The 57,671-nt window shown below is 36.1% G+C and carries 55 protein-coding genes and 1 tRNA gene (2 of these 56 only partly in view); 21 read left to right on the forward strand and 35 right to left on the reverse strand.

What is annotated here, in order from left to right:
- Together P256_RS02820 and rpiA are read right to left on the reverse strand one after the other, a co-directional pair.
- Window positions 1-24, reverse strand: the 5' end (the start) of a protein-coding gene (locus P256_RS02820) for a YgjP-like metallopeptidase domain-containing protein (RefSeq protein ID WP_023272175.1). Its footprint begins 636 nt before the window's first position; 24 of the gene's 660 nt are visible here — the first part of the coding sequence; its start codon is at window positions 22-24; its stop codon lies beyond the left edge, outside the window.
- Between the two features lie 8 nt (window positions 25-32).
- Window positions 33-704 carry a ribose-5-phosphate isomerase RpiA gene (gene rpiA, locus P256_RS02825; protein WP_023272176.1) on the reverse strand — a complete coding sequence of 224 codons (672 nt, stop codon included), beginning with the start codon at window positions 702-704 and terminating at the stop codon, window positions 33-35.
- Window positions 705-821: 117 nt separating this feature from the next.
- Between rpiA and ilvA the strand changes: the two genes are divergently transcribed.
- Window positions 822-2,357, forward strand: coding sequence for a threonine ammonia-lyase, biosynthetic (ilvA, locus tag P256_RS02830; protein WP_023272177.1), 1,536 nt, complete (start codon window positions 822-824; stop codon window positions 2,355-2,357).
- A 37-nt stretch (window positions 2,358-2,394) separates the two neighbouring features.
- Here the strand turns inward: ilvA and P256_RS02835 are convergent, their stop codons facing one another.
- Together P256_RS02835 and P256_RS02840 are read right to left on the reverse strand one after the other, a co-directional pair.
- Window positions 2,395-3,558 carry a phospholipase A gene (locus P256_RS02835; RefSeq protein ID WP_023272178.1) on the reverse strand — a complete coding sequence of 388 codons (1,164 nt, stop codon included), beginning with the start codon at window positions 3,556-3,558 and terminating at the stop codon, window positions 2,395-2,397.
- 20 nt (window positions 3,559-3,578) lie between these two features.
- Window positions 3,579-6,518, reverse strand: coding sequence for an insulinase family protein (locus P256_RS02840; protein WP_023272179.1), 2,940 nt, complete (start codon window positions 6,516-6,518; stop codon window positions 3,579-3,581).
- A 285-nt stretch (window positions 6,519-6,803) separates the two neighbouring features.
- On the opposite strand from P256_RS02840, the gene P256_RS02845 reads away from it, so the two are divergent.
- From P256_RS02845 to P256_RS02855, 3 genes are all read left to right on the forward strand, one after another.
- The gene (locus P256_RS02845) at window positions 6,804-7,499 is read left to right on the forward strand and encodes an oligogalacturonate-specific porin KdgM family protein (RefSeq protein ID WP_023272180.1); all 696 of its coding nucleotides are present in this window, start codon (window positions 6,804-6,806) and stop codon (window positions 7,497-7,499) included.
- 15 nt (window positions 7,500-7,514) lie between these two features.
- Complete coding sequence (locus P256_RS02850) at window positions 7,515-8,789, forward strand: histidine-type phosphatase (RefSeq protein WP_023272181.1); 1,275 nt, start codon at window positions 7,515-7,517, stop codon at window positions 8,787-8,789.
- A 109-nt stretch (window positions 8,790-8,898) separates the two neighbouring features.
- Entirely contained in the window at window positions 8,899-9,564 is a 666-nt protein-coding gene (locus P256_RS02855; RefSeq protein ID WP_023272182.1) for an O-methyltransferase, read from the forward strand.
- A gap of 113 nt (window positions 9,565-9,677) precedes the next feature.
- On the opposite strand, the gene P256_RS02860 is transcribed toward P256_RS02855, so the two are convergent.
- The 4 genes from P256_RS02860 to P256_RS02875 all read right to left on the reverse strand — a co-directional run bounded on the left by P256_RS02860 (window position 9,678) and on the right by P256_RS02875 (window position 14,224).
- Entirely contained in the window at window positions 9,678-10,520 is an 843-nt protein-coding gene (locus P256_RS02860) for a universal stress protein (RefSeq protein ID WP_023272183.1), read from the reverse strand.
- Between the two features lie 159 nt (window positions 10,521-10,679).
- A complete protein-coding gene (gene pgaB / locus P256_RS02865) occupies window positions 10,680-12,683 on the reverse strand; it encodes a poly-beta-1,6-N-acetyl-D-glucosamine N-deacetylase PgaB (RefSeq protein ID WP_023272184.1) in 2,004 nt (667 codons plus the stop codon).
- A gap of 346 nt (window positions 12,684-13,029) precedes the next feature.
- Window positions 13,030-13,644 carry an acyltransferase gene (locus tag P256_RS02870; RefSeq protein ID WP_407637974.1) on the reverse strand — a complete coding sequence of 205 codons (615 nt, stop codon included), beginning with the start codon at window positions 13,642-13,644 and terminating at the stop codon, window positions 13,030-13,032.
- A complete protein-coding gene (locus P256_RS02875) occupies window positions 13,634-14,224 on the reverse strand; it encodes an IMPACT family protein (protein ID WP_023272186.1) in 591 nt (196 codons plus the stop codon). Before P256_RS02875 ends, P256_RS02870 begins: the two co-directional genes overlap by 11 nt.
- A gap of 149 nt (window positions 14,225-14,373) precedes the next feature.
- On the opposite strand from P256_RS02875, the gene P256_RS13540 reads away from it, so the two are divergent.
- Together P256_RS13540 and P256_RS02880 are read left to right on the forward strand one after the other, a co-directional pair.
- Window positions 14,374-14,469: a GFA family protein gene (locus P256_RS13540; protein ID WP_456048972.1), complete on the forward strand. Its 96-nt coding sequence runs from the start codon at window positions 14,374-14,376 to the stop codon at window positions 14,467-14,469.
- Between the two features lie 298 nt (window positions 14,470-14,767).
- A complete protein-coding gene (locus P256_RS02880) occupies window positions 14,768-14,989 on the forward strand; it encodes a DUF1653 domain-containing protein (RefSeq protein ID WP_023272187.1) in 222 nt (73 codons plus the stop codon).
- Window positions 14,990-15,024: 35 nt separating this feature from the next.
- On the opposite strand, the gene tsaD is transcribed toward P256_RS02880, so the two are convergent.
- Entirely contained in the window at window positions 15,025-16,041 is a 1,017-nt protein-coding gene (gene tsaD / locus P256_RS02885) for a tRNA (adenosine(37)-N6)-threonylcarbamoyltransferase complex transferase subunit TsaD (protein WP_023272188.1), read from the reverse strand.
- 144 nt (window positions 16,042-16,185) lie between these two features.
- On the opposite strand from tsaD, the gene rpsU reads away from it, so the two are divergent.
- Window positions 16,186-16,401, forward strand: a complete 216-nt coding sequence (gene rpsU / locus P256_RS02890; RefSeq protein ID WP_001136722.1) for a 30S ribosomal protein S21 — start codon at window positions 16,186-16,188, stop codon at window positions 16,399-16,401.
- 27 nt (window positions 16,402-16,428) lie between these two features.
- The gene (locus tag P256_RS02895; protein WP_040331753.1) at window positions 16,429-16,875 is read left to right on the forward strand and encodes a GatB/YqeY domain-containing protein; all 447 of its coding nucleotides are present in this window, start codon (window positions 16,429-16,431) and stop codon (window positions 16,873-16,875) included.
- Window positions 16,876-16,910: 35 nt separating this feature from the next.
- On the opposite strand, the gene P256_RS02900 is transcribed toward P256_RS02895, so the two are convergent.
- The 10 genes from P256_RS02900 to P256_RS02945 form a co-directional block, all read right to left on the reverse strand.
- Window positions 16,911-17,561 (reverse strand): hypothetical protein, encoded by a 651-nt coding sequence (locus tag P256_RS02900; protein WP_023272190.1) that lies wholly within the window; start codon window positions 17,559-17,561, stop codon window positions 16,911-16,913.
- A gap of 65 nt (window positions 17,562-17,626) precedes the next feature.
- Window positions 17,627-19,510, reverse strand: a complete 1,884-nt coding sequence (locus tag P256_RS02905) for a M48 family metalloprotease (RefSeq protein WP_023272191.1) — start codon at window positions 19,508-19,510, stop codon at window positions 17,627-17,629.
- Window positions 19,511-19,602: 92 nt separating this feature from the next.
- The gene (gene purF / locus P256_RS02910; protein ID WP_023272192.1) at window positions 19,603-21,141 is read right to left on the reverse strand and encodes an amidophosphoribosyltransferase; all 1,539 of its coding nucleotides are present in this window, start codon (window positions 21,139-21,141) and stop codon (window positions 19,603-19,605) included.
- A 24-nt stretch (window positions 21,142-21,165) separates the two neighbouring features.
- Window positions 21,166-21,756 carry a CvpA family protein gene (locus P256_RS02915; protein WP_023272193.1) on the reverse strand — a complete coding sequence of 197 codons (591 nt, stop codon included), beginning with the start codon at window positions 21,754-21,756 and terminating at the stop codon, window positions 21,166-21,168.
- Window positions 21,757-21,761: 5 nt separating this feature from the next.
- The gene (locus P256_RS02920) at window positions 21,762-22,766 is read right to left on the reverse strand and encodes a quinone-dependent dihydroorotate dehydrogenase (protein WP_023272194.1); all 1,005 of its coding nucleotides are present in this window, start codon (window positions 22,764-22,766) and stop codon (window positions 21,762-21,764) included.
- 156 nt (window positions 22,767-22,922) lie between these two features.
- Complete coding sequence (locus tag P256_RS02925) at window positions 22,923-23,387, reverse strand: phosphoglycerate mutase family protein (protein ID WP_023272195.1); 465 nt, start codon at window positions 23,385-23,387, stop codon at window positions 22,923-22,925.
- A 23-nt stretch (window positions 23,388-23,410) separates the two neighbouring features.
- The gene (locus tag P256_RS02930; protein ID WP_023272196.1) at window positions 23,411-24,490 is read right to left on the reverse strand and encodes an NAD(P)H-dependent glycerol-3-phosphate dehydrogenase; all 1,080 of its coding nucleotides are present in this window, start codon (window positions 24,488-24,490) and stop codon (window positions 23,411-23,413) included.
- Between the two features lie 11 nt (window positions 24,491-24,501).
- Window positions 24,502-25,080 (reverse strand): nitroreductase family protein, encoded by a 579-nt coding sequence (locus P256_RS02935; protein WP_023272197.1) that lies wholly within the window; start codon window positions 25,078-25,080, stop codon window positions 24,502-24,504.
- 148 nt (window positions 25,081-25,228) lie between these two features.
- A complete protein-coding gene (gene rhlB / locus P256_RS02940) occupies window positions 25,229-26,380 on the reverse strand; it encodes an ATP-dependent RNA helicase RhlB (RefSeq protein ID WP_023272198.1) in 1,152 nt (383 codons plus the stop codon).
- A gap of 105 nt (window positions 26,381-26,485) precedes the next feature.
- Window positions 26,486-26,698, reverse strand: a complete 213-nt coding sequence (locus tag P256_RS02945) for a cold-shock protein (protein ID WP_023272199.1) — start codon at window positions 26,696-26,698, stop codon at window positions 26,486-26,488.
- 352 nt (window positions 26,699-27,050) lie between these two features.
- Between P256_RS02945 and P256_RS02950 the strand changes: the two genes are divergently transcribed.
- The 5 genes from P256_RS02950 (at window position 27,051) to P256_RS02970 (ending at window position 29,777) form a co-directional block, all read left to right on the forward strand.
- Entirely contained in the window at window positions 27,051-27,293 is a 243-nt protein-coding gene (locus tag P256_RS02950; protein WP_023272200.1) for a sulfurtransferase TusA family protein, read from the forward strand.
- Between the two features lie 125 nt (window positions 27,294-27,418).
- The gene (gene rpoH / locus P256_RS02955; RefSeq protein ID WP_023272201.1) at window positions 27,419-28,291 is read left to right on the forward strand and encodes an RNA polymerase sigma factor RpoH; all 873 of its coding nucleotides are present in this window, start codon (window positions 27,419-27,421) and stop codon (window positions 28,289-28,291) included.
- Between the two features lie 102 nt (window positions 28,292-28,393).
- A complete protein-coding gene (locus P256_RS02960; protein WP_023272202.1) occupies window positions 28,394-28,759 on the forward strand; it encodes a DUF423 domain-containing protein in 366 nt (121 codons plus the stop codon).
- Window positions 28,760-28,764: 5 nt separating this feature from the next.
- Window positions 28,765-28,965, forward strand: coding sequence for a sulfur carrier protein ThiS (gene thiS, locus P256_RS02965; protein ID WP_023272203.1), 201 nt, complete (start codon window positions 28,765-28,767; stop codon window positions 28,963-28,965).
- Between the two features lie 14 nt (window positions 28,966-28,979).
- A complete protein-coding gene (locus P256_RS02970) occupies window positions 28,980-29,777 on the forward strand; it encodes a thiazole synthase (RefSeq protein ID WP_023272204.1) in 798 nt (265 codons plus the stop codon).
- A 22-nt stretch (window positions 29,778-29,799) separates the two neighbouring features.
- Here P256_RS02970 and P256_RS02975 read toward each other — a convergent pair whose 3' ends face one another.
- Genes P256_RS02975 through P256_RS02985 form a run of 3 tightly spaced genes read right to left on the reverse strand, consistent with a single transcriptional unit; the run spans window position 29,800 to window position 31,606 of the window.
- Window positions 29,800-30,234, reverse strand: a complete 435-nt coding sequence (locus P256_RS02975; protein ID WP_023272205.1) for a DUF4405 domain-containing protein — start codon at window positions 30,232-30,234, stop codon at window positions 29,800-29,802.
- An 8-nt stretch (window positions 30,235-30,242) separates the two neighbouring features.
- Window positions 30,243-31,082 (reverse strand): FAD:protein FMN transferase, encoded by an 840-nt coding sequence (locus P256_RS02980; RefSeq protein ID WP_023272206.1) that lies wholly within the window; start codon window positions 31,080-31,082, stop codon window positions 30,243-30,245.
- Window positions 31,082-31,606 (reverse strand): FMN-binding protein, encoded by a 525-nt coding sequence (locus P256_RS02985; RefSeq protein WP_023272207.1) that lies wholly within the window; start codon window positions 31,604-31,606, stop codon window positions 31,082-31,084. Before P256_RS02985 ends, P256_RS02980 begins: the two co-directional genes overlap by 1 nt.
- A 124-nt stretch (window positions 31,607-31,730) precedes the next feature.
- Between P256_RS02985 and P256_RS02990 the strand changes: the two genes are divergently transcribed.
- Window positions 31,731-32,660: a DUF6662 family protein gene (locus P256_RS02990; RefSeq protein ID WP_023272208.1), complete on the forward strand. Its 930-nt coding sequence runs from the start codon at window positions 31,731-31,733 to the stop codon at window positions 32,658-32,660.
- A 47-nt stretch (window positions 32,661-32,707) separates the two neighbouring features.
- Here P256_RS02990 and P256_RS02995 read toward each other — a convergent pair whose 3' ends face one another.
- The 8 genes from P256_RS02995 to P256_RS03030 form a co-directional block, all read right to left on the reverse strand.
- On the reverse strand, window positions 32,708-33,598 hold the full coding sequence (locus P256_RS02995) for an amino acid ABC transporter substrate-binding protein (protein ID WP_023272209.1): 891 nt from the start codon (window positions 33,596-33,598) through the stop codon (window positions 32,708-32,710).
- 108 nt (window positions 33,599-33,706) lie between these two features.
- Window positions 33,707-34,399, reverse strand: a complete 693-nt coding sequence (locus tag P256_RS03000) for a GntR family transcriptional regulator (protein WP_023272210.1) — start codon at window positions 34,397-34,399, stop codon at window positions 33,707-33,709.
- Complete coding sequence (uca, locus tag P256_RS03005; RefSeq protein WP_023272211.1) at window positions 34,396-38,004, reverse strand: urea carboxylase; 3,609 nt, start codon at window positions 38,002-38,004, stop codon at window positions 34,396-34,398. The genes P256_RS03000 and uca overlap by 4 nt, the downstream gene beginning before the upstream one ends.
- A 14-nt stretch (window positions 38,005-38,018) precedes the next feature.
- Entirely contained in the window at window positions 38,019-39,845 is a 1,827-nt protein-coding gene (atzF, locus tag P256_RS03010) for an allophanate hydrolase (protein WP_023272212.1), read from the reverse strand.
- Window positions 39,846-39,947: 102 nt separating this feature from the next.
- A complete protein-coding gene (locus tag P256_RS03015; RefSeq protein WP_023272213.1) occupies window positions 39,948-41,546 on the reverse strand; it encodes a purine-cytosine permease family protein in 1,599 nt (532 codons plus the stop codon).
- Between the two features lie 69 nt (window positions 41,547-41,615).
- Entirely contained in the window at window positions 41,616-42,506 is an 891-nt protein-coding gene (locus P256_RS03020) for an amino acid ABC transporter permease (RefSeq protein ID WP_023272214.1), read from the reverse strand.
- 9 nt (window positions 42,507-42,515) lie between these two features.
- The gene (locus tag P256_RS03025) at window positions 42,516-43,493 is read right to left on the reverse strand and encodes a transporter substrate-binding domain-containing protein (protein WP_023272215.1); all 978 of its coding nucleotides are present in this window, start codon (window positions 43,491-43,493) and stop codon (window positions 42,516-42,518) included.
- A 63-nt stretch (window positions 43,494-43,556) separates the two neighbouring features.
- A complete protein-coding gene (locus P256_RS03030; protein ID WP_023272216.1) occupies window positions 43,557-45,953 on the reverse strand; it encodes a TonB-dependent receptor plug domain-containing protein in 2,397 nt (798 codons plus the stop codon).
- An 840-nt stretch (window positions 45,954-46,793) separates the two neighbouring features.
- On the opposite strand from P256_RS03030, the gene P256_RS03035 reads away from it, so the two are divergent.
- The gene (locus P256_RS03035) at window positions 46,794-47,078 is read left to right on the forward strand and encodes a P-loop NTPase family protein (RefSeq protein ID WP_155756731.1); all 285 of its coding nucleotides are present in this window, start codon (window positions 46,794-46,796) and stop codon (window positions 47,076-47,078) included.
- A 120-nt stretch (window positions 47,079-47,198) separates the two neighbouring features.
- Window positions 47,199-48,125 carry a helix-turn-helix transcriptional regulator gene (locus P256_RS03040; protein WP_023272218.1) on the forward strand — a complete coding sequence of 309 codons (927 nt, stop codon included), beginning with the start codon at window positions 47,199-47,201 and terminating at the stop codon, window positions 48,123-48,125.
- A gap of 4 nt (window positions 48,126-48,129) precedes the next feature.
- On the opposite strand, the gene P256_RS03045 is transcribed toward P256_RS03040, so the two are convergent.
- The 5 genes from P256_RS03045 to cysS form a co-directional block, all read right to left on the reverse strand.
- Entirely contained in the window at window positions 48,130-49,242 is a 1,113-nt protein-coding gene (locus P256_RS03045; protein WP_023272219.1) for a siderophore-interacting protein, read from the reverse strand.
- Between the two features lie 14 nt (window positions 49,243-49,256).
- Entirely contained in the window at window positions 49,257-50,474 is a 1,218-nt protein-coding gene (locus P256_RS03050) for an MFS transporter (RefSeq protein ID WP_023272220.1), read from the reverse strand.
- Window positions 50,475-50,502: 28 nt separating this feature from the next.
- Window positions 50,503-52,656 (reverse strand): TonB-dependent receptor, encoded by a 2,154-nt coding sequence (locus P256_RS03055; RefSeq protein ID WP_023272221.1) that lies wholly within the window; start codon window positions 52,654-52,656, stop codon window positions 50,503-50,505.
- Window positions 52,657-52,855: 199 nt separating this feature from the next.
- A tRNA-Gly gene (locus P256_RS03060) sits at window positions 52,856-52,931 on the reverse strand.
- Between the two features lie 44 nt (window positions 52,932-52,975).
- Complete coding sequence (gene cysS, locus P256_RS03065; RefSeq protein WP_023272222.1) at window positions 52,976-54,397, reverse strand: cysteine--tRNA ligase; 1,422 nt, start codon at window positions 54,395-54,397, stop codon at window positions 52,976-52,978.
- A gap of 193 nt (window positions 54,398-54,590) precedes the next feature.
- Here cysS and P256_RS03070 point away from each other — a divergent pair, with 193 nt between their 5' ends.
- The 5 genes in view from P256_RS03070 to lptB are tightly spaced (at most 34 nt apart) and all read left to right on the forward strand, a layout consistent with a single transcriptional unit that may run on beyond the window.
- Entirely contained in the window at window positions 54,591-55,583 is a 993-nt protein-coding gene (locus tag P256_RS03070) for a KpsF/GutQ family sugar-phosphate isomerase (RefSeq protein ID WP_023272223.1), read from the forward strand.
- Window position 55,584: 1 nt separating this feature from the next.
- Window positions 55,585-56,124: a KdsC family phosphatase gene (locus P256_RS03075; RefSeq protein ID WP_023272224.1), complete on the forward strand. Its 540-nt coding sequence runs from the start codon at window positions 55,585-55,587 to the stop codon at window positions 56,122-56,124.
- A 34-nt stretch (window positions 56,125-56,158) separates the two neighbouring features.
- A complete protein-coding gene (lptC, locus tag P256_RS03080) occupies window positions 56,159-56,707 on the forward strand; it encodes an LPS export ABC transporter periplasmic protein LptC (protein ID WP_023272225.1) in 549 nt (182 codons plus the stop codon).
- Entirely contained in the window at window positions 56,691-57,278 is a 588-nt protein-coding gene (lptA, locus tag P256_RS03085) for a lipopolysaccharide transport periplasmic protein LptA (RefSeq protein ID WP_023272226.1), read from the forward strand. Before lptC ends, lptA begins: the two co-directional genes overlap by 17 nt.
- Window positions 57,275-57,671, forward strand: the 5' portion of a protein-coding gene (gene lptB / locus P256_RS03090) for an LPS export ABC transporter ATP-binding protein (protein ID WP_023272227.1). 347 nt of this gene lie beyond the right edge of the window; only the first 397 of its 744 coding nucleotides appear in the window; the start codon lies at window positions 57,275-57,277; the stop codon falls past the right edge of the window. Before lptA ends, lptB begins: the two co-directional genes overlap by 4 nt.

Consider the following 57,671-nt stretch of genomic DNA (forward strand, 5'->3'; position numbering starts at 1 on the left):
AACGTCTGGCAACCCAGTAGGCATTTTAAGATTTACTCAGCAAAACGCTCTTCAATACCATGATCTGTTGCAACAACAGCAATATCTGCTTTATTTAAAGCAAAAATACCATTTGTAACCACACCAGGAATATCATTAATTGTGCGTTCTAATTCAAGTGGATCTAAAATATTTAGGTTATGCACATCTATAATCACATTTCCGTTATCTGTGACTACACCTTCACGGTATGCAGGATCTCCCCCTAAAGTAACAATCTTACGAGCAACAGCAGAGCGCGCCATTGGAATCACTTCGATAGGTAAAGGAAAGTCATGACCTAACTGTCCTACCCATTTAGAATCATCGACAATACATACAAATTTCTTAGCAATAGATGCCACAATTTTTTCACGAGTTAACGCTGCACCACCGCCTTTAATCATATTTAAATGGCGATCAATCTCATCTGCACCATCTACATAAGCATCCAGCCCACCAACTTGATTCATATCCACAACTTCAATACCTAGTTTTTCTAGGCGTTCAGCCGTAGCTTGAGAACTTGCAACAGCGCCTGTTAGTTCTAGCTGAGGCAATAAGTCAATTAAAAAGTTTACTGTGCTGCCTGTACCTACACCTAAAATGCCCCCTTGCGGTAAATGTTTTAAGGCAGCCTGTGCAGCCGCTTGTTTTTTTGCATCTTGGTTTGCGTATAAACTCATAAAAGATTACTCAATTTTTTCAGGTTGATGAAAGAATTAGGTTGATTATTCAACCTAATCATATACAGTGTTTATTACAATTCATTCTTATTTTAAACTGTTAAACGGAAGATAACCATGTTGTTTCGCTTGGTCAGACAAATTTTACAAGCAACTGTATATGACGTTGCCATTGAATCTCCTCTCGAAGCAGCTCCACGAATTAGTCAAAAAATTAATAACAATATTCGTTTAAAGCGCGAAGACCTACAGCCTGTTTTCTCTTTTAAACTACGTGGTGCATATAACCGTATTAGCCAACTTCCAGAAGAACAGCGAAAACGCGGTGTGATCTGTGCCTCAGCAGGAAACCATGCTCAAGGTGTGGCACTTTCAGGAGAAAAACTCGGCATTCGTGCAATTATTGTTATGCCAAGTACAACACCAGATATTAAAGTCCAAGCGGTAAAACGCTTAGGTGGAGAAGTTGTTCTACACGGCGACTCTTTTGATGTTGCAAACAAATATGCAATGCAACGTGCAGAAGCAGAAGGGCTTGTTTTTGTTCCGCCTTATGATGATGAGTTAGTAATTGCAGGACAAGGGACAATTGCCAACGAAATTTTGCGCCAATGGCGTGAAGTCGACTATATTTTTGTTGCTGTTGGTGGAGGTGGACTTATTTCAGGAATTGCCGCTTATTTTGCTGAAATTGCACCACATGTAAAAATTATTCCAGTTGAATATGAAGAGTCAGCTTGTTTAAAAGCAGCTTTTGAAGCCAATGAACGCATCACTCTACCACAAGTAGGTCTATTTGCAGATGGTACTGCGGTTGCTCGCATCGGAGAACTACCATTCGAAGTGCTACGCAAAACTAAAGCTGATGGCACACCTATTGTTGATAAAGAAGTTATTCTTGTTAATACAGATGAAATTTGTGCTGCTGTCAAAGATACCTATGATGAAACACGCAGCATTGTAGAACCTTCTGGTGCAATGGCACTTGCAGGCATTAAAAAATATGTAAAAACACATCAATTAGAAGGCAAGAATATTGTTTCTATTGTATGTGGTGCAAACATGAACTTTGACCGTTTACGCTATATTGCAGAACGTACAGAATTAGGTGAACGTCGCGAAGCAATTTATGCAGTCACAATACCTGAGCAAAAAGGTGCTTTTCTTAACTTTTGCCGTACGCTACAAGGTCGCAACATTACCGAATTTAACTACCGCGTAAATGACAACCATACTGCACAAGTATTTGCAGGTGTAAGCCTGAAAGATGGTGATACAGAGCGCCAAGAAATTCTAGAAACACTACAAGCCCATTATGATGTAGATGACCTTTCTAATGATGAAGTTGCAAAGCTACATATTCGCTACCTCATTGGTGGACATGCACAACAAAATGAACGCTTGTTCCGTGTTGAATTTCCTGAGCGTCCAGGTGCACTACTTACTTTCCTAGAAAGACTCGGCCCAACCCATAACATTACGCTATTCCACTATCGTAATCATGGTGCAGCTGAAGGTCGCGTGCTTGTTGGTCTACAATCTGAAGAATCAAGCAATTGTACAAATGATGATTTAATACAAAAACTTCAAAGCACAAATTATCCTTACCAAGAAGTAACAGATAATTTGGGCTATAAACGTTTTTTAAAATAGTTTTAGACCTTTAAAAGTGAGTCTAGATGACTCACTTTTAAAACCAATCCATTAAAGAAACACCTAGTCCAACATAACTTGCATGATGGTTATAGTCAATTAAGCTCTCGCCATAGCCATTAAAGTATTGAAATTGACCTCTAAGCTTACCTTTAATAGGAAAACTCCAATCAAATTGCATTGCACCATGAGAGGCATCACCACCTTTAAGAGAATGGCGTAACATCAATGAAAAGTTATTATCATTCAATTTATAAAATGCGGTGAGATCTGCACGACCAATATAGTTTTTAATATCAGGGTTATTATCATTTTTTGCCGACTCAGGTATGCGATACCAAGGTCTAAAAATAACTGCAAAGTTATTACGCTCTAACCCAATATTTAACATTACCCTATTCCAACTTCTAGAATAAGGGTCTTCACGACCATTTGACTGGTGGTTCAATGTCAGACCCAATAAGCGCCCATCCAAACCAAGCAACTTATAGTTTGTTCTAAAAATTAAACTTGCTTCAGGTTCATAATTCGTTTCACGGAATGGACTTGAGTTTCTTGCATTGTATGCTTGCCAACGAGAAGACTGGGTATACCCAACCCACAAGTCTCCATTATTGCCAAATATATTTTCGAGTGCTTTTGTTTTAAAAGAGAGTTGAAACTTTAATTCTGTTGAGTCAATATCTTGTTTTGGTACACGATTATCTGGATTTGGACTATATGGCATCATGTTTTTGTTGCTTGTCCAAAATACAGGAAAGATATATACAGGTTTATATGCCCGCATATTCCATGTACCTAACTTACTATTTTCAGATAATTCCCAACGGCTATCTAATAGAGAATCCGTTGGGTTGATATTGCTATTTGTATCATTTGAATAAATAGCGCCTATCGACTGTTTCAACTTATCTGTAAATGAATCACTTTGTTTTTGATAGCTTGGTTTTATACTTTGCGATGAGGCTACAGTTGCAGTATTACTCTGCGTATTTGTATTCACCTGAACCTTAAAATAAGTATCATAGCATGCTAAACGTGCGGCATCGTCTTCTATACTTACACAAGCTTGCCCCGTAGTTGGAGCAAAGCCTGCATTTGCCACATCTTGTGCATATGGCGTTGTAGTTAAAAACAATGAACCAACTGCGGTTAATGTTCCCAAATATAAACTGCGATGATTCTCATTTTTTAACGCCATATGTTTTTACCAACTTATTATTAATTTAATTGTTTAAGGTCGAAGCCAAGTGCTTGCAACTCATCACGCTTTGCAAATGGTGCAACTACACCTTTAACAGGCTGTGCGTTGATAAGATATTGCTGTGCTACTCGCTTTAAGTCATCAAAAGTAACTGACAAAATACGAGCACGCATTTCACTTCTAAACTCAGGTGTACGCTGATGCAGCATAGAATAACATGCTGTAATCGCCTCTCCTGCTGGAGAGCCCGGTTTATCCATTGATGCAATAAGTCCTAAAATCGATTCTTCAAGTTGGTGAGCTTTATGTTCTTTCGTCATAAGCCAATTCAAGCTTTCTTGAAAGTCGGCAAATGTTTCAGACAATCTAGGGTCGCGATAACTAAAGAATTTAAACGCACATGAGTTACCGTCATACATCGCACCTCCACCATAAGCACCACCTTTTTCACGTAAAGCACTATGTAGGAAGCCATTTCTTAAATAACCTGCTAAGACCATCAGCGGTGCTGCGTCTTCATGTGATGATGCTACCGCTTCATACGATGCAGCACAAAACTGTACATTCGTTTGCACTAACCATGCTTGATCACCTGCCACATCATCTCTTGCAATAACTGGTAATGCTAGATCTTTTGTTGTGTAATCCGTAGCTTTCCAAACAGTTGCAATTTGCGCTTTCAAATCTTCCGCTTGCTGCTCCTCACATACAAGAAGAACTTGTTTTGGTGCTTTAACCAATTGCTCATGAATAGCTTCAAATGCAGAGATAAGCGCTTGATATTCAGTTTCATCTGCTTCGACTTTTCGGATTAAGTCTCCAAGCCAATTCAAAGCACCTAAACCTGTGCTGAAATAATCACGTTTCGCAAGTGCACTCATATTACGCGCTGCGATTTGCATTGCATAGCTATGCCCTGAGCCTGTTACACGGGCATGCCAACGTGTTTTTCTTTGTTGCAATAACTCAATAATACGATCTTTTTCATCAAATCGTATTTTTTCAAAAGCTAACTTAAGTAATTCAATCGCATCTTTTTTATCTGCAAGTGCTTTTGTAGTTAACGTTAAAAATGCACTAATTTCATTTTTATCATTTAAACCACTTCGTAGTGAAGCACACATACCCAAACCACCACTCACCGCAGTTTGTAACTGTTGTAGCTCTAAGTAATCATACTTTCCTGCTCCAACCTCACCCATTAAAACACTAAACAGGCTTAAATAAGGAGAAGCCAAAATTTCCTTTGGAATTTCAATAATAATTTGATTGTAATATAGCCCATTGGTACCCGCATGGTATGTATGTAATGGCATATCCTTATCATTATGAACAATTGCAGTCGTTACACCACTCACAATATGCAACTCTTCAGGAATATCTTCTAAACCAACCTTAGGCAATAAGCTTAAGTCATCTTCAGTTTCTTGACGTTGCTTTAAATCTATTGCGCGTTGCTTTAAATCTTCACGCTGTTCATTCGTCAATTCAGCATCAATTTTATCTAGTCGAGCTTGCTCAGCTGCCTGTTCAAGTTTCGTCTTTTCTGCATTTGGTACAAGTGTGAGTTGCACACGATGAGGATTATCTAGTAAATAAGTTTGAATAAGTGATGAAAGCCACATAGGGTCTTTCAACTCTTCTTTAACCATTGCAATCGCACCATCAACATCCCAAACATCAATTGGGTCACTATGATGAATCGCACTTCCCATACCATTCATAATAAGACTTAAGCCATACGGTGAACCATCTCCGCCCACTTCACGTTGATGCAACTCAATTTGATGCAAAATTGAATTCACAAGAGCTGTATCTACAGGTTTAGATGCAACCTCTGTTAAGATGTTCAAAACACCTTGCTTAAACTCAGTGGCATTTTCTTCATTTGACCCTTGCACACCACAAAAGAATGTCATTTCAAAATTACTGTCATCTATACCCATAAATGGGCCAGCAGAATCTGCGTAACTACATGTTTCTAAATAGTGACGTAATGGCGATGCAGAGTTTTCGAGTAAAATCCCTTCAACTAAGCGCATTCCTAATCGAAGTTTAATATCGCTTGCCTGAGGCAATAACCATGAGATTACATGATAAGTTTTGTCTTTTAGATCTTCACTATCTACAGCATAAGATTCAGTAACTTCAACGGGTGCAGTTAAACGCTTTTCAGGCTTAGAGAAAATGGTTTGACCTTTCTCAAACTTAGACAATGCTTGTGTTTCAAATTTTTCTTGTAGCTCAACCGCAGGAATATTACCAAACGTCATGAATATTGCATTACTTGGATGATAATGTGTCTTATAGAAATCGACTAATTGCTCGTATGTTAAGTCTGGAATATCTTTAGGATCACCGCCTGAGTTATAGTGATACGTTGTTTCTGGAAATAAATGATGTGCCAATTGGTGGTACAATTGATCCGATGGCGAGCTCATTGCACCCTTCATTTCATTGAAAACCACACCTTTAAATACAGGTTTATCATTTTCAATTTCTACACGAATACCCTCTTGCGCAAAATCAAGTGGATTCAAGTTTGCTGCAAAAGCTGCATCTAAATAAACTGAAAGTAAGTTATTAAAATCTTTTTTATTTTGTGTCGCAAATGGATATGCTGTCCAATCGGCTGCCGTGAAAGCATTCATGAATGTATTTAATGAGCGGCGAATCATTAAGAAGAAAGGGTCACGTACAGGAAATTTCTCTGACCCACATAATGCTGTATGTTCTAAAATATGTGCTGCACCCTTAGAGTCCATTGGTTGGGTACGAAAAGCAACTAGAAATACATTTTCATCATGATCACTTTCAAGGTGATAATGTACAGCACCCGTCACACGATGACGATACTCAGCCACATTTACATCTAAAGCTTCAACATAGTGTTGACGTACCAACTGAAACGCAGGATGGTTGTTTTGGGAATTTGTTTCAGCGACATCTAACGTCATGTGATCTCCTAAAAAATAATCAGATATATTTAAGTTTTGGTATTATAACGAGATTCATTATTTTATTTCAGCATAAAACTGTAATTGCCTAAAAAGTATCAAACATTGTTTTTACACATATAAATATACTTAAAACAGTCCCAAACAACAAACGATATATAAAATAATAAATTATTATAAAATACAGTAACTTATATTTAATAAAACCTTAAGATCTTGTAAACCAAACTGTCATAAAAAAATCGCATTGTATGCACTACTTTCTAAAACGATACAAAATTTAACATGAAGAATGTAGTTAAAATTTTTTCTCTTGGTTTGATTATACTTGCCCCAGCAGCCCATGCACTTAGTATTAGCTATGGTCATGCTTACGAAGACGTTACAAAGAAAAATATAGATATATTAGGGCTTGAACATACTTTTAATAATAACATTACACTCGGTACAGAATGGAAAGCTGTTCCCGATGCAAAAGCCGATGGAAGCGCAGGCAATGCATTCTCTCATGAAAACTTTTATGAGAAAAAATTTAAAGTAAAATATAAATATGATTTCAACCCATACTATGCGCTTGGGCCTGAACTAGAATATGTCAAAAAAACAGATGGCAACAAATATAAAATCAAAGCCATTAATGACTTTACACTTACTGAAACAGATAAAATTTATATCAAACTAGTTAATGAAAAAGTTGACTATACAAATGGTAAAGCAACTAAAAAAATGATTTATGCCGAGTCTGGCTATAGTAAAAAAATAGATAAAACAAAAATTACATATGAATATACTTACTACCATGGTGAAGATAGTAAATTATTTAACAATAAAAATATGGATTATCGCCATAAATTTAATGTCGAATATAAACTTTCATCTAAACTCAAACCGTATATTGAAATTCGCAATGAGTCTATCAATAGCAAGTCTGATAAAAGACAAACGATTTTTGAAACAGGTATAAGCTATTCATTCTTCTAATACTAGGAAAACTAAATGATAAAAAATAAACTCATCTGCGCCATTCTCACGAGTATAACTGCTCTTACAGGAACAACAGTTTATGCAGCGACAAATGACTATCAGCTAGAACAGGTTGTTACCCTCGTTCGCCATGGTATTCGCCCTCAAACCAACTTACAAGAACTCAATGATGCAACAGGAAAAGATTGGCCTAAATGGTCTGTTCCTGATGGCTACTTAACTCAGCGTGGTTATGATGGCATACTCAACCAAAGTCAATACCAATTAAAAACATGGCAAGAAGCTGGACTTCCTATTTCTCTTAATCAAGAAAACTGCTCAAATCAGAACCAAGTATTTATTTGGGCAGCTCCAGACCAACGTACACGAAAAACAGCCGATGCCATTGCTGAGTCAATATCACAAACGTGCCACCCAGAAGTTGGCGTGAGCGGCTATAAGCATGACCCTTTATTTGATGCATTAAAAATGGGTTCAGCAACAGACCAATTCGATGAAATTAAAAAAGAGTTTAAAGCACGTATAGTAAGTCAAGATGACATACAGGCAAAATATGCGCAGTCAAATCAACACTTAAAAGCAACGGTTTGTGCACCAAATGGTTGTGACTTTTTAGATAAGGATTGGAAACTTAAACTGAATAAAAATGGTCAACCCAAGTTGAATGGACCTGCTGATGAAGGCTCTAATATTGGGGAAACTATTCGGCTGCAATATAGTGAAAACTTCCCACTCTCTCAAGTTGCTTTTGGGCATGTAAAAAATGCCAATGATGTCAAAAAACTTATGGTCTTACACGATGCCAAATATAAGTATTTAAATGAAATACCATTATTTGCACAGCGTGGTGGTTCTATTTTGTATCAACAAATTTTAGATGCCTTAGACAATAGCAAAGCAACTGAAGCACCATTGCATCGCCCTCTTGTAGTTTTTGTTGGGCATGACACCAATATTTCTGAAATTAAAACGCTTTTACAATTTAATTGGCAACTTCCACAATATTTAGCAAACGACATTCCACCAGGAGGAACGCTTAGTTTCGAAAAATATAAGGAAAAAAGTACAGGACAATATTTTGTTAAGATCGGATTCTCTGCACGTACTTTAGATCAATGGCGTCACTTAACACCACTATCTAAAGCACAGCCATTACATGAAGATGTACTTAAATACTCATACTGTAAAACAACCAGTGTTGGTGTACTTTGTCCACTTAACCAGTTTCTACAAAACGCACAAAAGCAAATTGTTCGCCTTAATATCGACCAACCACTTTATAAATAATGATAAAAAAGCGCCTACTTCAGGCGCTTTTTTATTTTATACATAACAAAAATTGCATGAACTGCATAAATCTATACAATTCACTTATCGTAAATAAGGTGAAAGAACCATGCAACAAATGTGGACAGACTTAGACAGCTATATTGACTCACATTTAATTCCTGAAGATGAACGACTAGATAAAGTAATGCATAATACAGTTGAACATGGTCTTTCGAACCATCTCGCTGTAGCACCCAATCAGGGGATGTTATTACAAATGCTCATTCAAATGAATAAATGTAAGCGTGTCTTAGAAATTGGAACATTTGCTGCGTATAGTACCATTTGGCTTGCACGTGCACTCCCTAAGGATGGCTACCTTCTCACAATAGAAGGCAGAGAAAGTCATGCTCAAGTCGCTCAACAGAATATTGCTGAAGCCAATATGAATACACATATTGATTTAAAAGTTGGCTTTGCAGCAGATGTTTTAAAATCATTACCCTCGGATACCCCTGCATTCGACTTTATTTTCATTGATGCAGATAAAGGGAGTTATCCTGAGTATTTAGAGTTGAGTTTGAATCATGCGCACTCAGGAACAATTATTGTTTTAGACAATGTTATTCGTGCAGGTGATATTATTAACCCTGATAATCAAAAACCAAGTATTGTAGGTATTAGACAAACTTTTGAGGCGTTAAAAGCACATCCAAAATTACTTTCATGCACAGCGCTACAGACTGTAGGAAGCAAAGGACATGATGGTTTTGCGATAGCTATTGTTAAGTAAACAAAAAACCACCAGTTAATTTTTATGCTTTCATTTCAAACACTTAGATATATTTAAAACACATATCCATAAAGTTATCCACAGTTTATGCGGATAACTTGGGATAACTTTCTTTATTTTGCCACAATAATTGGGACATGAATCTTACGGTAGACGGTTGTAGTAATGCTACCTAAGAAAAATTGTGAGATACGGTTTGTACTAAAAGCGCCTAGAAGTACAAATTGAATACCATGTTCCTGTTGGTAGTCAATGATACCCTGTGCCACATCGCCTTCTCGTGTTGCAACAACAACATCAAAGCCTTTTTCTTTTAAATAAGCCTCAGGTTTTTTTAACACTTCGGCATCAGTACCCACATGTAGTAAATGGCATTGCAACTGCTGAAACAATTCATTTTCAGCAACACTTTCCAACATTTGTGCACATAATGGTGAATCTTCATATGCAAAAATGAAACGTGTTGGTGGCTTAAAATGATCACTTACTGTCATTACTGTGCAGTTTGCACCGCGTACAAAGTTTTCTACATTACTTCCCAAAACTTTATTTTTTTCAGCAGCGCTTTCACCCACTTTACCAATTAAAACAATGTCATCTTCTCTCAAGACACCTAGACTTTGCTCTAAAAAGTCACCTTTTTCCTGAATAACAGATGCATCAATACCATGCTTTTCTTTAATGGTCGTAATAAGGTGCTTAAGTAAGTTATTGCTATAATCTACAGCCAAAGTGCTTTGCTTTTCTTCTAGCTCTGCAAGCTCTTTTAAAAGCATTGCATTACTTTCAAAACCTATGACCCCACTAATTTCCCCTAAATGATAACTTGCAGGGTAATAGTCCAAAACTTGTAATAGTACTAATTCACGTTGCGTTCTTTTTGCAATCCATGAAGCTGCTTCAGCAATTGCATTAATACAAGGAGATGAATCAACACAAGCAATTACTCGTTTCATTTGTTGCCTCTCTTTGAGTGAGTTACTCTGATTCTATTCGTTATAGTTTTTTAAATTAACATAAGTACGCAACTCTGCAAGTATTTTTATTTTGCTTTATTGCAACAAAAGTTATAAAAAAGCGCACAATTTAATCAAAATTATGCGCTTTTTCTACTATTACGGCTGTACTTTGTTTGGTTGCAAGTCAAAAGCCTGTCGTAAAATAGCAGGATCAGGGTGCCCTTTTATCGGATCATCAGGATAATACCCAACATGCATAACACCTTGTTGATATAGTGATTTAATTGTATCTGCCAACTCTTCTGAAGGAATTGGTTTATTGTCTTGTCTCCAGTCAACTGCTTGTAGCTCTACAACAGACTTATGTATACCATTTGGGAACTGTTTTAAACGATTTACAATATCTTGATAAAATTGGTTTTTATCTTTCGCCTGTTCCATGTATGGCATCGCCATAATTGCTGTAAAGTCATAACGATTTAAAGATTGTTCAAGTGACTGTGAATACCAATTTTCTGCATATGGGTGCAATACAACTTGCGCATACATATTACGTGCTGTGAGTAAAGCAGGTTGATATTGACGTACATCACTTGCAACTTTCATTGCAAAATCATCAATTGCATTTGTTTTAAAAGCAGTCCATTTCTGCAAGCTTTTATCATCATTTCGAACAGCATTTAAATCAGTCGATAGACCTGCTGCCTTATACGCTTTAAGTGCCTCAGGGCTTGCATCTTCATAATCAGATAATGTTGTATCATCATGGAAAAGTATTCCATTAAATGCAGCAGATTTACCAAGGTCTTGATAAATCCCCTCAATAACTTTTTTGGCTTGCGGTGAAAATGGTGATAATCGAATATATCCCATATTCAAATGATCACTATTTTTAGGTTGCTCTGTGATGACCAAATCTTTAGATACTGGATTGGATTTTGGTAATTCCCATGCAAAAAGTGGCATCCAAGCATAAACTCTTCTCACTTGAGTACGTCTTGCAATTTGCCATGCAACACGGTTAAATAAATCTTGTCGCATTGGAATATAACGATTCGGGAAATACACCATATCTGCCGAGCCATTTGCATCTGTATCAGAAAAAGCCTGTAAATATACGGTATTTACATTCATTTTTTGAATACGATCAAGCAGTAAGCCTAAATTCTTTTCTTCTTGTTTTTCATCTTTGTCATAAATATAGTCTAAATCGACATGCATAATTTTTTGCGGTCGATAATTATCACCAAGATTTTGCTCACGATTCTCAATTTCATGTTCAAGGTCATTGGTTGTCATATTATGTTCAATTAAAATACGATTCAGTGAACTTAATGACTTTTTATAATTCGCTGGCCCATCATCTAACGTAATTGTGACTGGCATACCAAGCTGTTTTGCAATATTTACTGTTTCCATATTATAGCGCCCATATGGCCAAACCATTACGCGCGGTGATGCAATCCCATGTGCCTTGAACACTTCATTGTTTTTCTTTAAATCATTAAAAATACGCTGATAATATGCTTTATCACCCTCATATGTTTGCGTTTTTGCATCATAAATACGTGTTGTTGCAGCAGGCTCTGAATTTCCTTGAGGGTTACCTAATACACCACGGTGCAAGTTATAACTATGGCTTGCGATCTCAACATAACCACTGTCACTCATCTCTTTAATTTGTGCCCAAGTTAAAATTTTATTACGCTTAACTTCTGCATCACCAAAATGAACATCTTCATTTGACGGTGTATCTACCCAAGATCCAACAACAGCTAAAACAACAGGTATTTTGTTTTCTTTTACAAATGGATAAATATTGCTATAGAACGACTCATAACCATCATCAACAGTAAGTAAAACAGGTTTCGTTGGCAACTTATATGTACCTGCATTAGCCTTAATCAAATCATCAGTAGAAATGAAATGAAAGCCATCTTGTTGTAACCACTTAACTTGATTCTCAAAATTTTCTGTTGTTACAGCATAGAGTGGAATAATTGCATCATTTGCCTGATTCGTTACTTCATGATATCCAATAACGGTAAGTGTTTCTGGATTGATTTGTGCCTTTTCATCTGCATGTGCAGTAGATACAACACCACAAAGCGCTGTTGTTACACATCCAACAAATAGCGAATTCAGAAATTGACTAAGCATATTTTTTCCATTAAAAGTGAAATACTGTTTTGATGAGCGTACTATTTTTATTGAATATTCAACTTAAAATCCGTACTTCTCATTCATATTGATCTCATCAAATACATTGTGGGAGTGATAATTACATATAGACTTCAATTTAAATACATTGAGTGAAAATATTTCAAATAAATCATTACATACTAATTTAACTTAAAACGTACTAATCTTAGGATAATGATTATTAAAGTATTTTAGGTCATCTATTTGTAAAATTTATGACATACATCACATCTTACATATCTATAGTCATCACTTAATAATGTTATATTATAACAATTAAAAAAATCTTAAGACTTCTAATTGATTAATCTCTCATACGAATAAATTTTGCTGGATTACCAGCGACAATCAGTGCAGCTTCAACATCTTTTGTCACTATACTATTCATGCCTACAATTGCATGATCTCCAATACTTACACCATCTTTGACACCAACATGCGCACCTAACCAAACATCTTTTCCTATTTCAATACCTTTTGAGCGTACAGGTTGCTTATAAATAGGATTGTCTAAATCCATACCATGATCAAAAGCATATAAATGTGTATATGCAGCTAATCTTGCTTGATCTTTAAGCACAATACCTGCCTTCCCCCCATCTAAAATACAATGGTGATTAATCGCAACCTCACTACCTATAATTAAAGGCCCATGTAAAGTAGCATCTGCGGCAATAAAGGTATTGTCTCCAATGGAAATTTTTCGCCCACGCTCGGCAAAAATATGCGCCAATGGTGAAATAAAACAATTTTCCCCAATTTCAATAGTTTCCATTTCTTTTAAATACTCTTGGTATTCTTCTTGCCATGCTTGAGCCCAAACTCTATGTTTATCTTTTAAACGCCAATATAACCACGGCATATAATTCAAACGATGTTTATGCTGCTCCCTATATTTTAACAATGGATCAGTCATCATCCTTTTCCTTTAACTGCTCTCTACCACGCGTTACATCTTGAATTTTTTGTGCAAGTTCATTTTTTTGATGAATCTGTATTTTAGCAACGATGCTTACTCCCTCAGCAGTATAATCTTCAACATATGTTATTTGATGCTGTACAAGTTCATATTGAAAAATAGGCCATTCACTAAAGCTACATTGGAAATACACTTCTATTTTTTCTATCAGTTCTATTTTATCAACAAGAAGTAATGCTTTTCCTGCTGTTCCGCCATAAGCACGAACAAGACCACCTGTGCCTAGTTTAATGCCTCCATACCAACGATTAACCAACACCAATATATTCGTCAGTTCATTGCCTTCGATAGTTGCTAATATAGGTCTACCTGCTGTGCCTGATGGTTCACCATCATCGTTAAACCGAACGTTATGACCGATTTTCCATGCCCAACACTGATGCGTTGTCGAAACATCTTTATATTCATCTAAAGCCAATTTCACATCATCTTCTGTTTCTACAGGTATTGCAAAGGCTTGAAAGCGACTTTTTTTTATGTCCTCTTCATAAACAATCGTTTCTTGAATCGTAAAAGGCATATTTACTCATTATGGTGAAATTTAAAGAATTATAGCGCTTTCATCTCAAACTCTAAATATTATGTGTTTGGTGACTTTTAAATCGTCTTAGATTTGACTTAATTATAGCCTATATAACTTTAATATAATCTAATAGGGCAAATTGTTTAATAAAAGGACAATGTTTATGTGGAAAAATTACTTTTAGTGTAAACCCTGTATCTTTAGATGTTACAGCATGCCACTGTAAAATATGTCGTAGATAATCGGAAGGAATTTCACTATCTATAATCTATAGATAGTAGAACCTAAAAGATTAATCATAGAAAATAAGTGTGCCTATTTCTTTGTAAAGCATATGGAGCTTTTATTTTTTGGCAATTAAATGATGATGTTTACTGTAATATAAATTGCAACTTACTGATACTTAATGGCAGTCAGTTAGTATTAAAGAAAATTAACCTTACAAATAGTACAAAGAAACTCATAAAAATGATTTATTTACTCAACAAGTATCTAGGCCTTAATATACAAACACAATATAAAGTCATTAAGGCATAAATAATGCATATTCCACATGGTATTTATGAACACTATAAAGGAAAACTCTATCAAGTTATTGGCACTGCCAAACATAGCGAGACACAAGAACTTCTTGTTGTTTATCAATGCTTATATGATGATTTTTCACTATGGGTACGTCCTGCAACAATGTTTACAGAGCAAATAATTGGTCTAGATAATACGTTACAACCTCGTTTCAAATTTCTAAGAGAGAATTTCTAATAAAAAGGTGAACTTATAAGTTCACCTTTTTTGTTTTAAACCTGAGTAGGTGTTTCTAACTCGGTCATTGGCCAACGTGGCGTTGTTGTGACAGCAAGACCATCACATGCACCGCCTTTTAAACGCTGATAACCTGCAAAAGCAATCATTGCACCATTATCTGTACATAAGGCAGGCTCGGCATAGTAAACTTGTGCCTTTATTTTCGCTAATTCCGCTTCAAGTTTTTCACGCAATCGCGTATTTGCACTCACACCACCCGCGATGACTAAACGCTTTAACTTTGTTTGTTTCAGTGCCTTCACCGATTTTTTCACCAGTGTATCTACAATTGCTTCTTGAAATGAGGCTGCTATATCGGCTTCTCTATTCTGACCTTCAACTTTTTTCAGTTGAACAGAAACAGCAGTTTTTAGGCCACTAAACGAAAATACAAGATCTTTATGTAGCATTGGACGCGGAAAATCAAATGCTTGTGCATCACCATCTAAAGCCAACTTCGCAATATTTGGCCCACCTGGATAAGCAAGCCCCATCATTTTAGCAACCTTATCAAATGCTTCACCTGCCGCATCATCAATAGATTCACCAAGTATTTCATACTTTCCTATTTCATAAGCAGCCATAAGCTGTGTATGACCACCAGAAACCAGTAATGCCACAAAAGGAAACTTAGGTGGAGTTTCAGAAAGTAAAGGAGCCAACATATGACCTTCCATATGATGTACACCTATTGCAGGCTTATCTAACGCAAATGCTAGCGTTCGACCAAATAAAGCACCCGTCATTAATGCACCCATCAGCCCAGGGCCACGTGTATACGCAACTGCATCAATCTCTTTTTTGCTTACATTTGCTTGATGAAGCAACTCATTTAACAATGGAATAAGTTTTCTTACATGGTCTCGTGACGCAAGCTCAGGAACAACACCACCATATTCGGCATGTAATTGAATTTGGCTATATAGCACCTGTCCAAGCAGTCCCTTTTCACTGTCATAAAGTGCTAACCCTGTTTCATCACAAGAGGTTTCTAAGCCCAAAACAATCATTTAAATGCCTATTTCTATGTCCAATTTACGACAATCCCTATTATAGACTTGTGATATGAGATGTAAATGAGTAAAATAGCGCACTTCACTTGTTTTCTAAAGCAATTCCGCTTTAGATTTTATCCATAATATTGAGGATTCTTCATGCCACAAGTTAAATTGAAAGAAGGCGAACCAGTAGACGTAGCTATCCGTCGTTTCAAACGTTCTTGCGAAAAAGCTGGTGTTTTAGCTGATGTTCGTAAACGCGAATTCTACGAAAAACCAACTCAAGAGCGTAAGCGTAAAAAAGCTGCTGCTGTTAAGCGCTACCAAAAGAAATTGGCTCGCGAATCTGTACGTACTACTCGTCTTTACTAATTAATTTGTGATTGAAGCTGAATGACTATGAATAATTTAAAAAACCAAATTACCGATGCATTGAAAAGCGCTATGCGTGCTAAAGAGATGTCAACTGTAACTGTTATTCGTGGTCTGCAAGCTGCAATTAAGCAAATTGAAGTCGATGAACGCATAGAACTTGATGAAAATCAGGTGCTTGTAATTGTCGAAAAGCAAGTTAAACAACGTAAAGAGTCAGTAAAGGCTTTTGCCGGTGCTGGCCGAGACGATTTAGCTAGTAAAGAACAAGCCGAAATTGAGATTCTATCTCAATTTCTACCAGCAGCTATGACTGAGGAAGAGCTTGATTCTGTCATTGATCAGATCATTGCTGATCAAAGTGCTACTAGCATGAAAGATATGGGTAAGGTGATGAATTCTCTACGTCCGATCATAGCCGGACGTGCCGACCCGTCTATTGCTTCTGCAAAAGTAAAAGCAAAGCTAAACTAAATCATTACCTTAAAAAGCGTTTATTTAAAGACAGCTTAAACGCTTTTTAAATACTCCCACAGTATTTTTTTCTTATTTGGGATATCAATCATTTCTTTCAATGAAGCAAATTCTTGAATACCTTCTAATAAAATCCCATTCGGTTTTTCACCTAAAAATATTTGTGACATTTGAGTGTCGGCTTTACTTCGAATATCAACAAAACCTTTAATATAAATTGATAAAAAGTTTTGATCTTGCAAGCTTTCTAAAATTGGCCATCGTAGATCGTATTGCGATAAGGACAATGTTGTCACAAGACTATTTAATAGTTGTCTCTCCTCACCTAATAAATCAAATGTATTTATAAAAATAATAATTTTACTTGAAACAAATGCACTTAAAACAAATGGCTCTATTACAATTTCTTGCTCTTGAGCGATATCAATCAAAGTCTCTTTATCTTTCTCTATTTTAATTGCAACATCATCTTCAACTTCTAAAGTAATTTCTTTTTGAGCTATATCAGAGTGGTCTTCATTAACCAATACTGGCTCATCTTCCAGTTCTATCTCTTCAGATATTACTTCATCACGCCAAAACTGAGATGCAGAGTTTTCACAGACAATCGCATCTCTAGGAACCCAAATATCAATTCCCATATTCGAAAGTAAATTTCGCTGATGCATCAATTGCTGTTCATTCATATTTCATTTAATACTACAAAGGAAGCATATTCTAACATTGAGTTAGCTTATTTCTTGTAGAAAAGCTATACAATCATTAAACTATTTTGCTTTAATACCTGCTCTACAACTTCTTTATTTTCAAAGCCTAGACGCCAATACAATAGTGCAAGTACATCTAACTCATCTTGTGTAATAATTCTATCCTCACTAAGACAATGTTCCAAAACTCCTAAAATTTTTAGACGATCTCTTAACAATAGACCCGATAGGTGATGTAAAATTTCTCCTAAATTTACAGGATCATCTGATAAATGTTCATACTTTTTTATTTCTTTATTAGATACTAATTGCTCAAGCATAGAAGCTCTACGTTTAAGCTGATTAGAACTATTTAGCTTCTGAACATGCACTAGCGCATCAACCAAACGTACAATTTCAAATTGTGTCTCATCATAAGCTGTCGGCATATGTATCGGTAGTAAATTAAGATGACTTTTCACTTTCTCCAACAGTAATACATCTAGTAACCCCACTTCACCATCTGCTTGTATAATAAGCGCAAGTCTAGTTAAAAACTGTCTTGCAATACTCATCGGCATCTGAACAAGTTTATTGCATGCATTATAAAAAACTTGAACATGTAACCGTCCATCTATAGCAAGTAAAGCATCTACAATGGCATGACTTACTTGAGCATCTTTAGGGATAAATTCTCGATACTGCCGAATCATTAAAACAGCAACTATCACCTCTCTTGCCCCTGTTCCTGTCTGCAAAGCACGCTTTAATAATTCTGGCTGTTTCATGGACTGGCGAAGATGTGGACTTAATGGTTGCTCTTCATCTTGAGAAGAAAAACTTATTGGCGATAAGCGTACCAGTGGAAAAGGTTTAGGTGCCTCCCAAGCAATACTGACCTCAGTTTGCTCCTCCCCAAATGGTCGAAAAAGGCTAAATAATGGCTGTGCCTGTACTCTTTTTAGATTTTCTAACTGGACTTCTTTCAATATACTCGGATCAAGTTGGTAAATTCTTCGCTCAATATTAGGATGAATATTCAGCCAACTTTGTGGACTTAGTGAGTTTGCAAAGCACATATGTGCAATAGATTCAGAATGTGAGCTATGAATTTGTGAACCAGCATGATGTACATAAATTCTTAATAAAGTTTGTAAATTGGTATCATTAGAAATAAGCGCCTGAGTTTCAGTATCATTTTTAAAGGTTCTTCCTGATAAAGTCACAAACTTTACAAATCTTGAAATAAGTAATCCTAAGCTACCCATCAACCAAATAATACCGCCCAAAGCAACTAACACTGTTTCAAACTTATTTTTACTATTGTAAGGTTTAAACCCCCTTCTTGCGATTTTACTTCCCCATTGATTAAAACTTGTTAAAGCACTAAAAAGAATTTTTAATCGAATATTTTGACGTGTTTCTCCACTCAAAATTTGATTAAATGCATAACTTAATAGTCCATAAAGTTCTAATTCATCTAAGTTTTGTAATGCACCCCAAGTAAGAATAATGACTGTATCTTGTTCATTTTGACCTGCTGTTAATGCATTTACACCAATTTCATCTGGTAGTACATATACAGATGGTGTCATTACTTCAAATTTATTTGCAAGTTGTTCTGTAAGCTTCACCGCACGAATTTCTTCTGGCGTACATTCAAGTGTATTTAAATATCGTGCACGCATTTGCTTTGCTAGAGAATGCCCACCAACACGAAAAATATAAAGCTCATAAAATAAAGAAATGAGCATAATAAAAATAACCGTCCCTAACAGTAGGGGACTATGCTTATTCCACCAGATCGATTGATTCTGGTCTAAATAATACACAATAAGACCAAAAGAAAAATTTAAAATCATAATTGTTAAGACAATTGCAAAAACACAAATAATTGTCGCAACAAATAAATTTTTCTGATGGTTCGATGATGTTTTATTTAGTGCCAATGTGAAATAGCCCTATTTATACCTAAGTAATTTATATTTATCATAAAATAAAAAAGCGGGAAAATCCCGCTTTTTTATACACACTATGGCACTTAAGCTTCAGTGACACCTGTTAAATCTACTGATGCTGCATCTATATTTACATCAATATATTTATTTTCTTTTTTTGCTTGATCTGAGCGATTTTGTTCTAACTCTGTCAGATATTCTAAATCAATATCTCCAGTTACATAGTGGCCATCAAATACAGAGCAATCAAACTCTTGAACTTCAGGAACTTTTGGTATACGAATTGCATCTTTTAAGTCATCTAACTCTTGGAATACAAGACGATCTGCACCAATAATTTCGCGAATTTCTTCGACAGTACGATCAGAGGCTATTAATTCTGCTTTCACAGGCATATCAATGCCATATACATTTGGATATTTCACCATTGGCGCTGCAGAAGCAAAAAATACTTTCTTCGCACCAGCATCACGTGCCATTTGAATGATTTCATTACACGTTGTACCACGTACAATCGAGTCATCAACAAGCAGTACATTCTTGCCTTTAAACTCCAACTCTACAGGGTTTAATTTTTGGCGTACTGATTTTTTACGTTGCTGCTGACCCGGCATAATAAATGTACGACCAATATAACGGTTTTTCATGAATCCTTCACGAAACTTCACACCAAGTACATTTGCTAACTCAAGTGCCGATGTTCTACTTGTATCGGGGATAGGAATAACCACATCAATATCATGTGCTTCACCCCATTCTTTTAAAATATGGTGTGCAAGCTTCTCACCCATTTTTAAGCGTGCTTTATATACAGATATACCATCAATAATTGCATCTGGACGCGCAAAATATACATATTCAAAAATACACGGGAAGTATTTTGGATCTTTCGCACATTGCTTTGTAAACAAGTTACCATTGATATCAATATAAATTGCTTCACCTGGTTCAATATCTCGCTCTACTTTAAAACCTAAAGCAGTAATTGCGACAGATTCAGACGCAACGATATATTCAGTTTTACCACATTCACTTTGGCGAGAACCATAAATTAATGGACGGATGCCATTTGGATCTCTAAATGCAACCAACCCTTGCCCCGTAATCATTGCAACGACACCATACGCACCACGACAACGCTGATGTACACGATGTACTGCATAAAAAATATCTTCAGCAGTAGGATGTAATGTACGTAGCTTTTGTAATTCGTGCGCAAATACGTTCAGTAAAACTTCTGAGTCTGAATCTGTATTCATATGACGTAAATCCGTCTCAAATAATGAGTGGCGAATTTCATCTGCATTGGTTAAATTACCATTATGAGCAAGCGTAATGCCATATGGTGAGTTTACATAAAATGGTTGTGCTTCAGCACTGCTTGATGAACCTGCAGTCGGATAACGAACATGACCTATACCATAATTACCACGTAATGCACGCATATGACGTGTATGAAAAACATCACGTACAAGGCCATTATCTTTTCTTAAAAATAGACGATCATTTTCGCAGGTCACCATCCCCGCAGCATCTTGTCCACGATGTTGTAACATCGTTAAAGCATCAAACAATAATTGGTTTACTGGTGATTTTCCAGCGATCCCAACAACTCCACACATAGCAACCTCGCAGACAAGCTTGGATTAATTAAAAGGGTTTTGCGCTGAGTGCTCTGAAGAGCTCCTCCGCGCAGAGACTTTTTCAACAATTTCTTTCGAATGCTGCTCTACTCGAGCCTCATTATCATGAAAATGCTGAATTGCCTCTGTTGCAACCTCTTTGGAAACTTCAGTCGCAATTGGGGCATAAGGCATAAGTACCTGTACCATTTTAGACTGTTTCCAACTCTGTGCCGTATGCACCCAAGGCTCTGCGCCTTGCATTGCAATTAGCATAACAAATAAACTTTTTAGACAGCCAAGAATCCCCCCAGCTAGTCTATTTAATGGGCCTAGTTTTAAAGATTTCAACAATTTATTTAAAATAGCAGACACCAACCATGTCAAAGCCATGACAACAAGTACAACAAATGCAAACCCTGCTATTTTTTGTACTACAAGATCATGACTTAATCCAGACATCATTGGCGCTAAGTCATTGGCATATTTAGCACCCATAAATAGTGCTAATACCCAACCTACCAAGTTCGCCAAGGCTTGAATGAGTCCTTGTCGCAAACCGTTTATTCCTCCAAGCACCACAACAATAACAACAATAACATCTAAAATATTCATTTAAGTTATGTCATAGTGTGAATACAATCTTTAATCAATTTTGGCCCTGTATATATGAGGCCACTGTACAGTTGTACAAGGTTTGCACCTGCATTTTGTTTTGCTAGGGCTTGCTCACCTGATAAGATACCACCAACACCAATCAAAGGAATTTGGTTTTTAAGTACAGCAGAAAAGCTTCTTAAACACGTTGTACTTTTTTCAAATACAGGTGCACCAGACAGACCACCTGCTTCATTACCTGAAGGCAAGTCAGTAACACCATCTCTAGACAAAGTAGTATTTGTTACAATGAGACCATCTACTTTATACTGCAACAACTGCTTGGCAATAAATGCAATATCTTCAGTCGACAAGTCTGGAGCAACTTTTAGAACAAGTGGCACATAATGTTGGTTTTCTTCAGCAAGCTCAGCTTGACGGTTTTTTAATGTTTCTAATAAATGAGTTAATGCCTCGCCATTTTGTAGGCTTCGCAAGTTTTTTGTATTTGGTGAAGAGATATTGACTGTTACATAAGAAGCATAGTTATATACTTTTTCAAAACAATGAAGATAGTCATCTACAGCTTGTTCTACAGGCGTATCAGCATTTTTTCCAATATTAATACCTAGCACGCCTTTATATTTAGATGCTTTCACATTCTCAACAAGCTGATCTACACCATCATTATTAAACCCCATACGGTTAATAATGGCTTTTGCTTTTTGAATACGAAATAATCGTGGCTGCTCATTTCCTGCTTGTGGTCTTGGTGTGACTGTGCCAACTTCAATAAATCCAAAACCTAAAGCTGCCAATGCATCAATATGAGAACCATTTTTATCTAATCCTGCCGCTAAACCAACAGGATTTGGAAACTCTATTCCCATACATGTTATTGGTTTTTCAATAAGTTTAGTATTAACCAAACCAACTGAATATGCTTTTTGCAACCAAGATAATGTAAGTTCATGTGCACGCTCTGGTGCTACGGAAAACAACAAAGGGCGAGCCAGTGAATACATCATATGCTATCAAATCTATTAGTTTTGAACGGCTCTATTATAGGCCATCTCATAATATAAATACCATGCCCTGCTATGTTTATTTTCATAAAAGTGAAATATCACGCTTTAAACATAGCAAAAACATACTTCTACACATCTATATAAGTCTATTTCAGACTAATCCTCAATATAAGGAATAAATGCATGCTGCAATGTACTCAAATCACGAGCAATTACAGTTTGTTGATAAACACGTGCTTCAGCAAGCTGAAAAGGATGAAAATTATTACCTGTGATTTTTTCATCAATAAATCCAATCACATTCATATGACAAACTACAATAATATTTTCATATGGTAATTGAGATAACCACTCTACTGCTAAATTAGCATCATCATCAGGCTTAATCACATCGCAAATTTGAATAGGTACTTTTGGAAAAAGTTTTTCTAAATACGATAGTGTTTCTTGTGCACGCAATAATGGGCTCACCACAAAAATATCGGGCGTATTCACTATATTCTTTAAGAATTCGGCCGTCTTTTCTGCCTGTAAATGCCCTTTATTGGTTAAAGGACGCTGATAATCATTCCCTGCAACTGGTGGTTTTGCTTCACCATGTCGAACTAATGTTAGTTGCATATTATAATCCATTTAAAATTGAGCTAAACATCTCGGTGAGGCAATACAAACTCTACATCACTACGATGACCATTTTTCATTAATGATAAAGCAATATTCAGTGGTGGAGCATGCTCAAAAATCACCTCATATAAAGCATTTGTAATTGGCATATATACATCCAATTCAATTGCACGCTTTCTTACTTGAATAATTGTATTAATGCCTTCTGCCGTTTGGCCTAAGTCCTTAATAGCTTGTTCAAGCGTTTTACCTTGCCCTAAAGCAAAACCAATCTGATAGTTACGGCTCAAAGGGCTTGTACAAGTTGCGAATAAATCACCGACACCCGATAGACCGAGGAAAGTAAGTGGATTTGCACCAAGTTTTACAGCGAAACGACTCATTTCAGCCAAAGCTCGCGTTAAAATCATGCTACGAGTATTTTCACCAACTTTATGTGCTGCAGCCATTCCCATAGCAACTGCATAAATATTTTTTAATGCACCACCAAGTTCTACACCATGCACATCATCACTTGCAAAGACTCTGAAAAGAGCACTATGTAAGGCTTTTTGCACTGCAAAACGTACACGTTCTGAATGACTTGCGACAACTGTACCTGCAGGCATACCAGCAACAATTTCTTTCGCTAAATTAGGTCCAGACAATACTCCATAAGGTACTTGTGGTAATTCTTCTCGAATAATCTCACTCATAAACTTAAAAGAGTCAACTTCAATACCTTTCGTTAAAGAAATGACAGCTTGAGCAGTAATAAAGGGCTTAATTTTTTGAAGTACACTTCTAAAAGAGTGACTCGGAATAGTGACTAAAATTAAGTCCTTATCTCTTACTGCCTGTTCTATATCTGATGATACCTTTAGATTTTTATCTAATTTAAAATCTGGCAAATAACGAGTATTTACATGTTTTTCATTAATTTCTTGAGCTGTCTTTGCATCTCTAATCCACAAAGTGGTATCGCACCCATTTCGCGCGGCAGTATTTGCGATTGCTGTCCCAAAACTCCCACCACCTAATACTGTTACACGTAAAGCAACAGTATTTTTATCTTCAGTAGGCATAGCATTCACAAAATCAGAAAAGTTAATCTCTGTCATTACATACTTCTCTATTCACTCAAATTCCATTTGGATACATACAATGTTGTATCAATTTCCGCACGTGGTGCAATTTTCTTATCTGTAGTTCCAATATAAATAATTGCAGAGATTAAATCTCTTTCCTGCAAACCTAAAGCTTTTTTAAGTGTGCTCGACTCTACAACTGCACCAGTACGCCAAATTGTTGAGAAACCCTGTGCTTGTAATGAGAGTAAAAAGTTTTGTACTGCTGCGCCAGTGCTTAGAATCTGTTCATAATGTGGCACTTTAGGATGATCAACCAGTTCCGTTAAAGCAAGTACTAGTGTCGGTGCACGAAAAGGATGGTTCTTAACACGCTCTACTTGAACAGGGTCAATTCCATCAAAATCGCCCATAGACTGCGATAATAGCTCGCCAAACTTTGTACGCTGCTCATCTTCAACAATTACAAAACGAGTTGGCTTTAAACGGTGATGATCTGGTGCAGCTAAAGCAGCCTGAAATGCTAACTCTAATTGCTGTGCATTTGGTGCAGGTGTAACAAGCTGCCCAATAGATTGACGGTCGTGAATATTGTCGTGTATTACTTCAATTGATGATGACATAATAATGAATCTTGGAAAATTTAGTTGATTATTTTAGAGTAGCACACTCTTAAAAACATACTCCACTCTCATTCGCAAGAAAAAACATATTAATATAAATTATTGTATTTAAAATAAAAAGCTCAGAAAATTCTGAGCTTTTTTAATATTAGCAATAGCCTTCTAGGCGCGTTAACGGTAGTTTTTGACCAATTGCTTTTTCAATATCGGATAAATAAAACGCATCTTCTTCAGAAAGGAAGCTAATACTTACACCAGTTGTTCCTGCACGACCAGTACGCCCAATACGATGTACATAATCATCTGAATGTTCAGGTAAAGTATAATTTACAACATGTGATACACCATCTACATGAATACCACGACCAGCAACATCAGTCGCAATCATAATATTATGTTGTCCATTTTTAAATTGGTCTAACATTTTAAGGCGTTTGTCTTGTGCTATTTCACCAGACAGCATCACAACCTTATATTTATCTTTTTTGAGTTGATCATACACTGTTCTTACTTGATCTCTTCTATTTGCAAAAATAACCACTTTCCCAATTGGTTCATTTTTCAAAATATCTTGTAACAACTTGTATTTGTCTTCAATTGCAACAACATACATTCGTTGCTCTACATCTGCATTTGTTTTCTTTTCAGGTTCAATTTCAACAGTTACAGGCTCAAACAACCATTGTCTTGCTAAATTCAGCACATCATAACTAAATGTTGCTGAGAACATAAGCGTTTGTCTTTGTTCCTTACGCGGTGAAAAACGTACAATTTTTTTCACACTTGGAATGAAGCCCATGTCTAATAATCTATCAGCTTCATCAATGACTAGAAACTCAACCTGATCTAACCAAATTTCTTTTTGCTCTGCAAAATCAATCAATCTACCCGGTGTCGCAACTAAAATATCAATTGGATTTGCATCTAACTGCTTACGTTGTTTATCAAAATCTACACCGCCTAGCAGTGTCATGACATTTAAGCCACTAAACTTAACCAAGTCTTTGGCATCTTGTTCAATTTGTAAGGCAAGCTCTCTCGTTGGCGCTAAAATTAGTGCACGAGGCTCACCTCGATATCTTTTTTCTGTAATTGGATTATTTAATAAATCATTAATAATACTAATTAAAAATGCTGCAGTTTTCCCTGTTCCTGTTTGTGCTCGACCAATGGCATCATGACCTGCTAGTGTAAACTTTAAAACCTTTTCCTGAATGGGTGTCATAGATTTAAAACCAAGCGCATGAATCGCTTGTTGTAACTGTGGGTGTAAATTTAAGGTTTCAAAACCAGATGACATTATGCATTAATCCCTAAGTCGGCAAAAAACAGAGCCTTATTATAACAAAAACGCCCCAATTAGATAACAATTGGGGCGCTATATTTAGCTATTCGCCAAATATAATTAGTCTAAAGGTTGAACTTCTTCAGCCTGAAAACCTTTTTGACCTTGAACAACGCTGAATTCAACACGTTGGCCGTCACGTAAAGAACGGTGGCCATCGCCTTGAATAGCACGGAAGTGAACAAATACATCATCACCACCTGTACGTTGAATAAAACCAAAACCTTTTGTGTCATTAAACCACTTAACTACGCCTTGTTCACGTACTGTCATAAGTCAATCCTCAGTTATATTGAAAAAAGGACCACCCGGTGTTGCGAACAGCAGAGTAAACAAAACAAGGTTTAAAAAAATTTATAATTTCTAAGCTTGTAATCATTCTGTAAAACTATCAACAAAATCCCGGTTACATCCAAAATTGTATTAGGTTCCTAAATACGAGTTCGTACCACAGCCCCTAAATACTTTTTCGAGAGTAACACGCTTCTACTTTAATTGGTACATTATTTTCAATAAATATTAAAATATCTAACAACATATTGATATCCATTTATTTTTAGTCTTTTGTAATTTTATCTTTTTTGATAGTATAGATTTGAACTTATTAACATTCATATTGTGTTATATGAATCAGACTCAATCTTCTATTTTTACTGTAGATGCAATGGGCAAACCATGCCCCATGCCACTACTTATGCTTAAACGTGCTCTGAAAAGCACTTCTCCTCAGCAAACGATTTGTGTTCGAGCATCAGATCCTCATAGCGAAATTGATATTTTAAGATATTGTGAAATACATCATCTTACATGTCATGTCACACAGCCATCTGAAAATGAATATTGCTATATGGTCGAGAAAAATGCATAGTTTGGTTTTATTTTAAACATGAATGTATATTTTTTTACATTTTTCTACCCTTTTCGTCTTAATTCTATAAAGAAAGCGCTTTATCATTATTAATATTGGTACGACTATCCTAATAAGGAGCATTCATGACTGACAGCAGCAATCAACTGATGCCCCTGTCATTGTCTGCACCAGGCGTAAATCTGGGTGCATACATAAGTACTGTCAATCAAATTCCTATACTCTCTGCCGACCAAGAAAAAGAGTTAGCAGATCGTTATTTTTACGACCAAGATTTAGATGCTGCAAAAATGCTTGTGATGTCTCATCTACGTTTTGTCGTACACATTGCACGTACATATGCAGGCTATGGCTTACCTCAAGGAGACCTTATTCAAGAAGGAAACCTTGGGCTTATGAAAGCAGTAAAACGTTTCGACCCAAACATGGGAGTTCGTTTAGTATCTTTTGCAGTGCATTGGATTAAAGCTGAAATACACGAGTATGTAATACGCAATTGGCGTATTGTTAAAATTGCAACAACCAAAGCGCAGCGAAAATTATTTTTTAACTTACGTAGTCTAAAAAAATCAAGTAAAAAGCTCACGCTAGAAGAAGCACAGTCTATTGCAAAAGACCTCAATGTAACGCCTGAGCAAGTTTTAGAAATGGAAGGTCGTCTCACGGCATATGATGCTGCATTTGAAACTCAAAATGATGATGACGACGACAGTTCAGCTCAATCTTACTCTCCCTCATTATATTTAGAAGATAATCGTTACGATCCTGCTCGTTTAGTTGAAAATGAGGACTGGGAAGAACAAAGCACTTCAGCACTTCATAGTGCTATGGGGCAACTAGATGACCGCTCTAGAAATATTTTACAACGACGTTGGTTAGATGATGATAAATCGACGTTACACGAACTTGCATCTGAGTATAATGTCTCGGCTGAACGTATTCGCCAACTTGAAAAAAATGCAATGGAAAAAATTAAAGTTGCTATGTCTTCAAACTAATTTCTCTATATTTAGACTATCTTTTTGATAGTCTTTTTTATGCCCAAGATATGTCTAAACTAGGCTATAATCATTCATTATGAATATGAAAGGATGACTATAATGTGGTTAGCAATTGCCGCAATAAATTTAGCACTTGCAGTCATACTTGGTGCATTTGGTGCACATGGCTTAAAAGCACGAGCAACTGCTGAGCAACTCACATGGTGGCATACCTCTACAGAATACTTTTTTTACCATGCAATAGGCCTACTTGCTTTAGGTATTTTAGTTAAAGCCGTTCCAATATTTCCTATAAAAACAAGTTTCATACTCCTTCAAATTGGCATTGTCTTTTTTTGTGGGTCTCTTTATATAATGAGCTTTGGTTTTCCACGTATATTAGGTGCAATTACGCCAATTGGGGGATTATTTATGATTGCAGGTTGGCTTTTATTGGCATGGAATGCAATTAAATTTAAAGGATAAATAACATGAAAGAAATTTTTTTAAATGGTGAATTGACTGAAATTTCATGTAAAACTCTGAAGGACTTAGTTCATACACTAAACTTAGAAAATAAACGCTTCGCTATAGAAGTAAATGAACAGATCATTCCCAAATCTAAACTAGAATGCTTTACAATTCATGCTCAAGATAAAATTGAGATCATTCAAGCAGTTGGTGGTGGTTAACTAAAGGTCTATTCATGCAAAATCCATTTCAAGATACATCCCTTCAAATCGGCTCTCGTACTTTTAACTCTCGTCTTTTGGTTGGTACAGGTAAATATAAAGATCTTCAAGAAACTAACTTAGCTATTCAAGCAAGTGGTGCTGAAATTGTGACTGTCGCAATACGTCGAGTGAATATTGGACAAGATCCGAATCAGCCCAACTTACTTTCTGTTATTCCTCCTGAAAAATACACAATCCTTCCCAATACAGCAGGCTGCTTCGATGCTGAAACAGCAATCCGCACCTGTATGCTCGCACGTGAGCTTTTAGATGGTCATAATCTTATAAAGCTTGAAGTGCTCGGTGATGAGAAAACACTTTATCCAAATATTACGCATACTCTAAAAGCAGCACAAACTCTTATTGATGATGGCTTTGAAGTCATGGTATATACATCTGATGACCCTATTGTCGCTCAAGAGCTTGAAAGTATGGGATGTGTTGCAATTATGCCTCTTGGTAGTTTAATTGGCTCAGGCTTAGGAATTTTAAATCCGCATACAATTTCCATTATTAAAGAAAATACAAAAGTTCCAGTACTCGTTGATGCTGGCGTAGGTACAGCAAGTGATGCTGCAATTGCAATGGAATTAGGTTGCGATGGTGTTCTTATGAATACAGCAATTGCTCAAGCACAACATCCAATTTTAATGGCATCTGCTATGAAAAAAGCTGTTGAGGCAGGTCGTGAAGCTTATTTAGCAGGTCGTATGGCAAGAAAACGTATGGCAAATGCCAGCTCACCTGAAACAGGTTACTTCTTTAAATAAAGCTTAATATGAAAAAGAGAGTTTAGAAACTCTCTTTTTTTATCTTTTTACGCTTACGCCCAAGAAAGATATGAACAGGCAGAATAATAATAACAAGTATACCAATCCATATATGTACCATTTTGGCAGTTGCCATCCATGCTTCACCGCTGTAGTACAGTGCTACACCACTAAACGCCAGTAATAACATTGTCACAAGCATTGGAATACCAGATTTGATATTTCGTTTTACTTCCAAGGAAAGCTGTATATGTATAGGAATAAGCGTACCTATAAGAATAAGCATTAAGCTTGCACAAATTCCATGTAATTTTAATGTATATGTTGTCCATACAGATGGATCATACATTTTCCAGTCTTGTGTATAAGCAAAATATAACCCTGTAATGCTTAATATTGTCCATACTACATATAAAGATGTTTGTTGAATTTTTGGAAGTCGAATAGAAACTTTCACAAGAGATCCTAAAATGATTCAATAAGTATTGCATGTGCGCCAAACCTCGCCAAACAAGGATGATTAGTATCTAAACTTACGGCCACAACTTTCGTTAATGCATCAGCTAGCCAAGCCCTTGATGCAATAACACTAAAACTCATATTTTCTACAATCGCCCTACCTGTTAAAGGATGAATAAGATGAGAAACTTTCTTTTCCTTATACTCTTTTTCAGTAAAGTAGCTGGCAGATGTTGCTATAGCACCATTAGATAACTCACCGATAAACTTAGTTTTTACAGGCTGCTTTGGATTCCTGACATATATTTTTTCAGCAACTGTTCCCAAAACTCTCAAGTCTCCCCCTGCATTAACAACTGCCTGTTGAATACCACATTTTTTTAAATAATGTATTGCTAAATCTACTGCAAATCCTTTTGCAATACCTCCTAAATCAACCATGATGGGTTGCAAAAAACGTACTTGATTGTTTGCTAATAGCTGAACAGCTGACTGCGCTATAACAGTTTTTATATTTTGAGTATGAGATGGTAAATACTCAAATTGAATAAGCCTTGATGCAACGGTACAATCGAATAACCCTTGAGATAATTTATATATTTTTTGCGCACGGCATAAAACCTGATACAACCATGGATGTACCTCAACCTTTTTTCGATAAGCAGTAGCATTTAATAAACTAAGTTCACTTTTTGCATCATGAAAACTCATCATCTTTTGAACATCTTCAATAATTTGATAAGCATTATTAATTGCCTGATTCACAGATGCTTCATTTATATGGGCAGAATGATCTATATCTACTAGAATCTCAACAAACGTACCTAAAAGTGGCTTAGAACGCATTACTTTAATGATTTTAGCTCCATTGCATACAAGCCCATAATACGATGCACACCATCTGTAATATGCTTAGAAGATAATGTAGCTCCACTAATATTTTGAATATCTTTACCTAGAGTAATTGCAGAGTTAGATGTTTTACCAACAAATTGATCGCGCCAAGAAGCATTTCTCACTTGAGCACCATAAGTTTCGGTATATTCCATAATTTCAATTTGCTTAATTGAACCATTCGCTTTAATACCTACTGCATAAGTAATCATTTCGTGCTTCCCCAACACCTGATCAATGATCAACCAATCACCCTCTTTCGTTTTAAAAATTTGATCAGTTTTCAATGGGTAAGTAATACCTGATAGTTCTTTTAATTTCTTTTCTTGGTCTTTTGTTAGCTGAATATTGTGTTGGATCAGCGTCTGATGAGGAAAAATAACTTGTTTTGCCTGTTCAGTTGTTAAATATGTTGTTGCATGCGAAACAAGTGGTGTAACGAGTAATGTTGCACCCACAACAGATGTCCACTTCATAATAATCCCCTATTTTTCGAGGCTTTATTTTTATCATTTCATCTTAAATATTTCTTAAATTTAATAATAATTTAAGGAAAAGTGATAATCATTATATTTTAGTTTAACGAAAGAGCAACAATTAATGCACATGCATTCTGTAAAAAAAACAATATTGTCTCTATGTTTGGCACTTGGTATGGGGCAAGTATCTCATGCAGGTGAAAGTTTATTCGGATTTGCGTATACACTTGATACGCAACCTAAGGGGACTTTCGAATTTGAACAACGCTTCGATGTAACACATGGTCAAAGAACAGGTACATATAATCTAGGCCTGTATCGATCGGAAATTGAATATGGTCTAACAGATGATCTTCAAGTTGCTGGTTATTTAAATGCTTACTCTATTCAAGCAAAGAAAAACTACCTCAATTCAGACATGTGCGACGGTCATACGGATAGTGAGCCATGCACAGCGGGCTTCGGTGTACCTACAAGTGCTCATGACAATGATTCTTATAATAAATTCAAAATTGATGGCGGCTCTTTAGAGCTAATTTGGCGTATATTAAACCCTGTTACTTCTCCTGTTGGTGTTGGTTTATATCTTGAGCCCACTTTAGGCCAACTAGAAGATTCTCTTGAAATGCGATTACTTTTACAATCAAACTTCTTAGATGACCGTCTGATTCTTACCCTTAACTTCCTATATGAACCTGAAAAAGAAAAATACGATGATGCAGGTACAATTCGTAATTCAATGGGTGATATTCTCTACGGTGCGAGTTACCGTTTCGCACCAAATTGGTCTGCAGGTATTGAAGGGCGATATCATACCGACCACGATGGCTACTTCTGGAACACACACACTCAGACGGCTCATTTTCTTGGTCCAACCGTACATTATGCAAGTGAAAAATGGTGGGCAACAGCTACTTGGCGTTATCAGCTAGAAGGTAAATGTTATGCTGATGGTACAGCTGACTGCTCAGTACGCACTGGCTATGACAAAGTATCTGATAACCATGGTAAAAATCAATTTGTCTTAAAATTTGGTTTCCCATTCGGTTAATACAGCGACCTAGCATAAGAAGTAAAAATTCTTATGCTAGGACTAGTTTATGGTAAATCGATACCCTTATCTGTTGGCTGCTTTTCAAGTGCTTTAAATGATGCGCTTGGTGGAACATTTAAATTAATATTGCTTGGCTTAATTGGCGATTGAAACCACTTTTGATAAAGCTTACCCATCTCACCTGAATTCCACATATGAGTAATGACTTGATCAGCGATTGCTTTTAATTTAGGGCTATTTTTCGCCATCATTATACTATATGGCTCTTTTGAAAGCCCACCATCAAGTATTTTATAATCTGTAGGATTCTGCGATTTTGCAATAAATGTAACCAATGTGTTTTCATCCATGGCCCAACCTACAACTCTATCTGAAGATAGGGAATCAAATGATTCTTTATTATCTGCACCATAGAGATTCTTAAAATTTAGAACATCTGTACGTTTTAATGACATCATATATTTTTCAGATGTTGTACCTTTAGTTAAAACTACAGGTCTGCCTATCAAATCATCTAACTTATTTATATGTGATTTCTTTTTCACAGCCACACCGACATCCGTTACAAAATAAGCAGTTGAAAAGTCAACTATTTCATCACGTTGTATAATATGTGTTGTTGTTCCACATTCTAAGTCAATATTACCTGTTATTAAATCTGGAATACGTGTCATTGGATGTTCAACTTTATATTCAACATTTAAGTTAGGCATTTGAAGTGTTTTCTTAATTTCGTCTGCAACATTATGACAAACATCTATTGCATATCCGACAGGCTTTCCATCTATAGAATAGGAAATAGGATCTGCATTTTCTCTGTAGCCAATTGTTATCTTTCCTGATGCTTTAATTCTATCTAACGTGCTTTCAGCATTAACCTGTGTTGCCCCCAAAGTAAAAGCCAAAACAATACTAGTTAAAATAGTATTTTTCACTTATTTCCCCTTAAAATATAAAAAACAGCTTATTGCTATAAAATTAAGTGCAATATAATAATATAGATATATTAAAGAAATATATATATTCAAAATAAAATGTTATTTTTATAAAATTTGATGGTTATCTAACATTTGTAATGTAATTTTTTTAACTTCATCACGACTTTTTTTAATATGCAAAATGAGTTGACTCTGAGCTTCTTTTTTATTTTTTTCAAGAATAAGCTGTAGAATATTTTGATGCTCAAAATAAGTAGCTTCTACTCGATAATCCTTAGAAAAATCAAGCCTACGTATAATTCTAATTTTTTCACTTAGCTCTCTGTGAATACGTGCCATTTCCTGATTTCCAGCTGCACGTACTAGACTACAGTGAAACTCTTCATCTTGCTGTGCCAATTTTTTTAAATCTTTTAGATAGTGCTCAGGCTGAATACACCATTTTTCTTTTAAAATTTCCAACTCAACTGATAACTCATTTTCAGAAGCACATAAAGTTTCAATTGCTGTACTCTCCAATATTATGCGTACATCATATAATTCTTCGTAGTATCTAAAATTTAAAGGCCTAACCTGCCAACCTCTTCGAAACCCAACATCTACATAACCCTCTTGTTGTAAACGATAAAGCGCTTGTCTTACAGGGGTTCTGCTCACTTTATACACTTCAGCAATTTCTGATTCTGTAAAACGTTCACTCGGCATCAATTTAAAATCAAAAATATCATTTTTAATTCTTTGATAGACAAGCTCAGATAAATTATCTGAGCGTTGTATAAGCGTTTCTTTTTGTCTCATGATGACTCCATATAAATCAGTGGCTCTCCACCATGTACTGTCTGACCTGAACGACAAACAATTGCTTTGATCTGACCATCTTCCGATGCATATACTGGCAATTCCATCTTCATTGCTTCAATAATTGCAATAGTGTCATTCTTCTTCACATATTGACCTTCATGAACCAATACTTTCCAAATATTTCCCGTCATAGAGGCATTCACTGCTGTATATTGACTAAAGTCTTGAGCAATATATCTATCTTGAATGATTTCATTTGAGGAAACAGTCTCATCTTTCCAATGCGCCACTTCAGTATGAAATGCTATTTTTTGTTGCTTCTGAAATGTATTAATACTGTCTTCTTCATCCTTTAAAAACTGACAATACTCCGCATAATCAAATGTTGTTTCCTCAATATCAATGTGTATAAGACCATTTTCAAAATCGGAACGCCATTGATTTAACTCAGTTTCAGATACTTCAAAGAACTTGATTTGATCAAAAAACTGTAAAAACCATTCTTTATTTTCAAATTGCTTATTTTTCTTAAATTTATTCCAAATTGGTAAAGTACGACCAACCAGCTGATAACCACCAGGCGAATCCATGCCATAAATACACATGTACATTCCACCTATTCCCACAGTGCCTTCAGCTGTAAATGTGCGTGCAGGATTATACTTCGAACTGAGTAAACGATGGCGAGGATCAATAGGCATAGCGCAAGGTGCTGTCAAATAGACATCTCCCAAACCAAGAATTAAATAGTTTGCTTCAAATAAAATATCCTTTACCTGATCCCTATGCTCTAAGCCATTAATTCTCTGTATAAAATCTACATTATTAGGCAACCAAGGTGCTTTTGCACACACACTTTCTTGATAACGTTCTACAGCACCTAAAGTGGTACTGTCTTCAAATGCCATTGGTAAATGTACAATACGAGAAGGGATTTTAATTTGGCTTAAATCCCCTATTCTATCTTCTAAAGAGATGAGTTCCTGAATCAACTTAGCTTGTGAAATGATTAAACCATCATATTTAATTTGGAGAGATCGAACCCCAGGTGATAACTCTAATACACCAGCAAGATCTGATTCACGAATCATTTGAATAAGCTGATGTACACGTAAGCGGAGTGATAAATCAAGAACATTTTCTCCGTATTCGAGCAATATATAACTGTCTCCTGCCTGACGATAAATTGCTTTTGGAGAAACAGATGTCGCTTCCTTCTGTGCCAATATTGTTATTCCCAAACTTTCCTCAATACAATCCTTTAAGCCCACTTGACTGTCTGAGAAATTTTGAATAACTGCTAACCGATCTCTTTCAAGTTGATTTGCTTGATTTACCGTTAGAGGATAAAAAGAAATTTTATCATCTGCCTTTAACTGTCCAATCTTCCATAGTTCTGCTTTTGCAATAGTTACTGGACAAACGAATCCTCCTAAGCTTGGTCCATCTTTTGCCAAGATCACAGGAAAATCTCCAGTAAAATTAATTGCTCCAATTGCATACTCACAGTCATGCACATTCGATGGATGAAGCCCTGCTTCTCCACCATTTTCTCGTGCCCAACTCGGTGTTGGTCCTGTTAAACGAATACCTAAACGATTTGAGTTGAAATGAACGGTCCATTCCGATGCAAAAAATTCTTCAATATATTCTTGTTTAAAAAATTCTGGCGCACCATGTGGCCCATATAACACACCAATTCGCCACTCATTACCATAATCAGGAATAAGTATTTCTGACATTGCTTGAGGTGCTTGATACGTTACCTCCATACCATGAATGAGCGATTCTGGATGTCCCATTTTAATCGTATCTCCCATGCGGAGTGTACGACCTGCATGACCGCCAAAGTTTCCAAGTGCGAAGGTTGAACGGCTTCCCAAATATAATGGAACATCTAAACCATGACGCACAGATAAATACGTGCGACAGCCTGAAGAAACGTAACCCAATTCAAGTCTTTGCCCAGCTTTGATATTAATAGGTTGCCAAAAATTAATTTTATGTCCATCTAGTGTTGCTTCACAAGGAGCACCTGTTAAAGCAATCACTGTATCGGCATGAAACTTAAGTATTGGACCTTTAAGTGTAAACTCAAAACCTGCCGCACTTTCTAGATTACCAACAATTTGATTGGCAAGTCGAAATGCAAAATCATCCATAGGTCCGGAAGGTGGTACACCAATATCCCAATAACCAACACGTCCTGGATAATCTTGTATAGAACTTAACGTACCCGCATCAATTACTTCAATAGCCCTAGGTGTATACACAAAACTATCGAGCATTCTTGTCCATATGCTCATGTCTTTAAAACGATGGTCTGAAATAATTTCTCGTGCATAATCTAAATTGGTACTGATTCCATTTAGACGAGTTTCTGCAAGTGTCTGCTTAAGTTTTGCAATGGCTTCGGCTCTTTCTTTCCCATGAACAATAATTTTTGCAATCATTGGATCAAAATATTGAGAGATTTCAGTACCCGTTTTTACCCAAGTGTCTACTCGAACATCTTCTGGAAAATACACCTCTGTGAGTACACCCGGACTCGGTTGAAAGTTTCTTACTGGATCTTCTGCATAAATACGTACTTCAATGGCAGCGCCTTGTGGTTTAAGCTGTGCCAAATACTCCCAATCAATGTCATCACAAGAAGCGACTTTAAGCATATATTCAATAAGATCTAAGCCTGTCACCATCTCTGTAACAGGATGCTCAACTTGCAACCGTGTATTTACCTCTAGAAAGTAAAACTCATCTCGAATGGCATCATAAATAAACTCTACAGTGCCTGCGCTTCGGTAATTTACAGACTGACCAAGTTGTATCGCTGCTTGATGTAGTTTCTGACGCGTATCTTCTGGCAAATTTGCAGCTGGCGTTTCTTCGACAATTTTTTGGTTACGGCGTTGCAGTGAACAATCCCTCTCTCCAAATGCAACCACTTGTCCTTGACCATCTCCAAAAATTTGAACTTCAACATGTCTTGCTTTATCTATAAAACGCTCTAAAAATACACCAGCATCTTTAAAAAATTGCTCACCTAAGCGCTTAACACTTTCATAGGCATCGATTAGCTCTTGTTCATTATCACAGCGTGTTAATCCAATTCCCCCACCTCCTGCTGTACTTTTAAGCATAATTGGATAACCAATTTCTTCAGCAGATGCCTTTGCTTCATCTAGACTATTTAATAGCCCTGTTCCTGGTGTCATTGGTACATTGGCAAGGGCAGCCAACTCACGTGCACGATGCTTTAATCCAAACTCTAAAATTTGATGTGCTGTCGGTCCCATAAATGCAATATTATTTTCTTCACATGCACGAGAGAACTCAGCACTTTCAGATAAAAATCCATAACCTGGAAAAATTGCTTGTGCATCTGTTTTATGTGCAATATGAATAAGTTTTTCAATGTTTAAATAAGTATCAGAAGGTTTTATTCCCTCTAAAGAAATTGCAATATCGGCATCTAAAACATGTTGTGCATAACGATCTGTATCTGAATACACAGCAACACTTCGAATCCCCAATTTTTTTAATGTACGAATTGCTCTAACAGCAATTTCACCACGGTTTGCAACGAGAACAGTATGAAACATTTGAAACCCCTTTTTTATGCGCGATGTGATGAATTGATGTGTTGAATATAGGCACGCCAGCCGCCAAATTGAGTAATATTTTCTGCATTTTCTAAGCCGTAGGGCTCACAAATAAATCCTTTTACCCATCGACCATCTTCAAGCTCCACATTTCCAATACCCAAAGGCGTAGGAACCTCTGCAACAAACTCACCAAATCTCGCAATAGGAACATCCCAAAGTTCGACAACAATAGAACTTCCCCCGTCAGTATCTCTAGCGAGTCCGGGTTTTGGTGGTACAGTGCCATTTAATGCATAAAGTGAATAATTTGAAGCTGTTTTAGTCACCTCACGGCGTACAGCTTGACGTGATGTTAATTGGAAATTTAAAGGCATTCCTGTTAAATGAGCACCAACCACTGCAACACGAATATGATGTTTAGAAATCGGTAAATCCTTTGCGATCACATCATAGGGTTTACGAGTTGCTCCAAGTTGAAGTGCAAGATGGTTCTGCCAACGTATACCAAAGTCTGCCAATGCAGTGTCATACCAAGCAGGTGCAATACAAGTAATGCCAAAAGGTAAACCATCTTCTCTAAAATGAGAAGGCAAAGCCAAAGCACTCAAATCTGCCAAATTGGTAAAGTTGGTATATGTACCAAACTGAGCATTTAACTCAATCGGATTGTTTTTCATCTGCTCAATGGTATGAATTGTGGGTGAAGTCGGCACAAAGAGTGCATCTACTGTCGCCAATACCTTTTGAATCTGACGGGTTAAGTCTTGCTTTAAATACTCCGCTTTGTAAGCATCTACTGCGGTATAGTCATACCCTTTTTCAACAATCTCTAAAACAACTGCATCAAAGTCATGCTTATCATTTTCTAAAAGGTGTTCTACAACCGTTGTTCTTTCTGCAACCCAAGCACCCTGATAAAGCTGTTTTGCCAACCTTTCAAAAGGTGAAAAATCTATTTCAACAATAGATACACCCAAAGATTTTAATGTCTCAATAGATGTATTAAATGCTTTTTCCGCGTATTGATCACCAAAAAACTCTAGAATATGAGGAATAGCAAATGTTAGATTTGATGAAAAGCTTGCAGGTGCTGTATTTGGGTTGTTTCTCGAGTAACTATCCTTCATATCATATGCTTCCATAAAATCTGCAACGTATGCTGCATCTTGGACAGTCAAAGCAAATATAGAAATACAATCGATAGTTTTACATGCAGGTAGTAAACCAAAATTAGAGAAACGACCTTTTGTAGGTTTTAAACCCACAATATTATTAAATCCTGCAGGAACACGCCCAGAGCCTGCGGTATCTGTACCTAAAGCAAAGGGCACAATTCCTCTTGCAACGACGCTTGCCGACCCCGAACTTGAGCCACCACTTACATACTGTTTATTAAAGGTATTAGGAACTGCTCCATAAGGAGACCGTGTGCCTACTAAACCTGTTGCAAACTGGTCTAAATTAGTTTTTCCCACAACAATTGCACCCGCTTTCTTTAATGCTCTAACTATAGTTGCATCTTCTAAAGCGACCTCTTTAAGTACACGACATGCAGCCGTCGATACAAAACCTTCTACATCAATGTTATCTTTTACTGCAAAAGGAATCCCATACAGCGGAAAATGTGTGTATATATTTTCAGAATCGTCTATGTCAGAGTTTTTAATATCTTGAATCTGAGCTTGTATTTGCTCATCCGATGCAATTGAAATCCATGCTGTATCTTCTGAATTAAAATTTTGAATAATTTGAATTAAATCTTCTATTTTTATTTCTTTACTTTTATAGGCATGTTGCCAATCTTGGATTGTCCATCCGCAAATCTGATCTAATGTCATGATTGAATCCTATCTTGTATACAAGTTATATTTTTAATAAGCACAATATGTGCCAAATAATTAAATGAATAACCGTATACAAGTTGAGTATGAAAAATTAAGTTACTTTTCCATCGTTTTACAAAGAGAACAAATCACACCACGATGTTTATGTGAATACATGACATCTGGTCTTTCATATTCTTGATCGCACGCTAAACACATATACGATGTTGCTGTTGGTGCCCCCTCTTCATCAAATCTTGGCTCATGAATACCATCGTGTTTTTGTTTAATATAGTATTTTCCTTTTGTTAATAACCCAATGACGGGTGTAAGAACAAAACCGACAACTAAAGCAATTAAAGGTGAATATGAAGATAAAAAACTGCCAAGAAACCCAAAAAATGCCAATAAAGATAAACCAGCAGCCATCAGAAAGGAAACTAATCCCACAGGATTAAAGTCGTATAACATTTCACGTCTATATTCAGGCTCTTTTGGAGATAGCTTAAGTAAGTATTTATTTACTGCAATATCTGTTGCAACGACTACAACCCAAGCAATTGCAAAGTTAGAATAAAAGCCTAAAATCTTTCCTAATACTGCAAACATATTGCCTTCCATAAGTACTAAGGCAACAGCTAAATTAAATAAAACGAATATAATTCTTCCAGGATACTTTTTACTTACGCGTGTGTATGCACTGGTCCATGCGAGAGAGCCTGAATAAGCATTCGTAACATTAATTTTAATTTGTGAAATGACAACTAAAATGACCGCCAGTGCAAGTGCTAGCCAACCCGGCAACATATCATGAAATGCTGCATTGAACTGTTGTACAGGTTCAGTGGCATCAACACCCGGAATCTTTGTAAATAGATAAAACCCTAAAAATGCACCAATAACTTGCTTGATTGCACCTAATATTACCCATCCTGGTCCTGCAGAGATCACTGCCATCCACCAAGATTTACTATTTTCTTTCGTTTTTGCAGGCATAAAACGTAAGTAGTCAATTTGTTCACCAATTTGCATAATTAAAGATAAACAAATACCTGCACCTAGCATAATTGCCGCAAGATCGCCTGGTGCATAACCTTTTTGACCTGCAAATATAGTAAATGATTGAACTAGACTTGGCTCTTTATAGATAAGATAAGCCACAGGGCCAATCATAAGAATAAGCCAAATGGGCGTTGTCCATACCTGTAACTTACTGAGGGCTTTCATGCCATAAATCACAAGAGGAATAACCATAAATGTCGAAATAAGATATCCAAGCCATACTGGAATACCCAATCCCAACAATAGACCTTGCGCCATAATAGATCCTTCAAGCGCAAAGAAAATAAATGTAAAACTCGCAAAAATGATACTTGTAATTACAGATCCAAAGTAGCCAAAACCTGCACCACGTGTAATTAAATCTAAATCGATGTTATAACGCGCCGCATAATAAGACAGTGGGATACCTGTGATAAAAATAATGATTGCGGCAAACAAAATAGAATAGATCGCATTGGTTGTTCCATAAGTCATACCAATACTGGCACCAATAGAAAAATCTGCTAAATATGCAATTCCTCCAAGCGCAGTAATCGCAACCACCTTAGGACTCCAACGGCGGAAGCTATATGGTGCATAACGTAAGGTATAGTCCTCTAGTGTTTCATTGGCTGCTTTATTTTGCCGTTCTTCGACATACTCATATTTTTCCATGCTTCTTTAACTCAACTCAAAGAATGAGCCATTAAAAATGCAATGAATATGCCAATCTTTAAATCTAAATTAATGGGTACTTTTTCGCCAAAAAAATAAGTACTTAATCATTTTGTGCTGTTTCTTTTGATTTCGTGCCAATTTTGCTTCAATAAAATACTGCACAATTGAAAATACACTTGTAATAATGGCATACCATACAGCGGCAACCATAAGCATTGGAATAATTTGCTGATTACGGTTATACACCATCTGAACCGTATAAAATAATTCAGGCATTGCCAAGACATAAACAATAGATGTGCCCTTAGAAAGGCTAATACATTCATTAACCAAAGCAGGTAAAATTCCACGAATTGCTTGAGGGAAAATAATTCGATACGTTTTATGCCACCATGAAAGACCTAAAGCAGCAGCCGCTTCGAACTGCCCTTTATCTACCGATAAAATACCCCCACGTATGATTTCAGCAGTATATGCGCTTTGTACAATTGCCAATCCAATTAAGGCAGTTGTAAATTGATCTAATGCATTTACCGTTTTATAACTTGCAAAAACTACTTCTGTGAATGGCACTGCAATCGCTATACGCTCATATAAATATGAAAAATTATATAAAACAATCAGTACCACCAATAAAGGCACCGATCGAAACAACCAAATATAAGCCCATGCCACCCCCCTTACCAACCAAGAAGTAGATAAGCGCATCATCGCTAAAATCCCACCCAAGAAAAAGCTTAAAAACATTGCAGAGAAAGTAAGCTTTAACGTAAGGTATAAACCACGTATTACAGCGGGATCAAAAAACCATAACCTAAAGACAGACCATTCCCATTTGCTATTAAAAAATACAGATTCAAGAAGAATTAATATAAAAACAACCGAAATAAAACTACCTACATAACGTAGTGGATATTTTGCTTTTACAACTTTATAAGATGAAAATACTTTAGCCATTTTATTCCTTTACTCACCAAATCCCAATGGATTGATTTCTGAATGTTTTAAAACCTCATCGGCCAATCCCCAACGATGCAAGACTTCGTACATTTTTCCATTTTGAATGTCACCATTAACCGCTTTTTGTATTGCGTTCGACAACTCTGAATTTTTCTTCAATGTCACTGCAATATCAGCAGTTTTAGGATATCCACCATTTAGATACCCCACTCTCTTTATTTTTGCGCCATTTTCCATCCGCCATGTTCCCGATGGGTTTGGTACAAAATAGACATCTGCTCGACCCGCCTCTAAAGCCAAAATAGCCATGGCTTTATCTTCAAAATAAACAGGAACCGTCTCAGGCAAGCCCGCTTTTTTATTTTCATCAATCCAATTTAATAATATTTTTTCCTGATTCGTCCCAGCACCAACAATTACCCTTTGACTTGCAACATCTTTCGCACTTTCAATTTTTTGAATTGGACTGTCAACAGAAACAAATAGTCCTAAGCTATCTTTTCTATAGGTGACAAAGTCAAAGCGTGCTTTTCGTGCTTTACTTACTGAAATATTAATCAGTGCAGCATCATATTTTCCAGAATCAATACCAAGTGGCCAATCTTCCCAAGAGGTTGGAATCAGCTTTAACTTCAATCCTAGGCTGTCTGCAATTAAACGAGCAACATCAACCTCTATCCCAATCGGTGTTTTATTATCCAAAGCAAGCGTTGTAATAGGTGGTGAGTTCCCTGAGATAATCGCAACTGTAAAAAAACCATCGTTCACAAGTGGATGATTTTTTGGAATGGCTTGGATTGCATCTTGATTGGATGTGGTATGAATTGGAATCGTATTTCGCTCTAGCAACTCTCTCATATGCAAAGGCATTGTTTTTAGCGTTGCTTCTGAAATATCGCTTGATGTTGATTGTTCACATCCAGCAAGTAAGACAATTGCAATTAAAGTTGATATATAAGCGATATGCTTGATTTTAAATGACACAGCATTATCCTTATTGTATCTCATGCAACATGATCAACATTGCATGAGATATCATATGTAAACCTACCAATGATATGTAACACGTGTATAGTAAAATGCACCATTGGCACCAAATGGTGAAAATAAACTATATTGAATACTGCCGCCTGTAGAACCTGCTGTCGTTATATCTTTGTCTGGATAAACATTGGTAATATTGTCCCCACCCAGCTCAAACTTCCAATTGTTATATTTATACGATAGTGCTAAATCTAACAGCCAATTTGCACTATACTTTTGATCGAACGCTGGGCCACTATTACTATATGTGGTAAAGCTACCATAACGTGTTACATTCGCATTAATGCCCCAATTCCCAATCGTATAGTCATTGGTAATACTGAGTTTATGCTTTGGTGTACTTGCTGACAAAATACCATACTGCTCACGACGATCTATTCTGTTTAGATTCACATTTAATGCATTTAAGATTGCTGGATTTGCTCTTACTTTTGTCACTTTATTTTCATTATAGTTATAAGCAACAGATGTATTTAAGTGGCCATATGGCAAGTCATTCCAAGCATAGTTTGCAACAAGATCAATACCTTTAGTGCGTGTATCAGCAGCATTATTAAAGAATCTTACAGTACTAAAATTAATGTCTGTAATGCCATTTTGTGCCAAATATGAACGTACAGTGCTACTACTTGCATCTAGATTTGATGAAAGGCTAATGCGATTTTTAATATCAATTAAATAAGCATCTAAAGTTAAATAAAAATTATCTGTTGGTGTTAAAACCACCCCTAAACTATAGTCACGAGATGTTTCTGGTTTTAAATCTTCTGCACCAAGAAGGCGAGCAACCTTAGAATCCGTTGGGAACGTTCCTGCTTCTACGACACTTTCATTAATTAACTGAGATGAAGTTTGTGCATAGTGCGTTTGCGCTAGACTTGGAACACGAAATCCAGTAGAAACACTTCCTCTAAATGCAACAACAGGGCTTTGTGCATATCTTAAAGACAAAGAACCATTATTGGTACTTCCAAAATCATTATAATACTCATAACGATATGCAGCAGACCCAGATAATTTTTCAGTAATATTTGCCTCTAAGTCTAAGTATGCGGCAAGACTGTCTCTAGACCATGTTCCAGCATCTGCATCTCTAAAACCTGCTAAACCTGATGACCCTGTTTTATAATAAGACAGCGGCTCTCCTGCTTTAATCTGATAATTTTGATTAAGATACTGTAATCCTGTCGAGAACGTTAATGGACCATCTAAAAAGCCCAAAGTAAAGTCACGAGATAAATCAAAATTTAATGCAGTTTGGTCATTAACAAGCATGCCATTATAGAAACGTGTTGGTGTATAACCAAAATCTTTATATGCACTAACATTAATCGTATCCGTATCTACCGTATATCTATTTCGACCAAAGTTAATCGATGCATCATAACGCCAATTATCAACTTCACCTTTTACACCAGTCACTGCAGCAAGATCTTCAGACTGACCAAAAATTAATGGTAAATAACCATTTGGATAAATCGACGGTACATTATTTGTACCATTACTTAAGCGGTAAAATGCCGTCGACTCACCATCTTTACGACTATATGTTCCAAAACCATACAACGTTGCATAATCTGAAAGATCATATTCACTATTAATTGCAAGTTTTACAGTATCCTGTTTTGGATCACCATAACGGAACGTACGCTGTCCATATGTTGTGGCATTAATATCACGCTTATCTAAGCCAGCACGGTTCGTATAGCCATCATTTTCAAACTCGCCTGCAACAGTAACAAATCCTTGATTATTCAGATTCACACCACCTGAAACAAAGCTTTCCTTTTGAGCTCCATCCCCTTGAGCATACTGTCCATAACGTACGCCTGCCTCACCATGCTTTGTATCTGTTTTTAATATAATATTAATGACACCCGCAATTGCATCTGAACCATAACGTGCTGATGCCCCATCTTTTAATACTTCAATACGTGCCACGGCTGACATTGGAATTGCATTTAAATCTGAAGGAGATGAGCCTCGACCGATTGCGCCCCCCATATTAATAAATGCACTAGTATGACGGCGCTTCCCATTTACTAGAACAAGAACCTGATCTGGCGATAAGCCTTTTAATTGTGCAGGACGTACAAATTCAGCACCATCTGCAACTGAAGGTCTTGGAAAATTAATAGATGGAATAATCTGCGCAAGCGCTGTACCAAGCTCACTCGTCCCTGTACGCTCTTGTAAATCTGCTGCTGTGATCACATCAATAGGTTGAGCAGACTCAAGTGCTGAACGATTAACTTTTCTTGTACCTGTAACAATAATTTTATTTAATGACTGAACTTTATTGTCTGATTGAGTATCAGTGTTGTTTTCTGCATGCGTAATTTGATAAATACCACTAAGCACCAATAATGTAATTAGATTAACTTTAAACTTATTATTCATTGATCATACATTTTTAAAGGAATTGTTTACTTATGTTATTATTTTTTAAATTCGTGTAAATTATTTTTTAGTCCTATCTATATGAAAAAAATTTATTTGGAATTTTTATAATATATAAATTATTTATCCATTTAAATATTTCATGCTATGCTACAAATAAAAATACTTTTGATTGATTTTAGAATAAATCATATAAAAATATTAAATATACTTATACTAATAAAAATACAGCCTCTAATACAGAATATAAATATGACATGAAAAATTAATTCATTAGTCTTTTTAAAGAAAGAAATATATTCTTAGTTGCTCTATGTATATTAGTACATCAAGCACTAGTTGCATCATCAATTGTATTTCCAACAAAACTCTTAATCAATTTTCAAGAGCAGATCTTTTACAAAAATTACTTATTCCTATATCTTAGATCTATGATACTACCTTATGCATCTAGATTTATTTCCTATATATTTCTAGAAAATCTATTAATTTAGCACGTTCTAGGTATTTTATTTTAGTCAAAAATAGTGAAAGCATAAAAATATAGATTTTAGAAATAAAGAAGCAAAAGAGGAAATAAATACGATTCTTTCTAGAAATTCATTCTCAATTATAAATTCAATTATTTTTTTGTGCATGACTTTTTATCACTACTCTATAATAGTCTATTCAGCTTTATCATTATATATTACATACTTCCGTTAATATCTTTAGATTATATAATTACAAGCATATTAAGCTTTTTCATCAACCAACAAATTTTTGAAAATATTGAAGATATGTATGCTTCCTTAATCTCTAAGAATAATGGAAGATTCACTATAACAGGTAATAATGGGAGTGGAAAAACAACTTTTTTACATGATCATCTTGGAAGATAAGGCAGTTATTATCCAAACAGATCTGAATAATTTACTTTGGAAAAGTGATGTAAATTTAGATCATTTATCAACTGGCCAACGTATAAAAAATATTTTAGAAGAAGTGTTATATAGTGAAGAAAGCTTCATACTTCTAGATGAATGGAATGCAAATCTTGATACTAAAAATAAAATTCAAACCAATGATCTTATCAACAAAATAAGTAAATATAAAACAGTTGTTGAAATTACACATCATCATTAAAAATGATAGATATTTCATCCAAATTACTTATATTAAGTGATATGGATCTACACCATTGACACAAACACTCATTTAAATGAAAATCATTATCAAATAGTTTCTATTTTTTGGTGAAATTAAATGTCTAAATTCATTGATATACATAAAGAAATCATAAATTGTTCAGATGGTCTGTATACAGATACGATATCTCAACTGCCAAACCATCAACTCAATATATTCAATCCATCAAAAGGTAAAGGGTTTACAGAACTGTATGATTTTAATCGTTTATGTATTGGTAAAGGAAAATATTGGCTAAGCCGACCACTCCAAATCACTGGTAATCGACATTTATTTTCTTTTGGCATTACACTATTACTTTCTGGTACACACCACATTAAAAATAGTGAATTTGATCAAGATTATATTATAGAATCTCCCAAAATTATATTGCGTCGAGGCATTCTTGGCAAACAAACTATTTACTTACAAGCGAATAAGGAAATGTCTCTGATTACTCTTGATTTTGATGAAGATTTATTAGAAATATTAAAACCTCTAGATACAAGCAACTTTTTTATTCAATTTTTTTCAAATAGTCATTCACCTGCGATACACACCCTTGAAATTCCTAATAAAGATATACAGCACCACGCTCAATACTTACTCAACTTACCAACTGCAAAGAATGTATTAGACTTACTTCATTTAGAAGGGGCAACTTTAGAGCTCATTAGTTTATTGTTGAAAAATAAACAATATCAGCACCAAATCCCCTTACCAATTAAAAGAGCAATTGATATTTTAGATGCACAGTTTTATAAAAAAATTACTATTCGTGATTTAGCAAAACAAGTTGGCATAAATGAATGCTACTTAAAACAGTTCTTTAAAGAAACAACCGGTTATACAATTGGTGAATATCTCCTAAAAACACGGATGATATGTGTTCAATCCTTGCTTAAAGAAGGATTTTCTCTTGAATATATTGCTATACAAACAGGCTATAGTAGTGTTCAGTATTTAAAGCGTGTATTTAGTGATTTTTATGGCTATCAGCCATAAATATTTAACTTAAACGCCAGTAACCTTTAATATGATTATTTTTTCCTAGTAACTGTCTTTGATTACGGAGATGGTGTCTAATGCATTTTGCGGCATTATTTTCCAAAGCTCCCCAAACATTCTCAATCACTTCTATTTGTTCCAATACCTCTATTACTTGTTGAGCTTGCTCAATCACATCATAATGAAGATATTTTAAAATTGTATTGTCTGGAAATACAAAGTCATCAAAATATTTCAGATCTGCTTCATCAGTACATAAAAGAATGACTGTTGGTGGAAACTTATTTTTCCAAAACTCTAAAATACCTGCTAATGCTGGATATGCTGTTTCATCTGCGATTAAAACAGTAGCACCTGAATGTAAATGTGTATGTTTATCGTCTGTTTCTGTACGACTCGAAATCATAGAACCTTGCTCTAATTTAGAGACCCATGTACTACCCGCACTATTTCCATGCGTAAAAATATCGATATATCCATAATTTACCGATGATTTCTCTCGCGAAAAAGACTGTCTCAAAGTATATAGTCGTATATCTTTATTCATTGTTTCAAGAAGCTTTTGTCTTTTCTGACTAGAAAGATGTTTCATTACCAATAAGAAACAGTGATCAAATATATTTTTTATTAAGCTACTTTTCTGAGAAGGTCTAATTTTAATAGGCTGAGACTTCTCTAGAGCTTTTAACACCAACCCATAAGCGTAACCAGCATAATATTCAGGTAAAGGTAACTGACTTTTTATCGTCAATCTCGTGATATTTTTACTCACTTGAAACTTTTCTACAACTTCAAAATATTGTTTTGTATTATTACTAAACTCAATTTTTTGCTTCACAAACGAATTATAAGCCAAATACAATATCTGTTCCTCAAGGTCACCTTTTAGCTCAAACCCAACAAAAAGCTCATTATATTTTTGTATCGATGACTCACGTACTTTTAGCAGAATCCCTTCTTCAAAAATATCAACAATATATGCCTCTTTTATCTGCAAATTTTTGCCGTAACTTTGAGCAATCATACATAACTCTTTGCTATGATCCTGATTCACATGATCAAGAATGTCTAATTTACGATCTTGCTCTTGAATTTTAGTATATTTTTTATTCATAATTAAATCTAAACCTATAGATTATCTGTACTATCGGGCAATAATTTCCATGTCAATGCTGTCACCATAAGCGCACAACCAAAAGTAAGAAAAACAACGGTGGTATATCCTATATGCTGAGCCAGTGCTAAACCAAGTGCCGAATAAGCAAAGCCCATGAATACAACCAAACTAAATTGCAAACTAAAGAAAGTTGCTTTTGCTGGCATGAGCGATGCCCTATCCATAATTAATGTAGATAACGCAGACATCAAACCCGGATTTGCAATAAAATAAGCAAAAATAGCACTGTAAACCATCACCTTATGGGTATAGCCTAAAGTCAATGGAATAAATAAAAGGAGTGCGATTCCCTGTAATAAAGTCAGTGCAATAAGTGCAAACTTACGGCGTAGCTTATTAATGAGAAAACTTGCCAAAAATGCTGAGAATATCCCTACAATTGAACCAAATATTTTTGTTGCAAAACCAATGTCCATAAGTGACCATTTTGCATCAACCAATAAAGGGTTTAGCATGCCAAAAACGGCGGTAAAACCGATTGGATAAATAAATAATAAGCAGAACCAAACTCTATGTTGTTTTATAAAAACTTTAATTTGCTGTGCAAGACTTTTAAACTGTTCTGAAACATTTTTATGTGGCTTCTCATAAATACTTTCAGGTTCCTTATAAAAGAAAATTTGTACATTTGAAATCGCAGTTAAAAGTGCCAAGATCCATAGTGCACCTTGCCAATGTAGCCAAGGATATAAAATAAGAAGTAATCCACCACCAATAATATTACCCATTAAATTACTTGAGTATTGAATACTATTTGCAAACTGTCTTTCTGAAGCAATAAATATTTTACATGCGAGCGCATCAACTGCTACATCTTGTACACTCATAAAAAATGTATAAATAATAAATAATATTAAGATTGTAGAAAAATGTTGCTGTATATCTAAGAAGCCACAAATAAATAACAAGACAGTCATCATAAACTGGGCAAATAATAACCAAGACCGATATTGACCTTGAAAGTAAATTCTAAAACTATCCACTAATGGCGCATATAACACCTTTCCTAATAACGGTAATGCAACTAAATTAATTAAAGCAAGTTTATCTAACGCAATACCACTTTGCCTGAGTATGGCGAATGCTGCTGAAATAATAAAAGCAATGCCAATGTATTGTGTTGTATATACACTAATCAGTAATGGCCATGGTTTTTTATCATGATTCATGTGCAACATTCCCAAGCCAAAAAATCAATTAAAAATCAAATGACATAGATAGTTTAAGCGTACGTGGTGCACCTTCAGAAAGGTAATATCCAGCATAAACACCTGTCCAATAATTCTTATTCATTACATTTTCCACGCCACCAATAAATGTGGTTTTATGTCCAGCAATAGATGTAATATAACGAGCGCCTAAATCCCAACGGAACCAACTCGGAATCTGTTTTGTATTTGCCGTATCTACATATTCACTACCGGTATAAACAGTGTTAGTGGTCAATGTTAATCCTTGTAATTGCGGAATATCCCACTCTAAACCAAGATTAGATTGCCAATGTGGCACACCATATGCTCTATTTCCATTATAGGTGCCAGATGCTGTTTTCGTCGTAATCGCATCTATATAACTCACACCACCAAGTAATCTTACACTTTCTGTGATATTCCCCGCAGTCGTCCACTCTATACCACGATTCCGCTGCTCACCATCTGCGTTATAACTATTACTCGACTTATCATAAATCATGCTTGGTTTATTAATTTGATAAATACTTAATGTATTTCTAAAGTTTCCATTTTCCCATTTTGTGCCAAGTTCATACTGCTTTGTTTTATAAGGTGCGAAAACTTGGCCATAGTTTGTAGCAGTTGTTGCTGTAACTTGATCACCTTGGCTTAGTCCTTCAATATAATTACCATATAAAGAAATAGAGTTATTCCAAGGCTTAATCACGAATCCAATTGCTGGCGTTACTGCACTCTTTTTATAATATGTCGTTCCTGTAATCGCTATTCCACTATTTGTCCAACTCTGGCTTTTTACATTTTGGAAACGTGTTCCAAGCAGCAGTTGATACTTCCCATCGACAAAAGAAAGATTATCGGCAAGTGCAATACCCGACAATGTAGTTCCTTTAGTTTTTGGTACAAAGGTCGGATCATTTGGAAACAGATTATTATTGATCGGTGCATAGATATTCGATTTCCACGACAATGTACTATAACCCGAGTCTGTATTTTGCTTTTCTACATTTCCACTTAATACAAGATTATGATCAATAACGCCAGTTTTAAACTGCCCACGTATACCCAACCCCCCTGAAGTTGTATGTGTAATATTGGTGATATTACGCCCAATAGCAAGACAACCACCATCCGTACTACTTACAGTACATAACGCATTATTTGCAATTGCACCGTGCGATTCTTGCTCTTTAGTGCCACCACTTACATACGCTGTCCAATTCGGTACAACATCATATTCCACATGTCCAATAATGGCTTTAGTTTCACTACTTGCGTACGCACCTTTCATAATATTCGTAGAATCTTTTGGTGCTTTCAAAATAGAAGAAGTCGTAAAGTACGCCATTAATGGCATACCTCCTTCATATTTTTCTTTAATATAATATGCATCTAATGATGTTCTTAACCGATCGCCACGATAATCTAGTGCAATTGATCCGAGTGTTCGGTCTTCAGTTTGCCCATTAAGTGTCGTATCTCCATGACCTTTAACTGTATTTACACGGACACCAAACTTATTGCCTTCACCAAAGCGACGCCCAACATCTAGATGCCCATCAACATTTGATTTTGATGTATAACTTGTCGTAAAACGTGTAATAGGCTCATCCTTTGCTCGTTTAGGTACTAGATTTACCGTACCACCGACACTTCCTCCAAGAGACATACCATAAAGCATCGCACTCGTTCCACGTAATACTTCTACACGCTCTAAAAATTCCGTTGGTGTACGATTATGTGGGCTTAAACCATATAGACCATTCCATGCAAATTCTTCAGTCGTGACATTTAAACCACGAATATTAAAGTACTCTCCTAAACTATTTTCCCCAAAATAATTACGCACAGAAGGTTCACTTGCCAATGCTTCTGCAACACTTTTTGCCTGATGGTCTTCTATATATTTTGCTGTATAGCTGGCTGTACTAAATGGTGTATTAAGCGCATCTTTATTCCCCAATATACCAATTTGACTCTCACGACTCACTTGCCCGACTGAAATTGTATCTGGTGTATTTTTTGTTGATTCAAGATTAATGGCAGGTAAAACTTGATACTTATCATTTGTTTCAGTAGATGCTTGCGTTGCTTGAGAAAGCATTACACATGCAATGCTTATCCCTAGTACAGAAAGTTTAAAACTTAATACATTATTCATTTTGCGCCTTGTCACTATCCAAGCATAAAAATTTATGCAATAGTACTAATAATCATTCTCAACGAACAGGAAAGATCCGCAATAATTTAGAAAAATAAGAAAAGTTATTGAAATTTATGATTTTATTTTTAATAATAGTATGATTTTTTTATATGACATAAAAAAAGCCCCAAGATTAATCTTGAGGCTTTTAAAATTTTGGAGCGGGAAACGAGACTCGAACTCGCGACCCCAACCTTGGCAAGGTTATGCTCTACCAACTGAGCTATTCCCGCAATGTGGCACATTATAGACTAGAGAAAATCTTTGTCAAGAATTTTTAATCTGCTCTACGCCACACTGTTCCCTGACGTGTATCTTCCAATACAATACCTTTATCGAGTAAATGCTGACGCACTCCATCTGCTTTTGCAAAATCTTTCGCTTTTTTTGCATCAACACGCGCTGCAATCAGTCCTTCAATTTCAGCATCAGACAATTCAAGTGCTGTTTGACCAATATCTGACTTTAGGAAGTTATCGACTGAATGCTGTACCAGACCAAGAATATCAACTAAATATCTCAGCGTAGCATGATAACGGCGAGCCTCATTTTCAGCTTCTTCTTTCACTGCCCGATTTAACTCACGAGATACTTCAAAAATAACAGCTAGCGCTTCGGCTGTATTAAAGTCATCTCTCATGACCTGATTAAAACGATCAATATATGTTTGTTCTACAGACTCAGAGACTGTCATTCCATAGCGCTGTTCAAATACTTTAAATGCATTATAAAAACGTGTCAGTGCAGCCTTAGACTCTTTAAGTGCAGTATCAGAAAAGTTAATCGGACTACGATAATGTGAAGACATAATAAAATAACGAATGACTTCAGGATGAAACTTTTGCATCACATCACGAATTGTGAAAAAGTTTCCTAAAGACTTCGACATCTTCTCGCCATCGACATTCACAAAGCCAACATGCATCCAATAGTTTACATATTGCTCGCCAGTTGCTGCTTCACTTTGTGCAATTTCATTTTCATGATGTGGAAATGGTAAATCTCCACCACCACCATGGATATCAAAATGATTTCCTAAGCAGCATGTAGACATTGCTGAACATTCAATATGCCAACCCGGACGACCATTACCCCATGGAGAATTCCAAAATGGTTCACTTGGCTTCGCATGTTTCCATAATACAAAATCAAATGGATGCTTTTTCTCCACTTCTACATCTACACGGTCACTTGCACCCGCTTGCATATCTTCAAGCTTACGACCAGATAGTCGACCATAACGTTTGAACTTATCGACTTCAAAATATACGTCGCCATTATTTGCAGCATAAGCCGTACCATTCTTCACCAATGTACCAATCATATTTTGCATTTCATCAATATAATCAGTTGCTTTTGGCGATTGATCTGGTGGTACACAACCCAATGCAGCAAAGTCTTCATTCATTGCATCAATAAACTTTGTTGTCAGTTCACCAATACTTTCTCCACGCTCATTGGCGCGTTGAATAATTTTGTCATCAATATCTGTAATATTACGAATATATTGAACTTTCCAGCCTTGGCTACGTAAAAACCGAATAATATAGTCAAATGCAACCACTGTGCGAGCATGCCCAATGTGACAGTAGTCATAAACCGTCATCCCACAGACATAGATGTCAATATGGCCATCTTTACGTGGGACAAATTCAACTTTTTTACGTTGCTCTGAGTTATATAAAACAAATGGTTGCATAAATCTTAATTTGTTTAAACGAAAGATATTTTATCATAACTGATCCATTGTTTTTCACAAAGTCTTATACAATAAAAATGCTAAGTTTGTGAAAAGATATACATTTAAAAACATGCATTTGTTTGTTATATGATACTATGCATATGATTTTTCGGTATATCCTCATACCCGTTGTTGCATAAGGTAATCTGCTTTGAATTTTCCAAATCCACCCAACGAAGTTGATTTTAAAAAGGTTGCGTTAGAAACGCTAAAAATAGAGCAACAAGCACTAAATATATTAGCGAATGAAATTGACGATCGCTTTGTTCGTGCTTGCCAAATTATTCTTGCATGTAAAGGCCGTTTGGTCATTACAGGCATGGGCAAATCTGGGCATATTGGCAGAAAAATGGCTGCAACATTTGCATCAACAGGTACGCCTTCATTTTTCATGCATCCGGGTGAAGCAGGTCACGGCGACTTAGGCATGCTCGTCAAAGGTGATGTTCTCATTGCAATTTCAAACTCAGGAAAGAGTGATGAAATTATGATGCTCATGCCTTTGGTAAAACACTTAGAAATTCCACTCATTACGATTAGTGCAACAAACCACGGCCCTATGCCTCAAAATGCAGATGTAGCACTTACATTGGGTGACTTGCAAGAAGCCTGCCCTCTTGGCCTTGCACCTACATCAAGTACAACAGCAACACTTGCTCTTGGCGATGCGCTTGCTGTCGCATTACTGGACGCTCGTGGTTTTACTTCAGATGATTTTGCAAGATCTCACCCTGCAGGTGCATTAGGAAAACGCTTACTTTTACATGTAAAAAATCTCATGCACACAGGTGATGCGCTCCCACGTGTGGCACCTGAAACAAAAATGGGACAGGTTTTATTTGAAATTACAGAAAAACGTTTAGGCTTAACCACAGTTGTTGATAAAAACAATACATTACTCGGTATATTCACGGATGGAGACTTACGCCGTCTGATCGATAAACAACAAGGTTTTGATGTAAACTTACCTATCTCTGAAGTTATGATAAAAAACCCAACAACGATTTCAGAAGATGAACGTGCTGTCAAAGCATTAACACAATTAAATGCTAAAAAAATTAATCAATTTGTTGTTGTAGATGGTGCAAATAAAGTCATTGGTGTACTGGGTATGCATGACCTTATTCGCGCAGGAGTAGCATAATATGACTTCTCAAATATACTTTGAAAAAGCAAAAGAAATACAAGCACTCGTTTTAGATGTCGATGGCATATTAAGCGATGGTTTTGTTACCCTCACGAACTCGGATGATGAAATTAAATCATTTGATATTCGTGATGGACTTGGTATGAAGCTTGTGCAACAAGCAGGTCTCAAAGTCATTATTATTACAGGTCGTCAAAGCCAGATTGTCACTAAAAGAATGACTGACCTAGGTGTAGACCTAATTTATCAAGGGCGTGAAGATAAAGGCACTGCTTTACAAGAAGCGTGCAAACAGCTTTCTTTAGACCCTCAAAATTGCTTATATATGGGTGACGATTGGCCTGACCTTTCGGCTTTTTCAATTGCAGGAATAAAAGTGACTGTGCCTAATGGGCATATAGAGGTTCGTAAACGTGCCGACTTTGTCACACAAGCTATGGGTGGCCGCGGTGCTGTACGTGAAGTATGTGACCTTTTGCTCCAAGCGAATGGCACTTACGAACAGCTTCTTGAAAAATATTTAGCAACATCTCATTAAAGCTCTTAACGATTTAGTTTGATAAACTACGCTTATGGAAACAAAAAACTTATATGTCATTGCACTTGTGATTGCAGCCGTAAGCGGTGGTTACTATTACTATAGTGGGAATAGTAAAAAGCTAGATACCAATGCATCACGCAACATGACTTACGCTGCACAAAACGTTCAACTGACTCAAACTGATGAGAAGGGCGATGTTTCAATACGCGCATCTGTAGACCAAATTATACAAAACAAACAAGATGCAACCACACAAATGTATAATTTACATGCTACAACATATAGTCATGGACAAGAAAATGGTACATATTATGCCCCACGTGGTGATGGCTATAATGACAACCAAAAACTTGTCCTAAGAGATGATGTTGTCGTTAATAGAAACTCTCCTCAAGGTATGATTACATTTAAAACTGATGAGCTTACAGGCTATCCAAAAGAAAAACGTATAGAAACCAACCGCACTGTAAATATTGATTCTACACAAAGCCAATTTGTCAGTCAGGGCTTAAATGCCGATCTTAATTCAGGACAATATGAGTTTTTTAATATTCGAGGAAAGTATGCACCTAAATCCTAAAAAACAATCTCATTATAAAGCTTTCCTAAAATGCGTTATGGTAGGTACGTTATCGCTCACGGCAATGGCTACTTTTGCTATACCTAGCGACCGTAATCAACCAATTTCTTTAGTTGCAGACCGTGCAACTTATAATGATAAAACAGGCGTAACGACATATACGGGCAATGTGATTATTGAACAAGGTACAATGAAGTTACAAGCAGCTTCAGTTATTGCTCAACTCAATAAAAACCGTCAAATTAGTACTGTTACAGCAACAGGCAACCCTGCTCGCTTCCAACAAAAAATGGATGTAAACAAAGGACTGGCAAAAGGTCAGGGTCAGAAAATTGTTTATAATGCAGACTCAGGAATTATTATTCTGACAGGAAATGCCTTTGTCGACCAAGATGGCGCAAGTGTAAAAGGTGAAACTTTACGCTATAGCATGAATAAAGGCGACATTGAAGCCATTGGTAGTAGTAACTCTACTGCAACCAATACCAGTGCTTCTGAGAACCGAGGTCGTGTACAAATCGTAATTCCACCGAACACATCAAAAGCAGCACCTGGAGCTGTTGGCCAATGAGTACAGCAATGACACCACAAACACTTCGAATCAAGCACCTCGCGAAGAACTATAGTAAACGCTGGGTTGTAAAAGATGTTTCATTTGAAATGCAAAGTGGACAAATTGTAGGACTACTGGGCCCCAATGGTGCAGGTAAAACAACTAGCTTTTATATGGTTGTGGGACTTGTTCGTATGGATAAAGGTGAAATCTACTTAGACGACCAAGACCTGTCTAACTTTGCAATGCACGAACGTGCACGCAAAGGTTTAGGCTACCTTCCCCAAGAAGCATCTATTTTCCGTAAGCTTACAATTGGGGAAAATATTATGGCTATTTTAGAAACACGAAAGTCTTTAAATAAAGCACAACGCGAACAGCGTTTAAAAGAATTGCTTGAAGACTTTAAAA

The organism is Acinetobacter nectaris CIP 110549, assembly GCF_000488215.1.
In the GTDB taxonomy this organism is placed as follows: Bacteria; Pseudomonadota; Gammaproteobacteria; order Pseudomonadales; family Moraxellaceae; genus Acinetobacter; species Acinetobacter nectaris.

What these genes read in the sequence shown, in the direction of transcription:
- purF (WP_023272192.1), bottom strand. Translation starts at nt 21,141, where the DNA reads ATGTGTGGAGTTGTTGGGATCGCTGGAAAATCACCAGTAAACCAATTA.
- ilvA (WP_023272177.1), top strand. Translation starts at nt 822, where the DNA reads ATGTTGTTTCGCTTGGTCAGACAAATTTTACAAGCAACTGTATATGAC.
- P256_RS02980 (WP_023272206.1), bottom strand. Translation starts at nt 31,082, where the DNA reads ATGCGTTCTAAGCCACTTTTAGGTACGTTTGTTGAGATTCTAGTAGAT.
- P256_RS03015 (WP_023272213.1), bottom strand. Translation starts at nt 41,546, where the DNA reads ATGGAAAAATATGAGTATGTCGAAGAACGGCAAAATAAAGCAGCCAAT.
- thiS (WP_023272203.1), top strand. Translation starts at nt 28,765, where the DNA reads ATGAAAGAAATTTTTTTAAATGGTGAATTGACTGAAATTTCATGTAAA.
- rpoH (WP_023272201.1), top strand. Translation starts at nt 27,419, where the DNA reads ATGACTGACAGCAGCAATCAACTGATGCCCCTGTCATTGTCTGCACCA.
- lptA (WP_023272226.1), top strand. Translation starts at nt 56,691, where the DNA reads ATGCACCTAAATCCTAAAAAACAATCTCATTATAAAGCTTTCCTAAAA.
- P256_RS02870 (WP_407637974.1), bottom strand. Translation starts at nt 13,644, where the DNA reads ATGATGACTGATCCATTGTTAAAATATAGGGAGCAGCATAAACATCGT.
- rhlB (WP_023272198.1), bottom strand. Translation starts at nt 26,380, where the DNA reads ATGTCATCTGGTTTTGAAACCTTAAATTTACACCCACAGTTACAACAA.
- cysS (WP_023272222.1), bottom strand. Translation starts at nt 54,397, where the DNA reads ATGCAACCATTTGTTTTATATAACTCAGAGCAACGTAAAAAAGTTGAA.
- P256_RS02990 (WP_023272208.1), top strand. Translation starts at nt 31,731, where the DNA reads ATGCACATGCATTCTGTAAAAAAAACAATATTGTCTCTATGTTTGGCA.
- atzF (WP_023272212.1), bottom strand. Translation starts at nt 39,845, where the DNA reads ATGACATTAGATCAGATTTGCGGATGGACAATCCAAGATTGGCAACAT.
- P256_RS02950 (WP_023272200.1), top strand. Translation starts at nt 27,051, where the DNA reads ATGAATCAGACTCAATCTTCTATTTTTACTGTAGATGCAATGGGCAAA.
- P256_RS02920 (WP_023272194.1), bottom strand. Translation starts at nt 22,766, where the DNA reads ATGATGTATTCACTGGCTCGCCCTTTGTTGTTTTCCGTAGCACCAGAG.
- P256_RS02930 (WP_023272196.1), bottom strand. Translation starts at nt 24,490, where the DNA reads ATGACAGAGATTAACTTTTCTGATTTTGTGAATGCTATGCCTACTGAA.
- P256_RS02915 (WP_023272193.1), bottom strand. Translation starts at nt 21,756, where the DNA reads ATGAATATTTTAGATGTTATTGTTGTTATTGTTGTGGTGCTTGGAGGA.
- P256_RS02840 (WP_023272179.1), bottom strand. Translation starts at nt 6,518, where the DNA reads ATGACGTTAGATGTCGCTGAAACAAATTCCCAAAACAACCATCCTGCG.
- P256_RS02860 (WP_023272183.1), bottom strand. Translation starts at nt 10,520, where the DNA reads ATGAAACGAGTAATTGCTTGTGTTGATTCATCTCCTTGTATTAATGCA.
- P256_RS02880 (WP_023272187.1), top strand. Translation starts at nt 14,768, where the DNA reads ATGCATATTCCACATGGTATTTATGAACACTATAAAGGAAAACTCTAT.
- P256_RS02945 (WP_023272199.1), bottom strand. Translation starts at nt 26,698, where the DNA reads ATGACAGTACGTGAACAAGGCGTAGTTAAGTGGTTTAATGACACAAAA.
- P256_RS02935 (WP_023272197.1), bottom strand. Translation starts at nt 25,080, where the DNA reads ATGTCATCATCAATTGAAGTAATACACGACAATATTCACGACCGTCAA.
- P256_RS03000 (WP_023272210.1), bottom strand. Translation starts at nt 34,399, where the DNA reads ATGAGACAAAAAGAAACGCTTATACAACGCTCAGATAATTTATCTGAG.
- P256_RS02850 (WP_023272181.1), top strand. Translation starts at nt 7,515, where the DNA reads ATGATAAAAAATAAACTCATCTGCGCCATTCTCACGAGTATAACTGCT.
- P256_RS02925 (WP_023272195.1), bottom strand. Translation starts at nt 23,387, where the DNA reads ATGCAACTAACATTAGTTCGACATGGTGAAGCAAAACCACCAGTTGCA.
- P256_RS02835 (WP_023272178.1), bottom strand. Translation starts at nt 3,558, where the DNA reads ATGGCGTTAAAAAATGAGAATCATCGCAGTTTATATTTGGGAACATTA.
- uca (WP_023272211.1), bottom strand. Translation starts at nt 38,004, where the DNA reads ATGTTTCATACTGTTCTCGTTGCAAACCGTGGTGAAATTGCTGTTAGA.
- P256_RS02960 (WP_023272202.1), top strand. Translation starts at nt 28,394, where the DNA reads ATGTGGTTAGCAATTGCCGCAATAAATTTAGCACTTGCAGTCATACTT.
- P256_RS02895 (WP_040331753.1), top strand. Translation starts at nt 16,429, where the DNA reads ATGAATAATTTAAAAAACCAAATTACCGATGCATTGAAAAGCGCTATG.
- pgaB (WP_023272184.1), bottom strand. Translation starts at nt 12,683, where the DNA reads ATGCTTAGTCAATTTCTGAATTCGCTATTTGTTGGATGTGTAACAACA.
- P256_RS03020 (WP_023272214.1), bottom strand. Translation starts at nt 42,506, where the DNA reads ATGGCTAAAGTATTTTCATCTTATAAAGTTGTAAAAGCAAAATATCCA.
- lptC (WP_023272225.1), top strand. Translation starts at nt 56,159, where the DNA reads ATGGAAACAAAAAACTTATATGTCATTGCACTTGTGATTGCAGCCGTA.
- P256_RS02900 (WP_023272190.1), bottom strand. Translation starts at nt 17,561, where the DNA reads ATGAATGAACAGCAATTGATGCATCAGCGAAATTTACTTTCGAATATG.
- P256_RS02855 (WP_023272182.1), top strand. Translation starts at nt 8,899, where the DNA reads ATGCAACAAATGTGGACAGACTTAGACAGCTATATTGACTCACATTTA.
- P256_RS03045 (WP_023272219.1), bottom strand. Translation starts at nt 49,242, where the DNA reads ATGAATAAAAAATATACTAAAATTCAAGAGCAAGATCGTAAATTAGAC.
- tsaD (WP_023272188.1), bottom strand. Translation starts at nt 16,041, where the DNA reads ATGATTGTTTTGGGCTTAGAAACCTCTTGTGATGAAACAGGGTTAGCA.
- P256_RS03075 (WP_023272224.1), top strand. Translation starts at nt 55,585, where the DNA reads ATGACTTCTCAAATATACTTTGAAAAAGCAAAAGAAATACAAGCACTC.
- rpsU (WP_001136722.1), top strand. Translation starts at nt 16,186, where the DNA reads ATGCCACAAGTTAAATTGAAAGAAGGCGAACCAGTAGACGTAGCTATC.
- P256_RS02970 (WP_023272204.1), top strand. Translation starts at nt 28,980, where the DNA reads ATGCAAAATCCATTTCAAGATACATCCCTTCAAATCGGCTCTCGTACT.
- rpiA (WP_023272176.1), bottom strand. Translation starts at nt 704, where the DNA reads ATGAGTTTATACGCAAACCAAGATGCAAAAAAACAAGCGGCTGCACAG.
- P256_RS03055 (WP_023272221.1), bottom strand. Translation starts at nt 52,656, where the DNA reads ATGAATAATGTATTAAGTTTTAAACTTTCTGTACTAGGGATAAGCATT.
- P256_RS03040 (WP_023272218.1), top strand. Translation starts at nt 47,199, where the DNA reads ATGTCTAAATTCATTGATATACATAAAGAAATCATAAATTGTTCAGAT.
- P256_RS02875 (WP_023272186.1), bottom strand. Translation starts at nt 14,224, where the DNA reads ATGCCTTTTACGATTCAAGAAACGATTGTTTATGAAGAGGACATAAAA.
- P256_RS03030 (WP_023272216.1), bottom strand. Translation starts at nt 45,953, where the DNA reads ATGAATAATAAGTTTAAAGTTAATCTAATTACATTATTGGTGCTTAGT.
- P256_RS03050 (WP_023272220.1), bottom strand. Translation starts at nt 50,474, where the DNA reads ATGAATCATGATAAAAAACCATGGCCATTACTGATTAGTGTATATACA.
- P256_RS02985 (WP_023272207.1), bottom strand. Translation starts at nt 31,606, where the DNA reads ATGAAGTGGACATCTGTTGTGGGTGCAACATTACTCGTTACACCACTT.
- P256_RS02845 (WP_023272180.1), top strand. Translation starts at nt 6,804, where the DNA reads ATGAAGAATGTAGTTAAAATTTTTTCTCTTGGTTTGATTATACTTGCC.